Source organism: Rhizobium sp. 2YAF20 (genome assembly GCF_052114685.1).
GTDB lineage: Bacteria > Pseudomonadota > Alphaproteobacteria > Rhizobiales > Rhizobiaceae > Rhizobium.
This window is the reverse complement of record NZ_JBFRFF010000013.1, coordinates 57672-114528: the sequence shown is the minus strand read 5'-3', so window position 1 is coordinate 114528 and position 56857 is coordinate 57672. Positions and strand designations below refer to the sequence as shown.

At 60.3% G+C, this 56857-nt stretch carries 51 protein-coding genes (2 of these 51 only partly in view); 27 read left to right on the top strand and 24 right to left on the bottom strand.

Going from position 1 to position 56857, the window contains the following annotated elements:
• From AB4Z52_RS17155 to AB4Z52_RS17120, 8 genes are all read left to right on the top strand, one after another.
• Nucleotides 1-2734, top strand: the 3' portion of a protein-coding gene (locus AB4Z52_RS17155; RefSeq protein ID WP_442219133.1) for a molybdopterin cofactor-binding domain-containing protein. Its footprint begins 830 nt before the window's first position; 2734 of the gene's 3564 nt are visible here — the last part of the coding sequence; its start codon lies beyond the left edge, outside the window; it ends in the stop codon at nucleotides 2732-2734.
• Nucleotides 2731-5400, top strand: a complete 2670-nt coding sequence (locus AB4Z52_RS17150) for a carbohydrate-binding protein (RefSeq protein WP_442219132.1) — start codon at nucleotides 2731-2733, stop codon at nucleotides 5398-5400. The genes AB4Z52_RS17155 and AB4Z52_RS17150 overlap by 4 nt, the downstream gene beginning before the upstream one ends.
• A gap of 1 nt (nucleotide 5401) precedes the next feature.
• Nucleotides 5402-7687, top strand: coding sequence for an MGH1-like glycoside hydrolase domain-containing protein (locus AB4Z52_RS17145; protein ID WP_442219131.1), 2286 nt, complete (start codon nucleotides 5402-5404; stop codon nucleotides 7685-7687).
• Nucleotides 7688-7927: 240 nt separating this feature from the next.
• Nucleotides 7928-9004, top strand: a complete 1077-nt coding sequence (locus tag AB4Z52_RS17140; protein ID WP_442219130.1) for an ABC transporter substrate-binding protein — start codon at nucleotides 7928-7930, stop codon at nucleotides 9002-9004.
• Complete coding sequence (locus tag AB4Z52_RS17135; RefSeq protein ID WP_442219129.1) at nucleotides 8994-9911, top strand: ABC transporter permease; 918 nt, start codon at nucleotides 8994-8996, stop codon at nucleotides 9909-9911. The genes AB4Z52_RS17140 and AB4Z52_RS17135 overlap by 11 nt, the downstream gene beginning before the upstream one ends.
• Nucleotides 9908-10687 carry an ABC transporter permease gene (locus tag AB4Z52_RS17130; protein WP_442219128.1) on the top strand — a complete coding sequence of 260 codons (780 nt, stop codon included), beginning with the start codon at nucleotides 9908-9910 and terminating at the stop codon, nucleotides 10685-10687. Before AB4Z52_RS17135 ends, AB4Z52_RS17130 begins: the two co-directional genes overlap by 4 nt.
• Nucleotides 10674-11735: an ABC transporter ATP-binding protein gene (locus tag AB4Z52_RS17125; RefSeq protein WP_442219127.1), complete on the top strand. Its 1062-nt coding sequence runs from the start codon at nucleotides 10674-10676 to the stop codon at nucleotides 11733-11735. Before AB4Z52_RS17130 ends, AB4Z52_RS17125 begins: the two co-directional genes overlap by 14 nt.
• Nucleotide 11736: 1 nt before the next feature.
• A complete protein-coding gene (locus AB4Z52_RS17120) occupies nucleotides 11737-12348 on the top strand; it encodes a cysteine hydrolase family protein (protein ID WP_442219126.1) in 612 nt (203 codons plus the stop codon).
• Here the strand turns inward: AB4Z52_RS17120 and AB4Z52_RS17115 are convergent.
• Together AB4Z52_RS17115 and AB4Z52_RS17110 are read right to left on the bottom strand one after the other, a co-directional pair.
• A complete protein-coding gene (locus AB4Z52_RS17115) occupies nucleotides 12345-13187 on the bottom strand; it encodes a ferredoxin--NADP reductase (protein WP_442219152.1) in 843 nt (280 codons plus the stop codon). The two genes, AB4Z52_RS17120 and AB4Z52_RS17115, sit on opposite strands and share 4 nt — an antisense overlap.
• A gap of 110 nt (nucleotides 13188-13297) precedes the next feature.
• Nucleotides 13298-13744 carry a MarR family winged helix-turn-helix transcriptional regulator gene (locus tag AB4Z52_RS17110; protein ID WP_442219125.1) on the bottom strand — a complete coding sequence of 149 codons (447 nt, stop codon included), beginning with the start codon at nucleotides 13742-13744 and terminating at the stop codon, nucleotides 13298-13300.
• Between the two features lie 285 nt (nucleotides 13745-14029).
• On the opposite strand from AB4Z52_RS17110, the gene AB4Z52_RS17105 reads away from it, so the two are divergent.
• The 6 genes from AB4Z52_RS17105 to AB4Z52_RS17080 all read left to right on the top strand — a co-directional run bounded on the left by AB4Z52_RS17105 (nucleotide 14030) and on the right by AB4Z52_RS17080 (nucleotide 21550).
• Nucleotides 14030-15523 carry a 6-hydroxynicotinate reductase gene (locus tag AB4Z52_RS17105; RefSeq protein WP_442219124.1) on the top strand — a complete coding sequence of 498 codons (1494 nt, stop codon included), beginning with the start codon at nucleotides 14030-14032 and terminating at the stop codon, nucleotides 15521-15523.
• 13 nt (nucleotides 15524-15536) lie between these two features.
• Nucleotides 15537-16475 (top strand): UPF0280 family protein, encoded by a 939-nt coding sequence (locus AB4Z52_RS17100; protein WP_442219123.1) that lies wholly within the window; start codon nucleotides 15537-15539, stop codon nucleotides 16473-16475.
• Nucleotides 16468-17052, top strand: a complete 585-nt coding sequence (locus tag AB4Z52_RS17095; RefSeq protein WP_442219122.1) for an amino acid synthesis family protein — start codon at nucleotides 16468-16470, stop codon at nucleotides 17050-17052. Before AB4Z52_RS17100 ends, AB4Z52_RS17095 begins: the two co-directional genes overlap by 8 nt.
• Nucleotides 17049-17633 (top strand): amino acid synthesis family protein, encoded by a 585-nt coding sequence (locus AB4Z52_RS17090; RefSeq protein WP_442219121.1) that lies wholly within the window; start codon nucleotides 17049-17051, stop codon nucleotides 17631-17633. Before AB4Z52_RS17095 ends, AB4Z52_RS17090 begins: the two co-directional genes overlap by 4 nt.
• A gap of 84 nt (nucleotides 17634-17717) precedes the next feature.
• Entirely contained in the window at nucleotides 17718-19805 is a 2088-nt protein-coding gene (locus AB4Z52_RS17085; protein WP_442219120.1) for a hydantoinase/oxoprolinase family protein, read from the top strand.
• Nucleotides 19802-21550, top strand: coding sequence for a hydantoinase B/oxoprolinase family protein (locus AB4Z52_RS17080; protein ID WP_442219119.1), 1749 nt, complete (start codon nucleotides 19802-19804; stop codon nucleotides 21548-21550). Before AB4Z52_RS17085 ends, AB4Z52_RS17080 begins: the two co-directional genes overlap by 4 nt.
• 54 nt (nucleotides 21551-21604) lie before the next feature.
• Here AB4Z52_RS17080 and AB4Z52_RS17075 read toward each other — a convergent pair whose 3' ends face one another.
• The 6 genes from AB4Z52_RS17075 to AB4Z52_RS17050 all read right to left on the bottom strand — a co-directional run bounded on the left by AB4Z52_RS17075 (nucleotide 21605) and on the right by AB4Z52_RS17050 (nucleotide 28674).
• Nucleotides 21605-22837: a dihydrolipoamide acetyltransferase family protein gene (locus AB4Z52_RS17075; RefSeq protein ID WP_442219118.1), complete on the bottom strand. Its 1233-nt coding sequence runs from the start codon at nucleotides 22835-22837 to the stop codon at nucleotides 21605-21607.
• Between the two features lie 2 nt (nucleotides 22838-22839).
• Entirely contained in the window at nucleotides 22840-23853 is a 1014-nt protein-coding gene (locus AB4Z52_RS17070) for an alpha-ketoacid dehydrogenase subunit beta (protein ID WP_442219117.1), read from the bottom strand.
• 1 nt (nucleotide 23854) lies between these two features.
• On the bottom strand, nucleotides 23855-25087 hold the full coding sequence (locus AB4Z52_RS17065; protein WP_442219116.1) for a 3-methyl-2-oxobutanoate dehydrogenase (2-methylpropanoyl-transferring) subunit alpha: 1233 nt from the start codon (nucleotides 25085-25087) through the stop codon (nucleotides 23855-23857).
• Nucleotides 25088-25135: 48 nt separating this feature from the next.
• The gene (locus tag AB4Z52_RS17060) at nucleotides 25136-26263 is read right to left on the bottom strand and encodes an acyl-CoA dehydrogenase family protein (protein WP_442219115.1); all 1128 of its coding nucleotides are present in this window, start codon (nucleotides 26261-26263) and stop codon (nucleotides 25136-25138) included.
• Between the two features lie 21 nt (nucleotides 26264-26284).
• The gene (locus tag AB4Z52_RS17055; RefSeq protein ID WP_442219151.1) at nucleotides 26285-27472 is read right to left on the bottom strand and encodes an acetyl-CoA C-acyltransferase; all 1188 of its coding nucleotides are present in this window, start codon (nucleotides 27470-27472) and stop codon (nucleotides 26285-26287) included.
• A gap of 233 nt (nucleotides 27473-27705) precedes the next feature.
• Nucleotides 27706-28674 carry a hypothetical protein gene (locus AB4Z52_RS17050; RefSeq protein ID WP_442219114.1) on the bottom strand — a complete coding sequence of 323 codons (969 nt, stop codon included), beginning with the start codon at nucleotides 28672-28674 and terminating at the stop codon, nucleotides 27706-27708.
• 187 nt (nucleotides 28675-28861) lie between these two features.
• Here AB4Z52_RS17050 and AB4Z52_RS17045 point away from each other — a divergent pair, with 187 nt between their 5' ends.
• Nucleotides 28862-29347, top strand: coding sequence for a cupin domain-containing protein (locus AB4Z52_RS17045; protein WP_442219113.1), 486 nt, complete (start codon nucleotides 28862-28864; stop codon nucleotides 29345-29347).
• A gap of 19 nt (nucleotides 29348-29366) precedes the next feature.
• Here AB4Z52_RS17045 and AB4Z52_RS17040 read toward each other — a convergent pair whose 3' ends face one another.
• From AB4Z52_RS17040 to AB4Z52_RS17030, 3 genes are read right to left on the bottom strand one after another with little or no spacing between them, the layout of a single operon-like run.
• The gene (locus AB4Z52_RS17040; RefSeq protein WP_442219112.1) at nucleotides 29367-29783 is read right to left on the bottom strand and encodes a DoxX family protein; all 417 of its coding nucleotides are present in this window, start codon (nucleotides 29781-29783) and stop codon (nucleotides 29367-29369) included.
• A gap of 56 nt (nucleotides 29784-29839) precedes the next feature.
• Entirely contained in the window at nucleotides 29840-30307 is a 468-nt protein-coding gene (locus tag AB4Z52_RS17035; protein WP_442219111.1) for a tetratricopeptide repeat protein, read from the bottom strand.
• Nucleotides 30308-30327: 20 nt separating this feature from the next.
• Nucleotides 30328-31302: an MBL fold metallo-hydrolase gene (locus tag AB4Z52_RS17030; RefSeq protein ID WP_442219110.1), complete on the bottom strand. Its 975-nt coding sequence runs from the start codon at nucleotides 31300-31302 to the stop codon at nucleotides 30328-30330.
• Nucleotides 31303-31597: 295 nt separating this feature from the next.
• Between AB4Z52_RS17030 and AB4Z52_RS17025 the strand changes: the two genes are divergently transcribed.
• Nucleotides 31598-32359 (top strand): sigma-70 family RNA polymerase sigma factor, encoded by a 762-nt coding sequence (locus AB4Z52_RS17025; protein WP_442219109.1) that lies wholly within the window; start codon nucleotides 31598-31600, stop codon nucleotides 32357-32359.
• Nucleotides 32356-33156 carry an anti-sigma factor family protein gene (locus AB4Z52_RS17020; RefSeq protein ID WP_442219108.1) on the top strand — a complete coding sequence of 267 codons (801 nt, stop codon included), beginning with the start codon at nucleotides 32356-32358 and terminating at the stop codon, nucleotides 33154-33156. Before AB4Z52_RS17025 ends, AB4Z52_RS17020 begins: the two co-directional genes overlap by 4 nt.
• 4 nt (nucleotides 33157-33160) lie before the next feature.
• Here the strand turns inward: AB4Z52_RS17020 and AB4Z52_RS17015 are convergent, their stop codons facing one another.
• The 4 genes from AB4Z52_RS17015 to AB4Z52_RS17000 all read right to left on the bottom strand — a co-directional run bounded on the left by AB4Z52_RS17015 (nucleotide 33161) and on the right by AB4Z52_RS17000 (nucleotide 37537).
• Nucleotides 33161-34159 carry an acyltransferase family protein gene (locus AB4Z52_RS17015; RefSeq protein ID WP_442219107.1) on the bottom strand — a complete coding sequence of 333 codons (999 nt, stop codon included), beginning with the start codon at nucleotides 34157-34159 and terminating at the stop codon, nucleotides 33161-33163.
• A gap of 70 nt (nucleotides 34160-34229) precedes the next feature.
• Nucleotides 34230-35495: an O-antigen ligase family protein gene (locus AB4Z52_RS17010; protein WP_442219106.1), complete on the bottom strand. Its 1266-nt coding sequence runs from the start codon at nucleotides 35493-35495 to the stop codon at nucleotides 34230-34232.
• Between the two features lie 9 nt (nucleotides 35496-35504).
• Nucleotides 35505-36776 (bottom strand): polysaccharide biosynthesis/export family protein, encoded by a 1272-nt coding sequence (locus tag AB4Z52_RS17005; protein WP_442219105.1) that lies wholly within the window; start codon nucleotides 36774-36776, stop codon nucleotides 35505-35507.
• Nucleotides 36777-36856: 80 nt separating this feature from the next.
• The gene (locus AB4Z52_RS17000; RefSeq protein WP_442219104.1) at nucleotides 36857-37537 is read right to left on the bottom strand and encodes a sugar transferase; all 681 of its coding nucleotides are present in this window, start codon (nucleotides 37535-37537) and stop codon (nucleotides 36857-36859) included.
• 836 nt (nucleotides 37538-38373) lie between these two features.
• Here AB4Z52_RS17000 and AB4Z52_RS16995 point away from each other — a divergent pair.
• Entirely contained in the window at nucleotides 38374-38673 is a 300-nt protein-coding gene (locus tag AB4Z52_RS16995) for an exopolysaccharide production repressor protein (RefSeq protein WP_442219103.1), read from the top strand.
• 146 nt (nucleotides 38674-38819) lie between these two features.
• Nucleotides 38820-39830, top strand: coding sequence for a glycosyltransferase family 2 protein (locus AB4Z52_RS16990; RefSeq protein ID WP_442219150.1), 1011 nt, complete (start codon nucleotides 38820-38822; stop codon nucleotides 39828-39830).
• 115 nt (nucleotides 39831-39945) lie between these two features.
• Here AB4Z52_RS16990 and AB4Z52_RS16985 read toward each other — a convergent pair whose 3' ends face one another.
• The 3 genes from AB4Z52_RS16985 to AB4Z52_RS16975 all read right to left on the bottom strand — a co-directional run bounded on the left by AB4Z52_RS16985 (nucleotide 39946) and on the right by AB4Z52_RS16975 (nucleotide 42176).
• Nucleotides 39946-40887 (bottom strand): polysaccharide pyruvyl transferase family protein, encoded by a 942-nt coding sequence (locus tag AB4Z52_RS16985; RefSeq protein ID WP_442219102.1) that lies wholly within the window; start codon nucleotides 40885-40887, stop codon nucleotides 39946-39948.
• Between the two features lie 102 nt (nucleotides 40888-40989).
• Nucleotides 40990-41949 carry a glycosyltransferase family 2 protein gene (locus AB4Z52_RS16980; RefSeq protein WP_442219101.1) on the bottom strand — a complete coding sequence of 320 codons (960 nt, stop codon included), beginning with the start codon at nucleotides 41947-41949 and terminating at the stop codon, nucleotides 40990-40992.
• Between the two features lie 47 nt (nucleotides 41950-41996).
• Entirely contained in the window at nucleotides 41997-42176 is a 180-nt protein-coding gene (locus AB4Z52_RS16975; RefSeq protein WP_442219100.1) for a hypothetical protein, read from the bottom strand.
• A gap of 665 nt (nucleotides 42177-42841) precedes the next feature.
• On the opposite strand from AB4Z52_RS16975, the gene AB4Z52_RS16970 reads away from it, so the two are divergent.
• The 7 genes from AB4Z52_RS16970 (at nucleotide 42842) to AB4Z52_RS16940 (ending at nucleotide 51207) form a co-directional block, all read left to right on the top strand.
• Nucleotides 42842-43642, top strand: a complete 801-nt coding sequence (locus AB4Z52_RS16970; protein WP_442219099.1) for a glycoside hydrolase family 16 protein — start codon at nucleotides 42842-42844, stop codon at nucleotides 43640-43642.
• Nucleotides 43643-43684: 42 nt separating this feature from the next.
• The gene (locus AB4Z52_RS16965) at nucleotides 43685-44893 is read left to right on the top strand and encodes a glycosyl transferase family 1 (protein WP_442219098.1); all 1209 of its coding nucleotides are present in this window, start codon (nucleotides 43685-43687) and stop codon (nucleotides 44891-44893) included.
• Complete coding sequence (locus AB4Z52_RS16960; RefSeq protein WP_442219097.1) at nucleotides 44890-45888, top strand: glycosyltransferase family 2 protein; 999 nt, start codon at nucleotides 44890-44892, stop codon at nucleotides 45886-45888. The genes AB4Z52_RS16965 and AB4Z52_RS16960 overlap by 4 nt, the downstream gene beginning before the upstream one ends.
• Nucleotides 45885-46826: a glycosyltransferase gene (locus AB4Z52_RS16955; protein WP_442219096.1), complete on the top strand. Its 942-nt coding sequence runs from the start codon at nucleotides 45885-45887 to the stop codon at nucleotides 46824-46826. Before AB4Z52_RS16960 ends, AB4Z52_RS16955 begins: the two co-directional genes overlap by 4 nt.
• Nucleotides 46823-47848 (top strand): glycosyltransferase family 2 protein, encoded by a 1026-nt coding sequence (locus AB4Z52_RS16950; RefSeq protein ID WP_442219095.1) that lies wholly within the window; start codon nucleotides 46823-46825, stop codon nucleotides 47846-47848. Before AB4Z52_RS16955 ends, AB4Z52_RS16950 begins: the two co-directional genes overlap by 4 nt.
• A gap of 4 nt (nucleotides 47849-47852) precedes the next feature.
• Nucleotides 47853-48758: a UTP--glucose-1-phosphate uridylyltransferase gene (locus tag AB4Z52_RS16945; RefSeq protein ID WP_442219094.1), complete on the top strand. Its 906-nt coding sequence runs from the start codon at nucleotides 47853-47855 to the stop codon at nucleotides 48756-48758.
• A gap of 91 nt (nucleotides 48759-48849) precedes the next feature.
• Nucleotides 48850-51207, top strand: a complete 2358-nt coding sequence (locus tag AB4Z52_RS16940) for a polysaccharide biosynthesis tyrosine autokinase (protein ID WP_442219093.1) — start codon at nucleotides 48850-48852, stop codon at nucleotides 51205-51207.
• Nucleotides 51208-51234: 27 nt separating this feature from the next.
• Here the strand turns inward: AB4Z52_RS16940 and AB4Z52_RS16935 are convergent, their stop codons facing one another.
• The 6 genes from AB4Z52_RS16935 to AB4Z52_RS16910 form a co-directional block, all read right to left on the bottom strand.
• The gene (locus tag AB4Z52_RS16935; RefSeq protein WP_442219149.1) at nucleotides 51235-52107 is read right to left on the bottom strand and encodes a DMT family transporter; all 873 of its coding nucleotides are present in this window, start codon (nucleotides 52105-52107) and stop codon (nucleotides 51235-51237) included.
• Between the two features lie 144 nt (nucleotides 52108-52251).
• The gene (locus AB4Z52_RS16930) at nucleotides 52252-52812 is read right to left on the bottom strand and encodes an NADPH-dependent FMN reductase (protein WP_442219092.1); all 561 of its coding nucleotides are present in this window, start codon (nucleotides 52810-52812) and stop codon (nucleotides 52252-52254) included.
• A gap of 60 nt (nucleotides 52813-52872) precedes the next feature.
• Nucleotides 52873-53685, bottom strand: coding sequence for a 3-methyl-2-oxobutanoate hydroxymethyltransferase (locus tag AB4Z52_RS16925; RefSeq protein WP_442219091.1), 813 nt, complete (start codon nucleotides 53683-53685; stop codon nucleotides 52873-52875).
• A 49-nt stretch (nucleotides 53686-53734) separates the two neighbouring features.
• Entirely contained in the window at nucleotides 53735-54961 is a 1227-nt protein-coding gene (locus AB4Z52_RS16920; RefSeq protein WP_442219090.1) for an NAD(P)/FAD-dependent oxidoreductase, read from the bottom strand.
• A gap of 10 nt (nucleotides 54962-54971) precedes the next feature.
• Nucleotides 54972-55286 carry a MocE family 2Fe-2S type ferredoxin gene (locus tag AB4Z52_RS16915; protein ID WP_442219089.1) on the bottom strand — a complete coding sequence of 105 codons (315 nt, stop codon included), beginning with the start codon at nucleotides 55284-55286 and terminating at the stop codon, nucleotides 54972-54974.
• Between the two features lie 47 nt (nucleotides 55287-55333).
• Nucleotides 55334-56425, bottom strand: a complete 1092-nt coding sequence (locus tag AB4Z52_RS16910; RefSeq protein ID WP_442219088.1) for a fatty acid desaturase family protein — start codon at nucleotides 56423-56425, stop codon at nucleotides 55334-55336.
• Nucleotides 56426-56574: 149 nt separating this feature from the next.
• Here AB4Z52_RS16910 and AB4Z52_RS16905 point away from each other — a divergent pair, with 149 nt between their 5' ends.
• On the top strand, nucleotides 56575-56857 hold the 5' end (the start) of the coding sequence (locus AB4Z52_RS16905; RefSeq protein WP_442219087.1) for a LacI family DNA-binding transcriptional regulator. The gene runs 746 nt beyond the window's last position; the window shows 283 of its 1029 coding nt (coding positions 1-283); it begins with the start codon at nucleotides 56575-56577; the stop codon falls past the right edge of the window.

Below are 56857 nucleotides of genomic sequence, written 5' to 3'. Positions count from 1 at the left end.
GCTACCCGACCTCAATAACCCCGAACAGGCGATCCGCGACAATCCCGCGACAGCCCGTGTCCTGGCGGACCAGGGCAACATCGAATTGGCCCTTGCCGGCGCTTCCCCTCGCATCGATCGAAGCTATGTCTGGCCCTTTCAGATGCATGCCTCGATAGGACCATCCTGTGCCGTGGCCGACTGGAGCCCGGAACGGCTGACCGTCTGGTCCGGAACGCAAAACCCGTACCCAATGCGCCGCGATCTCGCGCTGCTGATGGACATGCCGGAGGAGGCAGTGACCGTCGAGCGGCTAGAGGCGGCGGGTTGTTACGGGCGCAATTGCTCCGACGACGTCACGGCGGATGCAGCACTGCTTTCGCGCGCAGTCGGCCGGCCTGTGCGGGTGCAGCTCACGAGAGAACAGGAGAACGGCTGGGAGCCGAAAGGCGCTGGCCAGGTCGTCGACGTCAAGGGCGGGCTCGACCTTGAAGGCGGCCCGGCAGCCTATGATTTCGATAGCCGCTACCCCTCGAATCTGGCGCCGACGCTTGCGCTCATCCTGACCGGCAAGGTCTCGAACAAAGGCGCAGCACTCGACATGGGCGACCGAACGGCGATTCCGCCATACGCCTTCGGCAACATGCGCGTGACCGTCCATGACATGCCGCCCATCGCACGAGCCTCATGGTTCCGGGGCGTGTCGGCCATGCCGAACAGCTTTGCTCACGAGAGCTATATCGACGAGCTTGCCTTTGCCGCGAGGGTGGATCCGGTCGAATATCGCCTGCGCTATCTGAAAGACCCCCGCGCCGTCGATCTGGTGAGGGCGGTGACCGAGCGGGCAGCATGGACGCCGCGCACCCAGACTGGGACGATGGGAAGCGAGGGCGAGCTGCTTTATGGGCGTGGCTTTGCCTACGCCCTCTATGTCCATGGCAAATTTCCCGGGACACCCGCGGCGTGGTCGGCCTGGGTTGCCGACGTCGCGGTCAACCGCAGAACCGGCGAGATCGCAGTGACGCGTGTCACGGTCGGCCAGGATTCCGGGATGATGATCAACCCGGATGGCGTGCGTCACCAGATCCACGGCAACGTCATTCAATCGACCAGCCGGGTCCTGAAGGAACAGGTCTCCTTCACCGACACCGCGGTGGAAAGTGCCGAATGGGGAAGCTATCCGATCCTGACCTTCCAGGAGGTTCCCGAAATCGACGTCCTGATGATGCCGAGGCAGAACGAAGAGCCGCGCGGCGCCGGTGAATCCGCCTCCGTGCCGAGCGCTGCGGCGATCGTCAACGCTGTCTTCGATGCTACTGGGATCCGGTTTCGCGAGCTGCCGCTGACACCTGAGCGCGTCCTTGCAGCGCTAGGCGATCAACGAATTCAAACCTCATTGCCATCGTCAAAGTCCGAGGACCGTCCGTCATGGCGCCGAGGGTCAGTCCTTGCCAGCATTGGCGCGATCTGTGCAAGCATCGTTGCCGGCGGCCTGCTCGCCGCCTCGCCCTGGCGGGGCGCCTATCCCGAAATCGCGCGACCCGCCTCGGACACCTTCTCGGCGGCGACAATCGAAAAGGGCCGACTGGCGGCGGCAGCGGGCGCCTGCGACGTCTGCCATGTCGGCATCGACGGCGCGTCCTTTGCGGGCGGCCGTCCGTTCGACACGCCTTTCGGCACCGTCTATGCGACGAATATCTCCCCCGACGAGGCGACAGGTATCGGGACATGGTCCTATCCGGCCTTCGAACGGGCGATGAGAAGCGGTGTGAGCCGGGACGGGCATCATCTCTACCCCGTCCATCCCTATCCCTCCTTCGCCGGCGCTCACGATGCTGATCTTCAATCGCTCTACGCCTACCTGATGGTACAGCAGCCGATCGCAAAACCCGGCCCAACGTCGAAGCTCCGGTTTCCGTTCAGCATCCGCCCGCTCATGTCAGGCTGGAACGCATTGTTCGCCGGATCGGCCCCGCTGAAGGCGGACACCGGCCAAAGCGCGAGCTGGAACCGCGGCGCCTATCTAGTCGAAACGCTGGGGCACTGTTCTGCTTGCCATAGCCCGAGGAACGCATTGGGCGCAGAGATTGGTGGCGCATCTCATCTCGGCGGCGGCTTTGCCGACGGCTGGCACGCGCCGGCACTCAACGGCGTAGGCTATGCGCCTGTCGGCTGGAGCGAAGAGGCGCTTTTCTCCTATCTCCGCCGTGGCTCCGCGCAAGGGCATGGCGGCGCGGGCGGGCCAATGGCTGCGGTGGTGAAGTCGATGGCCCCGCTGCCCGACAGCGACATCCGCGCGATGGCGACCTATCTTGCCAGCTTCAATTCGACCTCGGACGCCGCCGCCGGGCAGCAACAGGCAAAGGCGCTGGCGGTTGCGAATGCTGCACGCGATACCGCTGCAAGGATCGCGCCGCAAGGAGCAAGGATATTCGAGGCCGCGTGCACCGCCTGCCATGAGACCCAGTCGGCGATCTCTGCGCTGGCATTGAGCTCGGCAGTCCATGCCGCGCGGCCCGAAAACGTGCTCCAGGCGGTCCTTCACGGCATGGACGCCCCGGCGCTGCTTTCGAAAGAGAACGCCGAAATCATGTCGATGCCCTCCTATGGGCGAAGCTACAACGACAACCAGCTTGCCGATCTGACGGCCTATCTGCGCGCTCGCTTCGCACCGGACAAGCCAGCCTGGGAAGACCTTGCGCCGGCAGCCGCCAGCGCTCGCGCGATTTCCCATTCGGAATGGACGACACGATGACCGAACAGGCGCGTGCCGGGACAGCAGGGCTTGCCGAGGCGTGGTTCGCCGAGCCGGAGGCCCGCTTCAAGCCGGCCGCATACTGGTTCTGGCATTCGCTGCCGACCAGACAGGAGATGACCCGCCAGCTCACGGACTTTGCCGACAAGGGCTACGGCACGATCCTCATCCAGACCCGTCTTGCTTTTCCTCGATCGCTCTATATGTCAGCGGCATTTCTCGATTGCTATGCCGAGGCAGTGTCGATCATGGCAAGGTTCGGCCTCGTCGCCGGCCTTTATGACGACTACAATTGGACGAGCGGTCAGGCAGGCGGCCTGACGGTCGAGGGCGCGGACCACCTGCGCGAGAGACACCTTTTCTGGGCGACCGTCGAGGGCCTGAAAGGGGAGATAACATCGATCGAGGCGCCGATCATCGCGAGCATGGGCGCTGATATCGCACAATGGCTCTATGAGGGTGGGATCCCTCGCTTCAGTGATTGGGAACTCGTCACCGCCGCCGTTCATCCGGCGCAATCAATAACCGGCGCAGATATTCGCGACGTCACTTCGCATGTCGCCATCACAGTGACCGAGAGCGGATGCGAATTCATCGCCGACTGCGATATTGCCGGTGGCGAACGACTGACGGTGTTTCTCTCGGCCCGATGCCGGACGTCGCGGCTTCCCAACTATCTGCTTGCGCAAGCCGGAGCGCGTTTCGTCGAGGTCGGACTGAAGCCCTACGCGGTCGCGCTTGGAAACCTCATTCCCGAAACCCTGCAATTCCTGTTCTTCGACCAGCCAGCTCCCGGCTTCTATAAATGGGCGGAAATGGAGGGGAACCTCGCAAACAGCCTGCTCTATTGTCCAGAACTCGCCCAAAGGGCGAATATCGCCTGCGGCCGGCCGATCCACGCTGTTCTGCTCGCGCTGCTCTACGATCTTGGCGCCGATACGGGCGCCCTCAGGGCCAGCTTCTACGAGACCTATACGAAACTGCTCTACGAATCCTTCTTCGGGCCGGTGAAGTCGTTCTGCCGCGATCTCGGCCTTCGGCTTACGGGCCACGAGATCCTACCCCATGTCGGCGGCTTCAGTCTCAATGGCGGCTTCAGCTCGATCGATCCCCGCGTGGCACCGGCGGTCGATTTCTTCGGCCTGGACGCCTTGCGGGACGAGACGGCGGTCGATGCGAACAACTTTGTCGCCCAGCTTGCGCCGAAGCTCGGCGATTCGGTGGCGTGGGCCAACGGGCGTTCGAGAACCATGGTCGAGATCTATGCGACTGCGCTGCGAACCGGGCGTAGAGCCGCCGGCCAGTGGGAGTTGGCGCCGGCGACGTTGCGCTTGCAGTCGATCAGGCTGCATATGGCCGGCGCGCGGCAGGTGGTGATGCATGGCCTGTATCAGACCGACGGCTACGACAACGATCCCCGACTGTTCACCAACCCGCGCTTCGACTTTGCGCCCGGCTTGAATTTCGAGCCCTGGTGGCCGCACCACCGGGCGATGGCCCTGGAGACCTCGCGTCTTTCGGCGTTCCTCGAAGACATCGTCCCGGCAACGCAGGTGGCCGTGTTCTATCCCTTGCAGACCGCTTGGGAGAAGGGTCCGAGACATGAGCACGCGATCCAGTTCGGCGCATGGTGCGAGCATCTCTCAGCTTTGTCCTGCGGTTTCATGATCCTCGATGCAAAGAGCCTGTCGATGGCCGAAATCGGCGAGGGAACGTTCACGGCGAACGGCCTGTCGTTCGCCGCGCTCGTCCTGCCCGGCCTTTCGAGCTTTGAACTTGAACAACTAGAGGGCACCATCCTTGATCTGCAGGACGCAGGCGTCCATGTCTGGCTTTCCGGCGCTGCCGGACGGCGAGGTTTTGACACGAACGCCCAGTCGTCCCACGCACCGTCCCGTGAGGCAGTCCGGGATTTTGCGGCGTTGCTCCCCAGGCCATGTTTCGAGGTGATCGCCAAGGGTTCAGTCGCCAACGCCATGGGCACCGACGCGGATGGCTGGACGCGGATGGTCCTGTTCAACGACGGCGCCGATATCTCCAGGGCCGGCATAAACGGCATCTCGGAGCTGGAATTCGAGATTTGGGACGCAAAGAGCGGGACGCGAACCGCCCCGGCTTTCGCTTCGTTGCTCGACATCAGCCTCGATCCCGAACAACTCGTCTGCCTTCGCCTTCGTGCCGCAGCGGCAAAGTCTTCGCAACCGGTAGCAATCCGAGACGCCGCCTCTTCCCCCTACCGTTTCGAAACGTTGAATGAGGGCTGGACGTTCGAGACGTCGGAAACGGAAAGGCCGGGACCGATATGTGTCGACGCAGGCTGGCAGTTGCAAGGCCATGCGTCCTTCTCGGGAGCGGGCATCTATTCGCGCCGGATCGAGATCGGCGAGACGGCACAGGTCGTTCTGGATCTTCCGGGTGTTTCCGTAGCCGCGACAGCCTATCTGGATGGCCGGTTTGTCGGCGCCTGTCATCACCCGCCGTTTCGCTTCGACCTTGGCGTGCCGTCGATCGGCATTCATCACGTGGTGCTTGAAATTACCAACACGGCGGCGAACCGCTATTATGCCGGGACGCCTTACGCTGGAACAACGTGGCCCGATGAAAGTGGCTTGACGCAGCCGCCTCGGCTGCTGTTCTTCCCCCAGACATTTCGGAGAGATGATTGATATGCGCGGTCACAACACCATCCCTCTCAACAGGGCCTGGAACAGCTGGTCGCTGCGCCCTGCCGAACTGACCTATCTTCCTCTTGGCGTTCGCATCACACCGATGCTCTATTCAAGCCGATCGAGGCGCGTGAGCCTCATCGAGCCCAGAAGCGACAAGGTGCGGTTCGGCCGCCATACGATCGCAAACCGGCTGATAGAGCTCGAGACCGAGCTATCGGGCACTGTCATCGGCTTTTCCGCCCAGTCGACCGATCCGTTTGCGATACGCGGGAGCTGGCAGGCAACTGCCCTTGGAGAATGGGGCACTCGCTTCTGGGTGACGCTCGTGGTCTCGGCGGACGGCGGCGAGACGGTTAGGTACGATCCCGTTGCCGATGCGACGCTAGTCTGTATCGACCGTCGCTATGTCGCGATTGTCACGAAAGATGCGCCGATCCAGGTCACCGGACACCAAAATATCGACGCCCTCAAAACCGATTTCGAGACGAACGGCTATTTCTACACCGCCACCCGCAGCGACGCGGATCCTGTCCTCGGGTTGCGCTTCAATATGGAAATGATGCGCGAAGGCGGCTATGCGGCTGCGGTCGCCGACACCGAAGCGCTCGCGATTGCAAAGGCTCGCACCTGCCTTGCTGCAGGCAATGCGCTCTTGCCGCCTGCCCATGAAGGTCGATTTGCCGGATCTCTCGATGCGATGCGCGATGTGGTCGGCTGGAACACCATCTGGGACAAGGTCAATCACCGACCCTACACGGCGGTGAGCCGGATATGGAATCTCGGCGAGTTCGCCGTCTGGTACAATGACCAGACCTTCGCGGCACTGCTATCTGGCCCGTTCGACGCGGATGTCGCGCGCGAAAATATGGCGGTTGCCCTTGCGGGTGCGACGCCTCAGGGCAACATCGCCTGCATCGTGACCTCCAACGACGCCTGGGTCGACCGTAGCCAGCCGCCGCACGGAGCACTGGTCGCCTGGCTGCTTTACCAAAGGACCGGCGAAAAATCCTTGCTGCAGACCTCCTATCGGGCCCTTGCGCGCAATCAGCGCTGGTGGCGGGAGAACCGCGACCCCGACCGATCGGGACTGATCTCCTGCGGAACAAGCGACGTCGGCGAAGGTCTCTACAAGGGCACGGTTTTCGGTGCACGCAACGAGACCGGCATGGACAATTCCGCCACACACGACCAAGCGCTCTATGACCCCGCCACGCGCTCGCTCTCAACCTTCGATCTCGGACTTAACTGCGCGCTGGCACTCGATGCTGAAATGTTGTCGAAAATCGCCGGCGTTCTCGGCGACACGGCGGACGCGCTGGAGTTCGCCGCGCTCGCCGAGCGTAGCCGTCATCTCATCGGCCGCGAGCTTTGGGATGAGAGCCGCGGGCTCTTTGCCAATCGTCAGCGCGCAGGCGGGTTCGTACGCTCGCTCTCGCCGACCAGCTTCTATCCCTTGCTTTGCGGCGCGGCGAACTCCGAGCAAGCCGCGAGACTTCTCGACCATCTCGCCGATCCCGAGACGTTCGGCGGCGCGTTCGTCCTGCCGAACTCCACCCGCGACGACCCCTCCCACACCGAGAATGTCTACTGGAGAGGCCGGATCTGGCCGAACGTGAACTATCTGGTCTGGCTCGGGTTGCGGCGCTACGGGTTCGATGAACAGGCGCTGGAACTTGCCGGCAAGAGCTACGACCTCTTCATGCAGAATTGGAAGGAGCACCGCATTGCCGCCGAGAACTACAACTCGGACAATGGTGAGGCGATGGATCAGGGCGACACCGACCCATTCTACATCTGGTCGGCACTGCTGCCATTGATGGCGGTTGAAGAAGTCTCAGGCTTTGATCCATGGACCGGATGGACAATCACCAGTGACGGCAGCGACGTGGCCCTCGGTCCGTTCCTGTCACCCCTCGGCGCGGTCTCGCTGAGTATCCGTAACGGCGTGACCTCGCTAGACAGGGATGCCGGAACACTTCTTACAACGGATTTCATCGGCCGAATGACGAAGCTGAGCTTCGGCGAAGGCCATTTTAGCTGCACGCTTCAAGGCGGGACAGAAAGGGACGCACGGCTATCCTTGCCCGGCCTCGACGTCACATCGATCATAGCTGCCCACTTCGGGACAACGAATTTGACAGCCAATGCCGCCAAGTGGGGCGTCGAATTCCTCATACCTCCTGCAGCCGGCGCTACCGAGCTCCACGTCTGGTTCAAGCCGGTTGCCAGCACCGACGCCCCGGCGAACAACGCCCAACTTGACAACGCAAATAGATGTACATAATCATTTGTACACAAACAGATTGGATCGGCCGGCGGAATAGAGGACCGTCCGAATCCAGACAAGAAAAGACAGGGCGCGGCCAATCCGCTTCCGCATAAGAAATTTCTGTTTTCAAGTTGCATGCCCGGTGGTTGCCCAAGAGGAAAAGGGCGCGATCGAGCGAGGCAAGATTGCTGCGCCGGCCGCAAAGGCCCGCGACATCGATTGCACGCCAACAACAATAGAGAGGGGTAAACAAGCATGATCACCACCACAAGACGCCAGACACTTGGGCTCATCGGAACCGGAGTGCTTGCCGCTGCCGCAACCACGATGATGCCCCGCAAATCCCGCGCCGCCACCAAGATCACGGTCCTGAACTGGCAGGGATATGGCACTGACGAAGCATGGGCGCTGAAGGCCTTCACCGAGAAGACCGGAATTCAGGTCGTCCATGATTATTTCAGCTCCGAGCCGGAGATGCTGACGAAACTGCGCACCAACCCGGGCGCTTACGACGTCGTGCTGATCAATTCGGCCCGCACGCAACAGGCTGCCGGCGAAGGACTGATTACACCGATCGATCTTTCCGCGGTCAAGAATGCGGCAGGACTTTCGCCCGAACTCAAGGGCCATTCCAATCTGCAGCTTGACGGCAAGACCTATGGCGCCTCATGGGTCTGGGGCATCACCTCCCTGGCAATCGTCGAAGGAGCCCCGAAGCCCGACAGCTATGCAGCGCTTGGCGACCCATCCCACAAAGGCCGCGTCGCGCTGTTTGACGATGCCGTAACGGGCGTCGCCATTGGAGCGCTTCTTTCCGGCCAGGACATGAACAACCCGAAGGACCTGGCTGCCGTGACCGCGAAGCTTAAGGGCTTCAAGGACAACGTCAAGCTATTGTGGTCCAGCGAAGACCAATGGAACAAATCCTTCGCCGCCAAGGAATTCGATCTCTCGATATACTGGTCGGGAGCGGCGGTTCGCTCGAAGCGCAACAGCAAGCTGCCGGTCGAGTTCGTGGTTCCCAAGGAAGGCGGCATCGGCTGGCTCGATAGCCTCTGCGTTCCGACAGGAGCGCCGAACGCCGCGGCCGCCCTTACCTTCATCGACTATATGATCGATCCGACATTCTATGTCGAATGGGCAACCAAGGTCGGCGCTCCAGCCTCCGCCAACGCGGCAGCGATGGACAAGCTGCCCGCTGACGATCTGAACCGGTTGATCCATAAGCCGGAATACCTGAAGACCATGACGATCCAGTCGGCACTGCCGGACGACCGTCGTGAGTCCTTCAACAACCTCTGGCAGGAAGTGAAAGCCTTCTATGCCGCCTGAGGCAAACCTGACGGCCGCGGGCGCGTTGCAAGGCGCGCGCGGTCGGGGCCGCCTGCCCGGCTGGCTCCCGACCGTCGCCCTTTTGCTGCCGACCTATGGCTGGCTGTTCGTGGCCGTCTTCCTGCCGCTGCTGACGATGCTCGTCTTCAGTTTCATGAACGCGACGCCGATGGGCCGCGCGCCGATCGTCTTTACGTTGAAGCAGTATCAGGCCTTCGTCACCCAGCCCTACCTGGTCGGGATCGCGTGGACGTCGCTGGTGATGGGACTGACGACCACGGTCGCCTGCGCCATTCTTGGCTTCTTCGCAGCGCTTGCCCTTGCTCGCACGACGGCCAACCGCGCGCGGGAAACATTGCTCATCCTTATCCTTCTTCCGTTCTGGACAAACGGGCTCGTCCGCATCTTTTCGTGGACGATGGTTCTGCGTGAAGGCGGTTTCCTCGACAACGTCCTGCACTGGTTCGCCCCTGACGCCGGCTCCGTCGGATTTCTGTACACGCGGGCGGCCATCGTGCTGGGGCTTGTCCATGGCTACCTGCCCTACATGATCCTGACCTGCTACATCGCGCTGGTGACAATCGACGATGCCATTGTCGAGGCGGCGACGAGTCTCGGCGCGCGCTGGTGGACCATCCTTTTCAAGATACTTGTCCCCATGGCAATGCCGGGCATCGTCTCCGGATCGGTGCTGACTTTCGTTCCGGTGATCGGGTCGTTCATGGAGCCAAGAATTCTGGGCGGCCGGGTCGGCGTCACGATGGGCACTGTCATCGAGGACCAGTTTACCCAGGCATTCAACTGGCCGCTCGGCGCTGCGCTGTCGTTTACGATGCTGGCCGTCGTCCTTGCGATCTTCGCGACCTTTTCAGGCGTCCTGCGGCGCGGTACGGGAGCTGCAGCATGACCGCACTTGGCCGGATCTACCTCGCTGCCATCCTTGTCTTCCTCTATCTTCCCATCGTCGTCATGATGGCGATGGGCTTCAACGAATCCTCGCTCTACGAGCTGCCGTTTCATTTCTCGACCAAATGGTACGCGGCACTCGCGGGCAACGACCAACTGATTACGTCAGGTGTAAACAGCATCGTCATCGCGGTCATTACCGCGGTCGTGGCCACCGTGCTCGGGACCATGGCCTCGGTCGCCCTTGCCCGGCGCACATTCAAGGGCAAGACGCTCCTTCAGCTGCTGCTCCTGCCGCCGATCGCAATCCCCTGGCTGATTACAGGCACGGCAATGCTGGTCTTCTTCTTCTGGACAGGCATAGGGCGGGGCATGCACGCGCTTCTCATCGGCCACGTCGCATTGGCAATTCCCTATGTCGTGCTGGTCGTTGGAACGGGGTTTCAGACCATCCGGGCCGATCTCGAGGAAGCTGCGATGAGCCTCGGCTCCACGCCCGTTCACGCCTTCTTCGCGGTAACATTGCCGCTTCTCGCGCCAAGCATCATAGGGGCAGCGCTCTTTGCATTTGCCGTATCGCTGGACCAGTTCGTGATATCCTATTTTCTGGCAACACCCGGCTACACGACCTTGCCCGTCCAGATCTATTCGGCGATCCGCAAGGGTTTCACGCCGGAGATAAACGCGATCTCGACCATTCTGCTGCTCGGGTCCATGGCCGCCATTCTGGTCTTTGCTCTCATTGCCCGCCCTGGAGGCATCAGTGACAAACGTTGAAGTATCGTCGGTCGCCAAGACCTATGGCCAAACGCCCGTGCTGTCGGACATCACCACGTCATTCACGGAGGGTTCCTTCACCAGCCTGCTCGGTCCCTCAGGCTCGGGAAAGACGACGCTGCTTCGCATCGTTGCCGGCTTCATAGCGCCCGATAGCGGCAAGGTCTCGATCGGCGGAAACGACGTTACGGACACGCCGGTATGGGCGCGCAACATCGGCATGGTATTCCAGAATTATGCCCTCTTCCCGCATATGTCGGTTGCGGAAAACGTGGCCTTCGGCCTTGCCCGACGCGGCATAAAGGGCGAGGACGCGCGGCGGCAGGTGGAACAGGCACTGGAGATGGTGCGGCTGCCGGGATACGGCACCCGCCGGCCAAAGCAGCTCTCCGGCGGCCAGCAGCAGCGCGTGGCACTTGCCCGCGCCATGGTCATCAGACCGAGCGTTCTTCTTCTCGACGAACCCTTGTCAGCGCTTGATCGACGGTTGCGCCAGGAGATGCAGGTGGAGCTTCTGCGCATCCAGCGGGAAACAGGGCTGACGACTATTTTCGTCACCCACGATCAAGAAGAGGCCCTGACACTTTCAGACCGCGTGGCGATCCTTGATCGCGGCAAGATCGTGCAGATCGGCGCACCGTCGGAAATCTACGAGCGTCCAAGGACGAAATTTGCAGCCCAGTTCCTCGGCGACGCAAATTTCCTGACCGGAACCGTCGTTTCCGGCGCGGTGAAGCTTGCCGACGGCACCATGGTCCGCTGCAGCACTCCAATCGGAGCCGACGGCGCAACCGCCACCTTGGCAGTCCGCCCTGAGAAGATGTCGGTTGTGAAAGATGGCGCGGCGCCCGATCCAAGCCTCAACGTGTTGAAGGCCATGGTGCGGGCCGTGATCTATGCGGGACCTGCCCTTACCTACGTTCTGACGACGGCAGCTGAAGAAGAACTGAAGCTATTTGCCCAAAATACCGACGGCACGATCATCCCTTCAGGCTCTGAGGTCACTCTCTCCTGGTCGCCGGCCCACACCATAGGAGTCGAGAACTGAGATGGGTTCGAACGCAGCGAATGTTCGCCACATTGTGATCGACATGCAACGGATCTTCGCCGAGGAAACCGTGTGGCATACGCCCATCATGGCGGAAATACTCCCGAATATTCTTGAACTTTGCGAGGCTTACGCCGGAGTGACGCTTTTTGCCAAGTTCATGGTCCCTGCCGCACCCGAGCAGGCTCCTGGAAGCTGGGAGACCTACTACCGGCGCTGGTCGATGCTCACCACCGAGCAGATGGATCCGGCGATGCAGGACTTGATCGCCCCTCTTGCGGCAATCGCGCCGGAAAGCGCCGTCGTCGAGAAAACCACCTACTCGATCTTCGGGGTTGCACGCTTTGCCGACACGCTACGGCACCAAGCCGTCGATACAATCATCTTCAGCGGTGTAGAGACTGATATTTGCGTGCTTGCAAGCGCCTTCGATGCGGTTGACGCCGGATTCCATGTGATAATCGCGACCGATGCGGTCGGCAGTTCGTCCTATCAATCCCATGAGGCGATATTGACACACGTCCTGCCGCGCATGCCGGATCAGATCGAACTGGCGACAACGGCCTCGCTCATTGCAAGAGCGCGCGGGGGCCAGCCCCGGGCAAACCTCTAGCCAACGAAGGCGCGTTCGACGACGAATGTTGCGGGCGCATTGTTCGCACCTTCGACGAGACCGAAGGCCTCGAGCACGGCCTTGGTGTCTTTCAGCATGTCCATGGAACCGCAGATCATGCCACGATCGACCTCGGGATCGATCGGCGGCAGGCCAGTCTGCTCGAAGAACCGTCCGCTGGAGAGTAGATCCGTGATGCGTCCCATCCGTGCAAAGGGCTCACGCGTCGTCGTGGTGTGGAGCCGAAGGCGATCGCCGACCAGCTCACCGATCAACGGGTCCTCGCGCAACTGGTCGACCATCTCGGTGATGTAGGTCAGCTCGGCGACGTCGCGGCAGGTCTGGACAACAACGATTTCCTCGAACTTGTCATATGTTTCTGGATCGCGGATGAGACTGGCGAAGGGGGCGACCCCCGTTCCGGTGGAGAGCATGTAAAGCCGCTTGCCGGGAACGAGCGCGTCGAGCACCAGGGTGCCTGTCGGCTTCTTGCGCATGAGAACCGTATCGCCGGGGACGATTTTCTGAAGATGTTCGGTCAGCGGCCCGCCCGGCACCTTGATCGAATAAAACTCGATTTCCTCGTCCCAGAAAGGGCTCGCAATCGAATAGGCGCGGTAGACCGGCTTCTCCGCATTACGAAGACCGATCATGATGAACTCGCCCGACCGGAACCTGAATTCAGCTGGCCGGGTGATGCGAAACTTAAACAGTCGATCGGTAAAATGGCGCACTTCGGTCACCGTCTGCGCAAAGACGTTCTCGGGTATGGGAAAACGGGCTGCCGACGAGCCGCTTGCGTGTGACGAATGCGTTTCGGCGGAATGCTTCAGTTCCATATTCATACCGATTCCCCTGACCAGCTCATATTCATTCGTATACAAACGAATATTCCAGTCTCGCGAGAAAATGTCAAAGCGTTTTATCAGGGTTCATTGCACCAACAACGCTAGCAAAGCTTTCGCAGCAGTTCGAGGAAGATCATCCGCTCGCCAGAAGTCAGGGGCGAGAGAGTTTCCTCTGTGGCTGCTCTGGCTGCCGCCATATTGTCAGCGACCACCTCTTCACCCTCCGGCGTCAGGGAAAGGACAACTCGTCTTGCGTCTGATGTGTCCGGCATTGTGGCGACAAGCCCCCGTTTTACAAGCCGATCCACGACGCCCTTTATGGTCGCGACATCCATCGCGGTCTCGCGTCCTAACTGATTTTGTGAGCATGGCTGGTTCTGCTGCAATTTCGACAAGGCCGACCACTGGGTCGTGGTCAGCTTATCGCCGATAACGTTCATGAAGATCGCGACATGACGCTGGCTTGCCTGGCGCAGAAGGAAACCAACCTGCCTGTCGACTTGATATGCGGTCTCGTCGATCTGCCCGGTCTCAGCGGAATTCTGCATCAAAGCACCCTCATATAACATTTGCATGCACGCGTTTGCTCAGGGCATTTAACCCTGGCGGCGCGATTGTTCAACGTCCCGGTGCTCAATGCAAGGCAGCTGGCAGCGGCATCGGCAAACCAGCTAAACTCAAGCGACATCGACAGCCCTGCGGAAAGCTTGACAGCCGGACGTCGAGAGCTGATAGTCGTTCGCATACAAACAAGAATGGGGAACGAGGGCGGCTCACCGTCCCGGCCTTTACGAGCTTCGAATGTTCAGGCTCAGCGCGAATAGGAGAGCGGAATGGTGAAGCAGCAAGTCGAAAGCAGCGCCAACGGCAAGATCCGCTGCGACGCCTGTCCCGTGATGTGCTACATCGCCGACGGACGAGCTGGGGCCTGCGACCGCTACGCCAATGTCGGCGGAGACCTTATCCGCGTCGATCCGCTGACCATCATAGACAACGCCATATCCGAAGGCGGCAATCTCGTGCCCTTCCTTGCCAGACCTGATGAGGCCGAATGGGATGGCGATCTGGTCCAGTCCACGAAGCGCTTCGTAACCGCGGTCGGCGCCGGCACGACCTATCCGGACTACAAGCCCGCACCCTTCATCGTCTCGCAGAAGGAAAACGGCGTCGACATGGTGACGGTCGTCACCGAAGGTATCTTCAGCTATTGTGGCGCTAAAGTTAAGATCGACACCGATCGGTTTCTCGGCGCGGAGACCTCTGCGGTCAAGGTGGACGGCGAGACGGTCGGCCATGTGACGACGGGAGAGTACGGTTCCCAGATGCTGTCGCTGGGCGGGGTTCATCACCTCACTGGCGGATCGAAGAAAGAAGGCCGGGTCACCTGCGAGACGCTTTTGAACCTGTGCAACGGCGAGGCCGTCGGCATGCAGATCGAGGGCGGTGTCAACCTCATCGTCCAGGCAGGCAAGGCGCCAATCATCAACGACGCGGTCGAAAGCCGGATGCGGGTCGGCTGCGGCTCGGCGACGATCGGCATGTTTGCAAAGCAGTGGATGGGTCATGTCGACGAGGTCGTCGTCGTCGACGACCACATCACCGGCGTTCTGTCGGAACATCAGGCCGGCAAGCTGCTGGACGTTCCGGCGACCGGAATCCGCATCAAGGGCCGGCGGTCGACGCCCGGCAGATATTTTCAGGTGGCAGCACCTGGTGTCGGCTGGGGCGGAACAAATATAGCCGATCCGCTGACCATTCTTTCCGATTTCGACCCGAAGACGGCGTGGCCCGGAATGCGCATGCTGATGGTCTCGACCACGGGCGAGCAATACGCCTATTACATTCTTGACGACAATCTGCGTCCCGAGTTGCAGACAATCCTGCCATCGGCCCTACAAGTGTCGGTCGAAATCATTGCGGAAAACTGCGAACCGGCGCTTGCCTCGGTCATGTTCATCGGCGGCGCCGGCGGAAGCCTCCGAGCCGGCGTGACAACGAACCCGGTTCGGCTGACGCGTTCGGTAAAGGATGCCCTCACCTATGTGTCCTGCGGTGGTGCGCCTGCCTATGTCTGGCCGGGCGGTGGTATCACTGTGATGGCCGACGTGACGCAGATGCCGACCAATTCCTTCGGCTATGTGCCGACACCTGCCCTTGTCGCGCCGATCGAGTTTACCATGCGCCTTGAGGACTACCGAGCGCTGGGCGGCCATATGGAGTCCGTCGTACCGATCGAACAGGCGCTTGAGGTTGCCGAGCGTCGCGTCAGCCCGATCGGAGGATCGCCCTGGCCGACCGAGGGCCGCAACTTCCGCTGGGGCGTTTGAGCGGAGGTTTGCGATGCCCGGGCCAATTTCCCGATACCTGGATGGAGACCCCGATGGCCGGCTGCATCTGCAGCACGGCCCGATTGATCTCATAATCGGTGTCGACGAGGCAGAACAAACGGGACGCGATGTATCCATCAAACGCCGCAAGGCGTTCGACGCAGCGCGGGCACGTTTCGAAACCGTCCTCGAGGAGCTCGTTGACGAGCTAGGATTGCTCAAGGCGCCGGCCGGTGCGCGCACTCCACGTCCAACCGGCGCCGTCGCGCTACGGATGGTCGAGGCAGTGAGCCCTTTTGCAAACGCACATTTCATTACGCCGATGGCGGCAGTCGCGGGCGCGGTGGCCGATGAGATCATCGCTGCGATGCAATCTGCTTTCGACGTCGAAAGCTGTCCCTCGCGAATGTACGTCAACAATGGCGGCGACATCTCCTTGCATCTTAGCGGATCCGGCGAGTTCCGCATCCGCATGGCAGCCGAAACCGGGATATCGCTCGGCGACTTCGCGATCGAAGGCAAGAGCCCTTCGCGTGGCATCGCCACGAGCGGACGCGGTGGCCGCAGCCTGTCGATGGGAATAGCCGATAGCGTAACCATCATTGCCGCGACCGCCGCCGCTGCCGATGCGTCTGCCACGATCGTTGCCAACGCGGTCGATCTGGCCGGCCATCCGCAAATTCGCCGTGCCCGCGCCATCGACGTCGTCGATGACAGCGATCTGGGGGAGCGGCTGGTGGTCGTCGGCTGCGGCCTCCTGAGCAAGGCCGAGGTCGACCTGGCTCTTGCAGCCGGCGCGGCGGACGCGGAGCGCCAGCTTGACGCCGGGCTGATACACCGCGCGGCCCTGTTCCTGAAAGATCGGGGTCGGCTTGTCGTCCCATCCATCGGCGCGGCCGACCAACATTTCATTTCTCATCATGCACCAACCGGAGCGACCTTTTATGCCTGAGGTAAAGATTCGCAAATTCCTGACCATCGTCGAGGAAATCTATCACGAAGGCGGCAGACCGGCTGAAAAACCCCTGCTGCGAGGGGCCATTGTCGCTGTGATCGACAACCCCTTTGCCGGCTCATATCATGAGGAAATAACGGGCTTCATGAAGGCTCTGGAGCCGCTGGGGCTCGATATGGCGACACGTCTCGTTGGCGCTCTCGGCGGCGACGCGTCGATCGTCGAAGGATACGGCAAGGGCATCATCGTCGGCCAGAACGGCGAACTCGAACACGGCGCGCTGTGGCACGCACCCGGAGGATATGCCATGCGCGAGGTTCTCGGCGGTGCCAAGGCCATCGTGCCGTCGTCGAAGAAGGTCGGCGGCCCCGGCACCCGGCTCGATGTCCCGATCACCCACATCAATGCGTCCTATGTCCGCAGCCATTTCGACGCGATGGAAGTCGGCGTCCCGGATGGCCCTCGCAGCAATGAAATGGCCGTCGTCCTGGTCATGACGACCGGAGCGCGCATTCACAATCGCGCCGGCGGATTGAAGGCGGCCGACATCAAGGGCGAGGACGGACTTCGTTGAGCGCCTCCATCAGGCGAATATCGATCATTGTCGAGGAGACGCTCAGCGAGATGGGCGTACGGTTAGATCGTCCGATCAGAAAAGCGGCCGCGGTTGCAGTGGTCGCCAATCCGTTCGCCGGGCGCTATGTGGAAGATCTGACGCCTTTGATAGAGGCGGGAGCCGAGCTTGGAGACCTGCTCGGACGCAAATGTCTCGCAGCTCTCGGCAGCCCACCGTCCGGCATAGAGAGCTACGGCAAGGCGGCCTTGGTTGGCGAGGACGGCGAGCTCGAGCATGCAGCCGCCCTTCTCCATCCTTCGCTCGGCCAGCCGTTGCGCGACCTCATTGGCGGCGGTGCCGCGTTGATCCCCTCTTCCAAGAAACGCGGCGGCCCCGGCCGGCCCTTCGACATCCCGCTCGGCCACAAGGATGCGGCCTTTGTGCGCTCCCATTTCGACGGAATGGAAGTGGCCATCAGCGATGCCCCCAGACCCGATGAGATCGTTGTCGCGGTCGCATTGACCGACGGCGGTCGTCCTCTTGCCCGCGTCGGCGGCCTGACTGTTTCCGGCATCGGCGGAAAAGACGGCCTTCGGTAAAGCTCCTAAGGTGATCAGCGCCTTGACAAACGCCGCTGGGATCGACTTAATTCATTCGTATACAAACAATAATGGGAACGCGCTGTGCAACAGTCTCTGGCGAATGAGGTGGCCGATCCGGTCGCCGAACAGTCACAGGTGGCGGGGATCGACGTCGGGGGCACTTTCACCGATCTCGTCCTCTTCGACACCGTCTCCGGCAAGGTGCGCCTGGCCAAGACCCCGACCACGCTCGACAATCAGGCGACCGGCGTCCTCAACGCGCTCGATGCGGCTGAGGCGGATATCGCTTCGCTCGATCTGATCGTGCATGGAACCACGACGACCACCAACGCCGTGCTTGAGCGCAACCTTTGCCGCACCGGTCTCATCACCACCCGGGGCTTTCGCGATGTGCTGGAACTTGGGCGACGGACGCGCCCCAACCCCTACGGCATGAAGGGCGAGTTCAAGCCGATCATCCCGAGGGACCTGCGTCTGGAGGTTCCCGAACGGATGGATGCGGGCGGCAATGTCTATATTGCCCTCGACGAAGACGCGCTGCGGGCAGCACTCAGGGAGCTTGTCGCCAAGGATTGCGAGGCCCTCGTCATCCATTTCCTGCATGCCTATGCAAATCCGGCTCACGAGTTGCGCGCAGCCGAGATTGCAGCAGAGATCTGGCCGAATGAAAATATCACGCTCGGCCACGCCCTGCTTTCTGAAAGTCGCGAGTTCGAGCGTGGCGTGACCGCGGCAGTTAACGCCTCCGTGCAGCCGCTTCTTGCCCGCTACGTATCGCGTCTGGCCGACAGGCTGGCCGAACGCGGCTATAAGCATGACGTCCTTGTCATGAACGGCAATGGTGGCATGGTATCGGCCCGGCATGTCGCCAAGGAGGCCGCAAAAACCGTCATGTCGGGGCCGGCATCCGGCGTCATGGCTGCAGCCTATACCGGCCGCCGCGCTGGAATTCCCGATCTCATCACCTACGACATGGGCGGCACGTCCACCGATGTCGCGCTCATCCGCAACGCCGAGCCTGCGGTTTCAAACGAGATCGAGATCGAATATGCAATGCCGATCCACGTACCGATGGTCGACGTCAGAACGGTTGGCGCCGGCGGCGGCTCGATCGCCCGTGTCACGGCGGCTGGATTGCTGCAGGTGGGGCCGGAAAGCGCCGGAGCGTCGCCGGGGCCGATCTGCTACGGGCGTGGCGGAACCCGCCCGACCATTTCCGACGCCAACCTCATCCTCGGCCGCCTCAATCCCGCCAAGCTGAACTCCGTTCCGGGCGGGATGTCCGTCGATGATATCAAGCGGATTTTCGAGACCGAACTCGGCCAGCCTCTCGGTCTCGACGCCGTGGCCTCGGCGGCGGCGGTCATTCGAGTTGCCAATACGAGGATGGCGGACGCGGTGCGAATGGTATCCGTCAGCCTCGGCGAGGATCCTCGCGATTTCGCCCTGTTCTCATTTGGTGGCGCCGGCCCCCTGCACGCGACCTCGATCGCGCGCGAGCTCGGCATACCGCGGGTACTGACACCGCCGCGCCCTGGCATAACCAACGCGCTTGGCTGCGTCGTCGCCGATCTTCGCCATGACTTCGTCAATACCGTCAACCGGCCGCTCGACATCGCCGACATGGATGCGGTCCATCACCTCTTTGAAAAGCAGTCTGCAGAAGGCCGACGCCTGATCGCCAAAGAGAGGGTCGCGATCCGAGAAATCCGAGAGATGCACTCGGTCGACATGCAGTTCATCGGACAGACGCATCTCCTGCGCGTTCCGCTTCCAGGGCCACTGCCCACACGCGCAGAACTGCAGACGCGCTTCGAGGAAATGTATTTCGGCAGGTTCCATGTCGAGCTACCCGAGATTCGCGCGAGCCTCGTCAACGTCAATACATCGGTCATCGGCCGTCGCACGGAAATAGATCTATCAATGCTCATCGACCGGGACGGTCGAAAAGCGACGCTGAAGGAGGCGCAGACGGGAAGCCGGTCGGTGTGGTTCGACGGCTGGGTCGAGACCCCGATCTATTGGCGCGATCATCTTCCCGCCGACGCAACCATTTCCGGCCCTGCGATCGTCGAGCAGATGGACACGACGACCATCATCGAGCCCGGTGATGTCGCCGTGCAGGATGCTGACGGAAACATCATCATCACGATCGGAGGCCAGCTGTGAGCATTGACCCGATTACATTGAGCGTCATCCAGTCCGGCCTGCAGCAGGTCTGCGACGAGATGGATCTCTCTTTCTCGCGCGCCGCCTTTTCTCCTGTGATCGCTGAGGCCAATGACCGTTCCGACGGCATCTATTCGGCTAAGGACGGCTCCCTCATCGCCCAGGGTGCAGGCGGTTTGCCCGTCTTTGTCGGCACCATGCAATATTCGACCCGGACGCTGATCGAGATGATCGCCTCCGGCAAGGCGGCAGCGCCGAAGCCCGGCGACATCTACATCGTCAACGATCCCTACCTTGGCGGCACGCACCTGATGGACGTGCGCTTTGCCATGCCCTTCTACCGCAATGGCGAGATCTACTGCTGGCTTTCGAACACCGGCCATTGGCCGGATACGGGCGGGGCCGTGCCGGGCGGCTTTTCCGCGTCGGCGACGTCGGTGGAGCAGGAAGGCTTGCGGCTGCCTCCGGTTCGGCTCTTCAAGGAAGGCAAGCTCGATACGGAGATCTACGCGATCATCTGCTCGAACATCCGGGTTTCCGAACAGCGCATCGGCGACGTCAAGGCACAGGCCGCCGCACTTCTCGTCGGTCAGCAGCGGCTATCGCGCATCCTCGACCGCTATGGCGACGACACAGTCATCGAGGCAATTGAGGAACTGCGGCGTCGCTCGGCTGAACAGATGCGCGCCAACGTCAGACTGATCCCGGAAGGCGTCTATCAGTCCGTTGCCTATATCGACAGCGACGGCGTGGTCAACGAGCCGCTCGAGATCAGGCTCGCGATCACGGCGAAGGGCGACGAACTGGAGTTCGATTTCACCGGTTCCTCCAAGCCTTGCGCCGGCCCGATGAATTCGGTGCTGGCAACGACGCTCTCCTCCGTCTACCTGGCGATGCGGCACATTTTCCCCGACGTGCCGATCAGTGCCGGCGCATTCGAGCCTCTCAAGGTGAAGACGCCCGCCGGCACCTTCCTCGATGCCCACTATCCAAGGCCCGTGTCCGGATGCGCGGCCGAAGTCAGCCAGCGCATCGCCGAAGCAGTCTTTGCAGCACTGGTCGAAGCCCTGCCCGATCGAGTGACCGCCGCTCCTGCTGGCAGTTCTGGCAACTTCGCGCTCGGCGGCCATGATCCTGATCGCAACCGCGACTACGTCATGTACCAGATCTCAGGTGGCGGCTACGGCGGCAACATCGATCACGACGGGCTTGCCAATGGTTGCTCGACCATCGGGATCTCCAAGGCGCCTCCAGTGGAAATCATGGAGCAGCAGTTCCCGGTCCTCTATCATCGCTATGCGCTGCGGGAGGGGTCCGGTGGCGCCGGCCTGCACCGCGGCGGCTTTGGGCTCGACTACGAAATCGAGATCCGCCGCGGCAACGCGACCGCAAGCTTCGTGATGGACCATGGCCGGTTTGGCCCCCAGGGTGCGCTTGGCGGCAGCGACGGACGCCCCAATGTCGTCACCGTCTGGAGAAGTGGCGTTCCAATGACGCCGGAACATCTTTCAAAGGAACAGGATATCGCCTTGAAACCAGGCGACCGCGTCAGGGTCCAGACCCCGGGCGGCGGCGGCTATGGAAACCCGTTGAAGCGCGATGTCCAGGCCGTCGCAGAGGACGTCCGGCTCGGCCGCTACTCCGTGGCGCAAGCAAGGACCGAATTCGGCGTGGTGCTGACCCCAGAGCTTCGCGTCGATGTCGAAAGGACTGACATCGACCGGGCCGAGCGGTCCATGACCTGAGAGGCTGATCCCATCAGCCCTCTGGCGCAGTTGCCGACAGATCGCCGACCTTGTTCATCGAACCACATATTCGATCGAGATCAATGATGGCGTTTCGATCAGGGCCTTTATTCGCTGGATAAAGGTCGCCGCATCCCATCCGTCCACGACCCGGTGATCGAAGCTCGATGACAGGTTCATCATCTTGCGGGGAATGAAGCGGTTGCCGTCCCAGACCGGGCGCATCATGATCTTGTTGACGCCGATGATCGCCACCTCCGGGTGGTTGATGATCGGCGTTGTGACGACACCGCCGAGCGCACCGAGTGAGGTGATGGTGATGGTCGAGCCGGTGAGTTCCTCTCGCAGCACAGTGCCGGTGCGGGCCGCCTCTGCCAGCCGGTTGAGTTGAGTTGCGCAATCCCAAACGTCTCGTGCTTCCGCATTGCGCAAGACCGGAACCGTCAGGCCCGCCGGCGTCTGGGTGGCGATGCCGATATGAACGGCGCTATGGCGGGTGATAATGCCGGCCTCGTCATTGAAGGTGGCGTTGACGCCAGGTTGTTCCGCGATGGCGATCACCAGCGCCTGCATCAGGAAGGGCAGGATCGTCAGCTTCGGTTGATCCGGCGTCCGGTCCTCGTTCATCCGTGATCGCAAGTCCTCAAGATCGGTGACATCGATCTCCTCCACATAGGTGATGTGCGGAATGCGCGAGGCGGCAAGCGTCATCTTCTCGGCAATGCGACGGCGCAGGCCTGTCAGCCTGATTTCCTCTACCTCAGTTTTCCGGGCAGGTTCGGCCGACTTGGATCGCGCCGGCGCACCCTTTGCGAGATAAAGCTCCATATCCTCATGCGTGATCGCACCGAGCGGTCCCGTGCCGCGGATGTCATGCAGGTCAAGGCCCGCCTCCTTGGCTTGCAGCCGAACCGCCGGCGACGCCAGTGGTTTTTGCACCTGTTCGTGAATAGCGGGATGCGGTTCCGCGTAGGAAGAAGAAGCTTCGACATTAGCCGCGGCCGGGACCATTTGCGCGGACGTCTCGGGCGCTTCGCCAACCCCGCCGGCCACCTCGATCCGCAATAGCGGCGCCTTCACAGCCACCTTGTCACCGATCTCCGCGCCGAGCCAAAGGATGGTGCCGTTCACGGGAGACGGGATCTCGACCGTCGCCTTGTCCGTCATGACGGCGGCAAGCACCATATCCTCCAGCACGGGATCGCCGGGCTTGACGAACCATTCCACAAGTTCGGCCTCTGCCACGCCTTCGCCGACATCAGGCATCTCAATGACCAATTCGCCCATGTTCATGCCTCCATAACGTCGGTGAGTGCGCGTCCGACCCGTCCGGGTCCGGGGAAATAGTCCCACTCCTGCGCGTGCGGATAGGGCGTATCCCAGCCTGTCACCCGGACGATCGGCGCCTCGAGGTGATAAAAACAATGTTCCTGGATCAAAGCGGCCACCTCGCCGCCGAAGCCGGACGTCAGTGTCGCCTCATGGACGATGACGCAGCGGCCGGTCTTGTTCACCGATTGCACGATGGTTTCGAGATCGAGCGGAAGCAGGCTCCTGAGGTCGATCACCTCGGCATCGATCCCGGTCTCTTCCGCCGCCGCAAGCGCGACATGAACCATCGTGCCATAGGCGATGACCGTGACCGATGCGCCGGGCCGGCGAACCTCCGCCTTGCCGATCGGAATGGTGTAATGCCCCTCCGGCACCTCGCCAAGCTCATGCCTGGACCACGGCACCACCGGCCGCTCATGATGGCCGTCGAACGGACCGTTGTAGAGACGTTTCGGCTCGAGGAACATGACCGGATCGGGATCCTCGATGGCCGCGATCAGCAGGCCCTTGGCATCATAGGGATTGGAGGGAACGATAACCTTCAGGCCGCTGACATGGGTGAATAGCGCCTCCGGGCTCTGACTGTGCGTCTGGCCGCCGAATATGCCGCCGCCGGTCGGCATGCGCAGGACGATCGGACATGTGAAGTCGCCATGCGACCGGTAGCGGATACGGGCCGCCTCCTGGGTTATCTGGTCGTAGGCCGGATACATGTAGTCGGCAAACTGAATCTCGACGCATGGCTTCAGCCCATAAGCGGCCATCCCGATCGCCGTGCCGACAATGCCGCATTCGCTGATCGGCGTATCGAAGCAACGGGTCTTGCCGTATTTCGCCTGAAGGCCCTGCGTGCAGCGGAACACGCCGCCGAAATAGCCGACATCCTCACCGAAGACGACGACGTCGTCGTCACGCGCCATCGAGACATCCATCGCGCTGCGTACGGCTTCAATCATTGTCATTCTGGCCATTTCAATAACCCGCCTTCTGCCGCTGACGAAGAATATGCGCCGGCATCTCGGCATAGACGCCCTCGAAGATATCCCGCACGGATGGCTTGCCGCCCGCCTGCAGCGTGCCATGGGCTTCCGCCTGCTTCTGGGCGCGGATCACCTCGTCCATGATCTCCGCTTCCGCCTGCGTGTGACGCTCTTCCGACCATGCGCCGCGCACGATCAGATGCTTTTTCAAGCGCAGAACCGGGTCGCCAAGCGGCCAGGCCTCGGACTCGGTCTTCGGGCGGTATGCGCTCGGATCGTCCGAGGTCGAATGCGCGCCAACGCGATAGGTCACATATTCAATCAGCGTCGGACCGAGATTTCGTCGGGCCCGTTCCACAGCCCAGCGACTGACGGCATAGACAGCAAGATAGTCGTTACCGTCCACGCGCAGCGCTGGAATGCCGAAGCCCAATCCGCGCGCGGCAAAAGTGCCGGAGCCGCCACGGGCAATGCCTTGAAAGGTCGAGATCGCCCATTGATTGTTGACGATATTGAGCACGACCGGCGCCTTATACGTGGAGGCGAAAGCCAGGGCCGCGTGAAAATCGGACTCCGCCGTCGAGCCGTCGCCAATCCAGGCTGCTGCGATCCTTGTGTCGTTCTTGATCGCCGATGCCATGGCCCAGCCGACCGCCTGCACGAATTGCGTGGCGAGATTGCCCGATATCGTGAAGAAGCCGTGCTCCTTGGAGGAATACATCACCGGCAGTTGCCGGCCGCGAAGCGGATCGCTTTCGTTGGAGAATATCTGGTTCATCATCTCGACGATCGGATAGTCGTCGGCAATCAAAAGGCCGGCCTGGCGATAGGTGGGGAAGTTCATATCCCCTTTGCTCAACGCCTTGCGGAAGGCGCAGCTCACGGCCTCTTCGCCCAGATGCTGCATGTAAAAGGACGTCTTGCCCTGTCTCTGGGCCATCAGCATGCGGGCATCGAAAGCCCGCAGTTTCATCATATTGCGCAGACCGGTCAACAAATCGTCGTCCGACAGCAGGCCAGCCCAGGGGCCAACGGCCTCGCCGTCGCGGTTAAGGACGCGGATAATGGAATAGGCAAGATCGCGGATCGTCTCGGGCGCTGCATCCACCTCCGGACGTGGCACGGATCCCGCCTTCGGTATCTTGACCGTGGAAAAATCCGGTTGACCGCCGGGCCGCACTGCCGGTTCGGGCACATGCAGGCTTAGTTGCGTGATCTCGGCCATGCCTTTTTCATTCCTCCTCATTCGCTCCGCGAACGCGCAGCCTGACGCTTACAGGCTGCGTGCAATGACAATGCGCTGTACGTCGCTCGTCCCCTCGTAAATCTGGCAGATGCGAACATCCCGGTAGATCCGCTCGACCGGATAATCGGCCATGTATCCATAGCCACCGTGAATCTGGATCGCATCGGAACAGACCGTTTCGGCCATCTCCGATGCATAAAGCTTGGCCATGGATGCTTCGGTAAGACAGGGCTCGCCGGTCTCCTTCAGCTCGGCTGCGTGCAGCACCAGCTGACGCGCGGCCTCGATCTTCGTTGCCATGTCGGCAAGCCGGAAAGCGACCGCCTGATGCTCGATGATGGGCTTGCCGAAGGCGATCCGGTCCTTGGCATAGTCGCGTGCCGCCTCGAAGGCGGCGCGCGCCATGCCGACGGCCTGCGCGGCAATGCCGATCCGACCACCTTCAAGGTTGGCAAGCGCGATCCTGTAGCCCTCACTCTCTTCGCCGAGCCTCAAATCGGCCGGCAGGCGCATGTCGTTGAAGGCGATTTGGCAGGTGTCGGAGGAATGCAGCCCCAGCTTATCTTCGACGCGCACCACTTCGTAGCCTGGCGTGTCGGTTGGAACGATGAATGCCGAAATGCCCTTCTTGCCGGCATCCGGATCGGTCACGGCAAAAACGATGATCACCTGCCCGTTCTTGCCAGATGTGATGAACTGCTTGGCGCCGGTCAGAACATAGTGATCGCCGTCGCGGCGGGCGCGGGTGCGCAGGTTCGAGGCATCCGAGCCCGCCTGCGGTTCGGTGAGCGCGAAGCCGCCCAGCCAATCCCCCGTCGCAAGCCTCGGCAGGAACCTTTGCTTCTGCGCCTCGGTGCCGAATTTCAGGATAGGCACGCAGCCGACCGAACTATGGACGCTCATAATTGTGGAGCACGAGCCGTCGCCGGCGGCGATCTCCTCGACGGCCAGGGCATAGGCGACCGCACCGGTATCGGAGCCGCCATAGGCCTCCGGCAGAAGCATGCCAAGGAAGCCGAGGTCGCCCATTTCCTTAAGCTGCTCCTTCGGGAACTGATGCGAGGCATCGCGTACGCCGGCGCCGGGAGCCAGGCGTTCGCGCGAAAAGTCGCGGGCGACATCGCGGATCTGCCGTTGGGCTTCCGTCAGGATCATTGATCGTCTCCTGCACACATATCAATGCCGCTCCAGGGCGATCGCGGTTGCTTCGCCGCCGCCGATACAGATCGCCGCCATGCCGCGCTTGAGCCGATATCGCTCGAGCGCCGAAAGCAATGTCACGATGATGCGCGCGCCTGACGCGCCGATCGGGTGACCGAGCGCACAGGCACCACCATGCACGTTCACCTTGTCATGCGGCAGGTCCAGATCCCGCATCGCGGCCATGGCGACGACAGCAAAGGCCTCATTGATCTCGAAGAGATCCGTGTCTTGAAGCGCCCATCCAATGCGCTCGCTGAGCTTTCGAAGTGCGCCGATTGGCGCGGTCGCGAAGAGATTGGGCGCCTGTGCATGGCTGGCATGACCCCTGATCGTTGCAAGCGGCGATAGACCCTGCCGATCGGCCTCGGAACGACGCATCAGGACCAGTGCCGCCGCACCGTCTGATATCGAGCTCGAATTTGCAGCGGTCACAGTGCCACCCTCCTGGAAGGCTGGCTTGAGCGTCGGGATCTTTTCGAGCCTGGCTTTCCAGGGTTGCTCATCGCGGCTGACCACCTGTTCAAGATGGCCGTTGCCAACCGTCAAGGGCACTATTTCAGCCTCGAAATGTCCGTTCTCGATCGCTGCCTGTGCCCGTCTCAACGAGATGATCGCGTAGCCATCCTGCGCCTTGCGGGTGAACTGGTAGGCGGTCGCGCATTGCTCGGCAAAGCTGCCCATCAGCCGCCCTTTGTCATAGGCGTCCTCAAGGCCGTCGAGGAACATGTGATCGACGAGACGACCGTGACCAAGCCGATAACCGCTACGGGCTCGATCCAGCAGATAGGGGGCATTCGTCATACTCTCCATGCCGCCGGCCACCGCCACCGAGGCGCTGCCGGCAACCAGCAGGTCGTGGGCAAGCATCACGGCTTTCATGCCAGAACCGCACATCTTGTTCACTGTGGTGGCGCCGGTTGCGTCGGGAATGCCGGCTGCGATCGCCGCCTGTCGTGCCGGGGCCTGCCCCTGGCCAGCGGCAAGAACGCAGCCAAAGACAACTTCGTCCACGAGCTCAGGCGCAACGCCGCTCCGCTCCAACGCTGCCCTGATCGCCGCCGCCCCAAGCTCGGGCGCGCGCACCCCCTTGAGTTCTCCCTGAAACCCGCCGATGGCGGTACGGGCAGACCCTACGATGACTATCGGATCATCCAACGCCATTTCCTCCTCCCGGGGAAATAAGACATTCACCTTAGCAACGAGCGCAATGGCCTGCGTCGTCGAGAGATCGACCGTCGCCAGGCGCTCCTCCACCGGGCGGCTCATCCGATCAAGATGACACCGCAAAGATTGCATTCAAGGCCAAATCGGCCTCTGCCTGCGGTTTGCAATTTTCGTTCGCGGATTATCGTGCCGACAGACCGCTTATTGCGTGGCGGGGCGATGGGATAGCGTTATGCAATATCACGCGGAACGAGACGGGCGATTGCCGGCAGGCTGTCACGCCAGAGGACGCAGTCTCGCTGCTCCGGCGTGAGACCGTCGGCGAGTTTTGCGATTTGCGACCGCGACAGGCCCGACCGTTCGCAGAAGAACGGATGGCGCGGTACGCGGGAGAAATAATTGTAGAAGATGGCACATCGATCGCGGGATATGGCCGGCTTGCCGCGATGATATTGACTGGCGGTGTCGCTGAAGATCACTGTTCCCGCTGGTCCGGTGCACGTCATGACATCGTGGTCGGTGATCTGAGCGCCCAGTTTCTTTTCCAGACCCTCCTGGCTGAGCACCGGATAGGTGAAATCGTCGACCAGATTTCCCTTCACGACATCGCGACGCACGACTTGAAGCGGCCCGCCATCCTCGTCGACGTCGTTGCAATAGACGGCAATCTTGATCATCCGCCTGTCTTCGCGGTCGCGATGCCATTTGCGGGTGCCGACCTGCCGCCCGTCTGCGACCGTGTAGAACATATTCAAGCCGTCATAGGCGACCGGAAGGCCAAGATAGGCTTCCACGATGTTCAAAAGCCGCTGGTTCAAGCCCCATTTGAATATTTCCGGATGGGTCATGATCTCCTCAGCGCTGGCCATGATGACGTCCCAGTTGCTGAATGCCTTGGTGCCGACGCGATCGCGATAGCTGCCGGCGATGGATTGCGCTGAGCCGAACATCTCCGCGGTGTCTGGCAGCGCCAACGACGCCAGCGAGGTGACGTAGACGCCGTCGCGATGCAACGTGTCGACGATTTCCATGTCTGCGGCCGAAAGCTTCGGCAGATCGGGCTCGTGCCTGTCTCTTGCCTGCTCATGCCGGGCTCGAAGCCGGTTTTCGACCATGGGGATGTTGATTGTCCTCAAGGCCAGATCCGCGGGAACATTGCGGGCCCTCCTGTAAATTTTTCGCAGGACGGTGTTACGCATTGCACATCGCACTCCTAGTTTCATACCGGCATAACTCTTTCAGTTTTGATCCGATGTGTGAAGCCGCGCACTATGGTTTCCAACAGAATGAACCACAAGCAGCAAGAGCTGAAGCACAAACGCTGGCATTGACGTTTGATCGTGTCCGGCGTTTCTTTGGCGGATCCAGCGCGCTCAGGAGACGACAGTGACCCAAGAACACGACGACGGCCACCACCATGACGCAGATCATTGGCGCGATCATGGCGTGAAGGTCATTCCAGGCAACTCACTTGATCCGAACACAGCCCAGACGCCGGGCATGAACCGCGCCAGCGCCATCAGCAAGGCACGCGCCGGCGCGGAAAAGATCTGGGCCGGAACGGTGACAATTCACGCCAATGCCAAGACCGGAGCCCACCACCATGGCGACCTTGAAAGCATCATCTATGTGGTCAAGGGCAAAGCCCGCATGCGCTGGGGCGAAAGGCTGGAATTTACCGCGGAAGCCGGTCCCGGCGACTTCATCTTCGTGCCACCCTATGTGCCCCATCAGGAAATCAACGCCAGCCGCGACGAGACGCTCGAATGCGTTCTGGTTCGATCCGGCCAGGAGCCTGTCGTCGTCAATCTGGACATCGAGCCGATCGAGAAGCCGGAAGAGGTCGCCTGGATTGACCCTATCCACAAATAGCGGCCCCCGAAGCGTGCAACTACATTCGCCGTTGAAACACGCGGTCGAGCGACAAGGCTCCAGCCCCGACGGCGGCGAGAACGAACATGCCGCCGGCAATCGCGAAGTCCTTTTCGAAGTGGAGCAATTCGTTCTGGCTGGCGAAGTTGGTGTGGAAAAGCAATGCGGTCGAAAGACAAAACAGGCCCAGCAACGTAGCCCCGACGCGGGCAAGGATTCCAAGAGCGATAGAAAGGCCGCCTGCCAGCTGAAGCGCGATCGTTGCAAGAAGCAGCGGCGTGCTGATGCCAAGCTTGGCCATCGCCTCGGCAGCGCCTTCAAAATTCCACGACAGCGTCATGCCTTCGTGGATGAATATCAAAGCGAGCAGCAGCCGGCCGACGAGCAGGACGACGTCCGCCGGCCGAAGGTCTGCAAAGGGTTTTCCATTTGCCATGGTGAGCTTTCCCATTTTCAATGAAGGGAGGCGGGCGGTTTCCCGCCCGCTTCGTGTCAGTTAACGGCGGCCTTGGCGACGATCGCCTTTTGCAAATCCTCCAACTCCTCGCAACCAGCAGGGCACAGGTTCTGCAAGGAGGCCAGTTGTTCTTTGGCCTTGTCCATATTACCGGTCTCAACATAGAGCTCGCCGAGATATTCGCGCGCGGCCTTGTGATCCGGCTGCAGTTCGAGCGCTTTCGTGTAGTAAGTCAACGAGGTCTTGAAGTCGCCGGTCTTTCTGAGCGTAAAGCCCATCAGATTATAGACGTCAGCCTGTTGATTGTCCTCGGCAAGGCCGCGAAGTTCGTCGAGCGCGCCTGCATAGTTCTTCGCAGCGATTTTCGCCCGCACGGATGTCAGGTCGGGGGCGTCGGTCGATTCCATATTGTCGACGGCCAATGCCGGAAGCGCGGTTGCCGCAAGGCCACTTGCCGTGACGGCGCAGAAGCCGACAAATCCGATAACTGCATATTTCATCATGGTCATTCTCCTTCAGGTGCTCAAGCTTGGATGGTTGGGGTGAATCCGTAGGCACTGCCGTCCTTGACGAAGGTGCCGGATCCCGGGAACGGAAAATGCGAACCGCAGATTTTGATCTTGTCTGCGATGACGCGGTCGATCAGCTTGCGGCGCGTTGTAACAGCCATCGGGCCATCCTGATCATAGATGCCCTCCCACTCAGGATGAGGTGCCAGCAAGGCGGGCACGTACATAATGTCGGCCGAAACGAGCAATTGCTCGGCTCCCGACGTCACGAGATATCCGGAATGGCCGGGCGTGTGGCCGGGGGCAGCGACGAGCTGGACGCCGGGCGCAACCTCGGCGCCATCCTGGACGAGCTTCCAGTTCTTCCATGTCGGAAAGACATCGGCGATGCGCTTGCCTGCCGGGCGCCGGCCTTCTGCAAGCTTTTCAACACGGCCGGGTTCCGTCCACCAATTATATTCGGTAGCGTTGACGACGAGTTCCGCATTGGAAAACACCGGCGCGTTCGTCCCCTTTTCCATCAGTCCCCAAACGTGGTCCGGATGAAAATGCGAGATCAGGATCGTGTCGATGTTCTTGTAGTCGATGCCTGCGGCGGCCATGTTGGCCGGCAGGTGGGTGGCGTTGGCCTGCCATTGCCCGACGCCGGAGCCGGCATCCATCATGATCAGCCGATCGCCGATCTTGAGGACGACGACGGTCAGAGGAATCGGCATGAAATCCGTCGTCTGCCCCGCCTTGGCCAATGCCGCCTTCGTATCATCGATGGAGGCGTTTTTGATAAAGGCCGGGTCATGCGGCTTGCGCCATATGCCGTCATAGATGGCGGTGACCTCGACATCGCCAACGCGGTATTTGTAGTGGCCGACCGTCGGTTCGATCGCCATCTCGGCAAATGCCGGCAACACGAATTCCAGTTTCGATGAAAGGCCGAAGGCTGCTGCTGCAGCCGCGGTTCCGAGGACACCCCGGCGCGTCATTGCGAACATGATCAAATCTCCCTTGGTTTGGCATTTGCCCAGCGGAGACGAGGTCGATACGACGCCTTCGCTGATGAACTAGATCGATGATGCCCTGCACTTATTCCGAGCCAGGCGAGAAAAATTGCTAAGCTATTGATCTGGCTTGCAGGATTTTACGAGCGATTTTGCCGGACGGATTTTTTGAAAGAAACTTCGTCGGCAAGGGAATAAAACGGCGGCTGAAACGATCTGGACAAGGGAAGACAAGATTGCGCTAATCGCACTGGCAGTCTCAGCACGTCGACGAAGCCTAGAGGAAGCAATGACCGATCTTGCAGCGAGATATTTCTTTGCGTTCGATGACCGGCCTTTGCGAGCGCCGCCGCGGAGCGCAGGACGAACGAGGGATAAGGGCGCCCGACTTGGCCTCTTGGCCTTTTTCGGAGCGGTTCGCGAATTTGCAGCGATGGCCGCAGCGACTGGCTTCTTCTCGCAATCAAAGTCATCGGCCGCAATGGCTGCCTCTCAAGGCACGGCAACCCAACGGTTTCAACAGACGGTGATGCCGCATCTCGACAGCGCCTATAATTTCGCGCGCTTCCTCTGCCGAGATGCCGATGCGGCGCAGGATATCGTCCAGGACGCCTTCCTCAGGGCCTTCCGCAGCTTCGAGGGCTATCGGGGCGGCGATCCGCGCGCCTGGTTATTCAGCATTGTCAGAAATTGCTATCACGCCTGGCTGCAGCAACGCCGTCGCAAGACGCGTGTTGAGGTCCCGTTGGACGATAAGGATGCCGACACGGACACGGCGACCATGCCCCAGGAATTCGCGTCGGGTGAGGAATCCGCCGAGACGGCGATGATCCGCGATACCGAGGCGCAGCGGGTTCGGGCTGTGATCAATACGCTGCCGGAGGCGATGCGCGAGGTGCTGATCCTGCGCGAATTCGAGGACCTGTCCTATCGCCAGATCGCCGAGATCATCGATGCGCCGATTGGTACCGTCATGTCGAGGCTTGCCCGCGCACGCGAGGACTTTGGCCAAGCTTGGCTTGAGGCGGAGAAATACGGGTTGGCGAGATGAGCGAAGAAGAAAAGGAGAGCTGCACTGGCTGGACCGCGATGCTGCACGGCTTCGTCGATGGCGAACTCGATTCCGTACACGCCGCAGAGTTCGAGACCCATCTGGCCACGTGCCCCGATTGCAGGAAAGAGATGGAAAAACTTCATGCAGTGAAGCGAACGATCGTCCAGGACGGCGTTAAATGGCAGGCACCGCCGGATGTCCGTTCCCATATCCTTGCGGCGCTGTCACTCGAGAACGGTGCTGCTAGCGCCGCCTTTTCGCCGGCATCCGCCGAGCCCCCCTGGCGGCGCATTCTTCGCTACGCTAGGCAATGGAGCTACATACCCTCGCTGGCGGTCTTGGCGGCGAGCTTGCTGTTGTTCGTGAACGTGGGCAGACAGGAGCTACCCATTCAGAACGAGATCGTGGCGAGCCATGTGCGATCGATGCTGGCCAGCCACCTGACCGATGTCGAGACGTCCGACCAGCACACGGTCAAACCATGGTTCAACGGCAGGATCGATTTTTCGCCTCCGGTTGTCGATCTTGCCCCGCAAGGCTTTCCGCTGGTCGGTGGAAGGGTCGACTACATCGGCGGCAGAGTCGTTGCCGCTCTGGTTTACCGAAGGCACGGCCACATCATCAACCTCTTCGTATGGCCCGGATCGCCGGCAGGCCAGCGGGCTGCGACCCGTGAGGGCTACAATCTTGACGAATGGTCCGCCGGCGGATTGTCGTTCTGGGCAATATCTGACGTAAGTGCAGCCGATCTTGCGACATTTCGGGATAATTTTTCCAAGCAGGCAGGGATTTAGCCCATCACGCCGGCGTCGGGCGCCTGCGCCATGACAGGTTTTTGAGGAGCCCGCGGAGCGGCTTTTCGACGAATTCATAAGCCGCAACGCCAAGAAGAACTCCAGTGACCGTCGAGAGCGTGACGGCGGCGAGCGGCGGGAAAGCCAGTGATTGGGCGACTTTCGCCACTACTGAAATTGCCAGCGTGTGCCAGAGATAGATCGAATAGGAGCCGTTGCCGAGATAGGTGAGCAACGGAATATCCGGCATGGCACCGCCCCGCTCCAGCGACAGCGTCCCCAGAACGAGCGCGACGGCGAGAGGCCCGCAGATGAACTCGTTGAAGTCGAGCTGCATGAGTTGGATGGCGGAAAACCCTGAGAAGGCTGCGATGAAAAGGGGCAGACCAATCGCGGTTGGGGGAAGCCGCCCCTTCAACCAAAGTTCGCCAATCAGCGCGCCGGCAACGAATTCGAGAATGATCGGGCGCGTATAGGTCATCAGGATAGCTGACTGCGGATGGAACACCCAACCGGACAGCGCGAAGGCAGCGAAGATACCAAGGAGAAAAACCAGCCGTATTCGGCGTGCAACAGCCAGGCTTATTGCGAAGAGCGCGTAGAAGAACATCTCGAAATTCAGCGTCCAACCCTGGACGAGGATCGGCCAGATCTCGCCATTGCTCGGCGAGCGCACCGGGATCAGGAAGAGCGATCCCAAAATATGGTCAAGCGTCAGCCTCATGTTCGGAAAGAGGCCGGTCAGCGCGCCGGCGATCATCACAGCCGTGACGATCCAGTAGATCGGGACGATGCGCTGAATTCGGTCGAGCATGAAGCGTGCCGGGGTCAAAGGCCTGCTGTCGCTCATGACCCACATGATGAAGCCGCTGATGACAAAGAAGACATCGACGCCGGCAGCGCCAATCCTGAAGCTGCCGCCGCTTCGCTCCGCCGCGTGAAAAACAACGACCGCTAAGGCGGCAATAGCACGAAGGTACTGGATTCCGTAAAGGGTCTTCATTCTTTGATCAGCGCTCCAAACGCGAAACCGACAGAGTCTTCCATCAAAGACGGGTATGAGCCCCGCAGCGTCAGGACCGCGCGAACTCCATCTGGTCGTAGTAGATCGGCACCGTGGCCTTCGGTGCGGCTTGCACCATCGTGAGTTTTCCGGCGATGAAATAGAGCAGGAACGAGCCCACCTGGTATGGATTGAGAATGTCGATCTCGACGAACGACCGGATCAGCAGCAGCGTCGCAATTCCGAAAAGCACATAGGATTCATTGTTGCGCAGATCACCGAGCAATCGCTTCAGATGACCGACGACGCTGGTGATCAACACCATGCTGAGCAGGATCACGCCGACAATGCCGGTCTCGACGGCCGTCTCTATATATGTGTTGTGAAAATGGAAGCCTCCGCGCGCGGTGATGAAGAACTCCTCCCACAACCGTTCCGGTTCCGAGAAGCCCTGCACCCAATAGGCCTGATAGCCGATACCGAAGATCGGATGCAGCACGGCAGCGGCTATGCCCTGCTGCCAGAGATAGGTCCTGCCGGTCAGCGTCGAATCCTTGCCGAACGCGCCGAGCACCACGTCGGCGGCACCGAGATAGGCGCCCGCTACGACAAAGACGCCGACGAAGACAGCCGCTGCGGTGAACAGCAGTTTACGGTTCCTCGGCGACAGGAAGAGAATGACGCGCATGCCAACACACAGCATCACCACGCCGCCGGTCGTGATGACCGAGGTCGCCGATTGCGCCGCAAGCAGACAGTAGGCAGACAGCAGCCCGACCACACCGCAGCCGATCATCCAGGTTCGCCGCTCGCCGAGAATGAACACGGCTGCGAAGCAGAAATAGATGCCGAGCGAGGCAAAGAGACCGAGCTGGTTCTTGGAATCGAAGGCGCCGACAAAGCTGAACGTGCCGTCGATTGCGTCGTACTCATAACGGCCGAAGGCAAGCGAATAGAGCAGCACCAGCGCCACTCCCGCCACGGCGCCGAGCGTCAGAGTGCGAATATCAAGCACACGCATCGCGATCAGCGCGCAGATGATGTGCGTCATATACTGGATCGCGGCCCGGGCGGTGACGGGGGGAGCCGCTGACCAGAAAATCGAAAGGCAGGCGACGATGCCGAAGGCGAATAGCCAGAGATATTTGCGATAGCTGCCGAGAACCAGCCGATAGTTGACCAGGACAAGCGACAGCCAGAGCGCATAATAGGTCACGACCGAGACCTGGCCGAACCGCGCTGAATAGGCGAACACCATGAAGGACAGGGCAACCGCCACCACGCCATAGGCAAAATTGCTTCCCGGCCGGATGAGGCTCGATGTCGCTACCCTCATGGGAGCTCCTTACCGCATGTAGAGGCCCGCCGTGACCTTGATCAGGTCGCCGGGCAGAACCTGCGTATTCTCATCAGCAGAAATTTCCTTGGGCTTGCCGTTCTCGTCGCGGACAATGGAATAAGCGACATTGACGCCCTGTCCATCGCCGCCAAGATGAGCGGCATCCGCAGATTGAGCCACGGCCTCCTGCATCAAGGTCTGGCTCGTCGTCAGCTTCAGCTGCAGCGTCTCAAGCTCGGTATCGGTATCCTGCATTTCCTGGGCGAGCTGGCTGGCGCGGTCGTTGCGCAGGGTGATTTCGTCCTGGTTGGCCTTGCTGATATCCTGCTTGGCCTTCAGCGATGCGGTATCGATGTCAAGCAATGCCGCCTCGAGATCGGCCGCGCGTTGCTCCGCGGTCAATTTGCGCGCGCTCAATGCCAGACCCTTCTCGGCGAGATCCTCGACCTTGTCGCGATCCTCCTTGGCAAGAACGAGCTGACCGTTCTGTGTATCGGACTTCTTGCCAAGCGTGACAACCTCGCTTTGCAGCAGGGCCTTGAGATCATCAAGCGCCTGGAGCTGCAAGGTGAGTTGCTTTGCCCGCGATTGCATCAGGGCCGTTTCGCTGGCCATCATATCCGCCGCCTGCGGCAGCACCTTCAACTCTGCCGGCATGTCGATCTTGTCGCTGCCGTCGAGCTCCGCCTGGAGGCGCGCCTTGCGCATCAGCAGGCGACCGCGCTCGGCCATGAGTACGACGGCATCGCCCTTGGCGGTGATGAAATCGCGGGCGAAACGTTGTCCGGCGTCGGCCCGACGAAGTCCGCCGCCAAGGCTGATCGCCTTCATTACCGTCAGATTGGGCGCATATGGAAATTCGCCGGGCGTCTGCACCTCGCCGGCCAGATAGATCGGCCGGTATTGCGCGATCTCAACGGAGGCCGACGGCCTGTCGCGGAGTCCGAACTGCTTCTGCAGGGCAACGCCGATCGCATCGGCGATCTCGGCCGTCGTCTTGCCCGCGACGGCAAGGTCCCCGACAAAGGGCAGCGACACATCGCCGGAGGCGCCGACGCTATAGTCACCACTGACGACGGACCAGTCGCGAACAGTGCCTTCCGCCGTCTGCCATTCGGCAACCCGCACCCTGAGCTTATCCATCACTCCGAGATGATAGTCGCCCGAGGCGGCGTTCGCGCTGCCGGTGGCAGCGAAAATACCGAGGAGGATGACGCCCGCGCCGGCAATCGCCGCAGACAGACGTCTTGTTCTTCTGTGAAGCAGGGCTTCGTTCATGCAAAGCTTTCCTGTTGCTTGAGGTAGCCGCTGCCCCGGATGAGCTGGAAGCAGCGAAACCGTTGTCCGGACCAGGGGGCTCAGTAGCTGCCACGCGAAAGGCAGACTGCGGGAATGGTTCTCGCAATGATGAGCATGTCGCGGCTCAGCGACCAGTTCTGGACGTAGTGCGTGTCGAAGGCGACCCGCGATGCGTAGGATACGTCATTGCGGCCGCTGACCTGCCATAGGCCGGTCAGGCCAGGACGGGTCCTGAGATAGTAGACAGCAGCGTGTTCGTAGCGCTCAAGTTCTTCCTCAACCACCGGCCGCGGGCCGACGACGCTCATTTCCCCGCGCAGGATGTTCAACAGCTGCGGCAACTCATCAAGGCTGAGCTTGCGCAGGATCGAACCCACCACTGTAACGCGCGGATCGTTCTGGAGCTTGCGAGTGGCGCGCCACTCTTCAAGCGCCTTCGGATCGGATTGCAGATAGGCCTGGAGCACACGGTCTCCATCGGTGACCATGGTACGGAACTTCAGGCAGCGAAAAGTCTTGCCATTGTGGCCGACGCGCGGATGCCCGTAAAAGGCAGGTCCCTTGTCGGAAAATTTCACTAGCAACACCAGCATGAGAAACAGCGGGCTGATGAAAACGAGTGCCAACAAGGCAGAGGTGAAGTCGAAACTTCTTTTTAGAAACCCACCTGTCGGTGGAAAGATGCCGGATTCAACGGCGCTGAAGAAAGCCGAATTGGCCGATCGTGTCGCGGACTTCATAGAGGTAACTCCACTTATGTTTGGCGATTGGTCGGGATGCCCTCGGAGCGTCTAGATAACGCCATGCAGCAGCGAGTGTATGGTGAGATTTTGTTTTTTTAACCAAATTTTTGTGGCGGACCAAATCCAACGGCCCATTTTGAGGCCCGTACTCGCCATTTTAGTTGATTAGTCATTCCTTATACAGCGGGCTGTATTATGCCACGGTTGGTATAGCCAAGAAACAAATATGACTTTTCTCTTAAATATGGTCAGTTCAGCATTCACTAACGAACATAGGTGTCTAAGCGTTGTCGCCACGATCCTGATCTATCCTGGACATTTCTTCACACCGATCTTCAACGGCGACGGAGAATGCGGCGAATATTGCGTTGCAACATATTATTGCGCCGCACATCTTTAGGCTCACATGCCACAATCTTTGTAATAAAATTTGATTAGCCCGTCGACAATTGTGGCCGAACCGATACCTTTTTGGGTGGTCTAAGTTGCAGCGGATCGGGTTTGCAACGAGACGAACAAAAACTTGCATTCCATTGTGGCAGCAAGAAAAAATCGTCGGCTTTGCTAACCGCTTGCTTACCGCGAAGGTTACAATCTTAAATAAAAGGTGTTGTTAAGCAAGATCAATATCTTTGCGCGGGGGGTCAGATTTCGCTCCTAGAAGGAAGCCAAGCTTTAACGACAATGGCTTAGACTGGTCGTCAATCAGAAAACACGTTCGACAATCAGTTGAAATCCCGCGGCCATTAAAATATATTGTGTTTCAGGCCGTTGGGAGGAGGACAGAGTTCCAATGAAGCTGTCTATGGCGAACGGCATTGCGAGGTAGTCTAATGTACGCGCCACGCGTTTTCGTGAGCATGATCGGAACCTTGGCTGTATTTGCCATCGCGACGTATTTCCTCAGCCATTCCCTGACGACGGCATTGGTCGAAACGGCCATCTGTGCCGTTCTGCTGCAAATCGGCTATTTTGCCGGCATTCTCTTCATGGTCCGGAAGGCGGAGAAGGAACGCAGGAGCACTTTGACTGATTCGGCTGGCGTTTTGGGCTCCGTGTCGGCCCGCAACGACGATAAGGCGGTCGGAATTCCGGCAGGTGGCCTTAATCGCTCCGAACCGTTCAAGCACTGAGCCGACCGGTTTTCGCCCTCCCATATTTGCGTCCGTCCAACCGCCCGCGTCAAAGCTCGCGGTCATAGCCGCCATTTTTTGGCTACACTGTGGTTGCCTCTTGCGCCGACGCGTTCTACGTCTTCGGCAAAGCGATGGAGGTTGACCTGACAGAAACGGCAACAAGCGTATGCGTCATCATCGCGGCCAAGAACGCCGCCGCCACGATTGGCATGGCGGTGGCATCGGCTCTTCGGGAAAGCCAGGTCGCGGAAGTCGTGGTAGTCGACGACGGATCAAGTGATGGAACCGGCGCTGCGGCACTCAGTGCCGACGATGGCAGCGGGAGGCTGAAAATAAGCCGGTTCGAGCAGAACAAGGGCCCTGCTGCGGCGCGCAACCATGCAATCGAGATTTCCGGCGCGCCGCTGATCAGCATTCTCGATGCCGACGATTTCTTTTTCCCTGGACGCTTCGAAGCAATGCTCGATGGCGATGACTGGGATTTCGTCGCCGACAATATCGCCTTCGTCGATGCCGCGACGATCTCGGAAGTGCACGAGAAAGTCGCTCGTTTCGCCCCTGCACCACGCTTTCTCGATCTGGTTGGCTTCGTTGAAGGCAATATTTCCAAACGCGGCGTAAGGCGCGGCGAGATCGGCTTCCTGAAGCCTCTGATGCGCAGATCGTTCCTGGATGCCCATCGACTTCGCTACAACGAGACCCTCCGATTGGGCGAGGACTATGACCTCTACGCCCGGGCGCTTGCCAAGGGTGCGCGCTACAAGATCATTCACAGCTGCGGATATGGCGCAGTCGTGCGTAGCGATTCGCTAAGCGGCCTTCATCGGACCGAAGACCTGCGGCGGCTCTACGAGGCAGACCGGGCTATCCTTGCGGGCTCGAACCTCTCGCCGGCGGCGGCAGCCTCGCTGCGCCGGCACGAGCGCCATGTCCGCGCCCGATACGAGCAGCGACATTTCCTGGATATCAAGGCGCAGTCGGGCATCGGCTCGGCATTTGGCTATGCGCTTGCAAACCTCACTGCCGTTCCGGCCATTGCAGGCCACATTCTTGCCGACAAGACCGAGCGCTTCCGCAATCGCGGCGGCACGCCGCTGGCGTTTGCCGGCAGCGGCGGCCTGCGCTACCTGCTGCGAGATCCCGGCGACGGATAGGCCGGGCACCGGCAGGCCAAAGCAATTCCCGGAAAAGTGCGAAGCGCTTTTCCGGGAATTGCTTAGAAGCAAACACATAGAGCCGTAAGGCGTTTCCGTGAAACGGTGAACGGTTCTAGAAATAGTCGCGGCGAATTTCGCCCATGACGTCGAAAAGCTGCTGCTTGCGACGTGCCAGCACCGCGCCGTCGCTGAGCTGCGGCTTCGCCTTGGCTGCCTGCCACAGGGCGAGAGCCGAGGGTGCAGCCAGAGCCTGCTTCGCCATCACTCTTAGCGACGTCTGGCGAGGTTCCGCGATGGCGACGGTGCCTCCGGACTGCGGTCGGATATGCTTTTCGGGCGTATCGTTGCGTGCAAATTCCACGCCCCAGAACTTCGCGCCCTTGGCGATCGCCTCCGCCCGTGTGGAAACGGGGACGTGCTTGGGTGCGTAGGTGACGCCGACCGTGCTTGCCCAGTCGTTCCACTTGAAACTGTTGATCGACCGCGACGTGCTGACTGCGATCCAGGGAACTCGGAACGCATCGGCGAGAATGGCGCCATGCATGGATTCGGCAACGATCAGCTCCGATTCGGCGATCTCGCGAATGACCGCCTTGGCCTCGCCGCGCGGATCGAGATAGCTCAAACCCACCGTCTTGCAGATTTCCGGCCAGATGCCGGCAGCAGCCGACTCCCAGTGGGGGATGAAGGTGCGGCGGCCGTTCTTCTGCAGTTTTTGAAATTCGGGCATCTCGGTGACCATGACCGCTGGATCGATGATGCCCTTCTCCGGCGAAAGGCCGACCTTCTTCGCTGTCAACGGCCCGCGGACGCAACGAATGTCCCAGTCACTTGCGTTGCTCATATCCGGAAGCGTGCCATACCCAAAGCCGCTGCCGACAACGAGCTTGTGTCCGACCGGTGCCAGGAGATCGGTATTGAGCACGGTACCGACGCCGACCAGCAGCGTCTCCTCGTGAACTTCACGCAGACCGGGGAGCAGAAAATCCCAGAGCCAAAGGTTAAGATCGTCACCGAAATTGCCATGGTCCGATTCCCAATAGAACGGCTTCATCGAGGTCTCCTTGTTCTCTTCAGGAAAGGTGGGACGCGGGGTTAGACCGCGCTACATTGGTGCTGAAAGTTCGCATAAACGAATTTGCTGCATGAGCGAAGGCTAACGGGAGATTTTGCCGACGGCAAGCTGCACCGCACTGTGAAGCAGCGCCGGGTCGCGCCAAGCCCATTCGGCAAGCAGGCTCAACTGCGGCAATTTGCGTTGCTTGAGCTGCTTGACCTGACTCCAAAGAGCCAGTTTTCGCGCCGTATTCTTGTAGGAGCGAATAGAGGCTACGTCGTTGGGCCTGCGGGAAAAACGAGATTCCAATGTATCGAGTGCTATCCATGTATTGAACTGCTGGCGCGCGAATTGTGGCGATGTGTTATCGATGCTGTGAAAAATATTCATCCCCTCGCCGCGAAGCGCACCTCGTTCGTCACAAAGCAACACCCGCCGTGCCGCCAGCATGCAATCGCAAAAGAACAATATGTCCTCGGCGGCAAGCCGCAAGGCGGCATCGAACCTGATATTCTCGAACAATGGCCTGGCGATCACCATGCACGACAAGTGGAGGAAGCCCCAATCCTTCAGCATGACGCTGGCGATATCGGGAATCTCGATCAACAACGGCTCCTGCGAAAGAGGAGCGACATTTTCCGACTTCGCAAGCTCGGCGATGCTGAAATGATAATAGAATTCGTCGCCGCCGTGGATGGACGCCCAATAGCAGTCCCCGTCAAAGCGCGACAGGCTGTCATAGGCGTTCTGCAGATGCTCCGGCGCCCAGATATCATCGGAATCCAGGAAAGCGACGAAACGCGTCGACAAAGGCACATGGTCGAGCCCCGTATTGCGCGCCCCGCCAGGCCCGGCATTCTTTTGGCGGATCACCGTGATCCTCTCGCGCGCATCACTTGTGAGAGAATTGAGGTCGCCTTCCGGCGAAAGTGGAGATTCGTCATCAACGATGATGATGTCAAAGTCCTGAAATGTCTGCCCTGATATGGAAGACAGAGCCCGCTGCAATATCCCGGCTTCTTTCTGGTAGAAGGGGATAATAATCGTGAATGTCGCCATGTTGTCTGCCCTTGCGAGTTTCGAGAAAGGGTCTGCGGTCTGTTCGGTCAAACTGCGGCCTGCGATCTTCCGGCGCTCTCCAGTCGCTTTTTCTGCAACAATTTCAATGACAAGAGTGTCGCCACGTTCTCTGCGATCGACACGAACTCGACCACGAACAAAGCCGGTTGGAGCACATTATGCAAGACAAGTACATTCGGGCCGAAGTTTGTCGCAGCACCGATCATGATCGGTACGCTCTCCCGAAAACAGCTTATGATTGCGCAAGCCTAATCTCCGGTTGCTCGACCGTTGACGGCAATCGGCTCCATCGATCGGTCTTATTGCCTTAACCAGAACCCACGATTCTCTCCGCAATCGGAAGATGACGTGTCGAAATTCTGCAGCCCATAGAAGGTGGCGCCGCCATATTCTGTCCGCTTTTGGTCAGAAGGCACCCGACTATCCAAAAAAAATCTTCACCTTGCTAACCAACTTCGAGCTAGGCCAAACCTGCCGTAAAGGCAGTTCCGAGACCGCCAATGCCTGCTTTAAATCCTTTGAATGACAACGGTTTTCTCGCGCTTCTTACAGAATGCCCCGCCTCATTTTCCAACGATAATCCGATCGGGCTATCCAGTGTCGAATTGGGACTCGGCGATTTTTTTGCTGCACTGCCATATTTTCTTCCGTGAATTCGCACTAGTTTATGGGTGCGGGCCTAAGTCTGCTCTGGTTGAATTGGCTGCGAAGGGAGGCGTAGCCCAATAGGGTGACTGACAACGTGAACATTTATGCAAACGTCATATCGCGATTGAACGTCAAGCGCGTCACGTCCCGATCGGACGAAAAATATGCGGCGGCGTTCCTGCCCGTGGCAGAACCAACCAATCCCCAAAGCAAAGGTGGCCCCATGACGACTATGATCGCCCATGCGCGAAAACTTTGCCGGACTAGTCTAGCCGTCTGCGGCATCGCCTGCCTTCCATTCGCTGCTCTGGCACAAGAGGACCAGGCGAACGGAACGTCCTTCGTCGATAATTTCGACCATCTCAACAGCGGCCTCTGGTACGTGTCCGATGGCTGGAACAATGGCCCGCATCAGAACTGCACCTGGTCGAAAAAGCAGGTTGGCGTCGAAAACGGCATCCTTCAGCTTCATTTCGCCGAACAAAAGACGTCCGACCGCAGCTATGTCTGCGGCGAGATTTCGTCCCTGAAGCGCTATGGCTACGGCACTTACGAGGCCCGGATCAAATCCGCCTCTTATTCCGGGCTGAACTCGGCTTTCTTCACTTATATCGGGCCGACCGACAAGAAGCCGCATGACGAGATAGATTTCGAAGTGCTTGGGAAGAACACCGGACAGGTTCAGGTAAACCAGTACATTTCGGCCAAGGGTGGCAATGAGAAACTGGTCCCCGTGGCCGGTGGTGCCGACAAGGGCTTCAACGATTATGCCTTCATCTGGGAAAAAGACCGGCTTCGCTATTATCTCAACGGCCGCCTGGTTCAGGAAGTGACCGATCCGTCGAAGATCCCGACCCATGCGCAGAAGATATTCTTCAGCCTGTGGGGCACCGATACGCTGACCGGCTGGATGGGCAAACTCGCCTACAGCCAGCCGGCGACCATGCAGGTAGATCGCCTTGCGTTTACCGCCGCCGGCGAAAAATGCCAATTCCCCGAATCCGTCGCTTGCGCACTGAATTGACCCTGCACGGCACTTTGACCGGGCACGAAAACGGGATTTTGCATGCTGCATGTACTCTACTTCGTTCATGACCTAGCAGACCCGGCGGTTCGCCGCCGGGTACTGACATTGCAGTCCGGCGGCGCGAAAGTGACGCTGGCCGGTTTTCGACGCGATGAGAACGCGCTGGCGTCGATCAGCGACGTGACGCCGATCGAACTCGGGCGAACCCGCGATGCGCAATTCGTCCAGAGGATCGGGGCGATTGCAAAATCAGCGCTGTCGCTTCGCGGCGCCCTTGGGAATGTCGCCAAGCCCGACGTGATCATTGCCCGCAATCTCGAGATGCTGGCTCTGGCCAGTCGTGCGGTCTCGATCTTCGGCGGCGATGTACCGATCGCCTATGAATGCCTCGACATCCATCGGCTGCTTTTAAACGGCGGCATCGCCGGAAAGGCCATAAGGGGCGCCGAGCGCTATCTCGGGGCCAATGCCAAGCTTCTCCTCACCAGCTCACCGGCCTTTGTCGAGAACTATTTTGAGCAACTCTCTGGGCTCGACCTGCCAACGATGCTGCTTGAAAACAAGGTCATAGCGCTGGATGGAATTGCCGACGAGGCGACCAACGCGCCGCGCGCACCACTTGCCGGAGAGCCCTGGAAAATCGGCTGGTTCGGCGCGCTTCGTTGCAGCAAATCCTTGAGTTTGTTGGCAGAGTTTTCCCGCAGGATGGACGGTCGCTTCGAGATCGTATTGCGCGGCAGGCCGGCTGCGTCAGCCTTCGACGATTTCGACGGTTTCGTGAAGAACGAGCCGTTCATCCATTTCCATGGCCCCTACAAAAACCCGGAACATCTTCCCTCGATCTACAACGAGGTCCAATTCTCCTGGGCCATCGATTTTTTCGAGGAAGGCCAGAACTCCAATTGGCTGTTGCCCAACAGGCTTTACGAGGGCTGCCTCCACGGCGCGGTGCCGATTGCGATGGCCGGCACGGAAACGTCCCGTTTCCTAGTTGACCGGAAGATCGGCCTTACACTTCATAGTGCTGATCTTGATCACCTTGCGGCGCTCCTCGGCGATATGAGCGATCAAGCCTATCTCGATGCCCACTCAGCTGTTGTCGCGCATGACCGCAGCCACTGGATCATCGACCGCGCAGACTGCCAGATCCTGGTCGAGCGCCTTGCCTCGCTGACACGGCCGAGCCGGCCCGTTCTCCACCCACAGAACCTTACCCAACCACACCGCAACGAAGGTGGACTGCTATGAATACCGATATTCATTCAGATATGCGCAGCCTCATCATTATCCCCTGCCTGAACGAGGCACGGCATATCGAGGCGCTGATCGAAAAACTCGGCCGCGCGATCGACGAGCTCGACGCCCGGATCGTCGTGGCCGATGGCGGCAGCACGGATGGAACTCAGGAGATTGTTAGACGCCTTGCCGGTGCCGACCCCCGCATCCTCCTGATCGACAATCCGAAACGGCTGCAGAGCGCTGCTCTTAATCTCGCGGTCAAGGAGCTCGGTTTCGAATATGACTACCTCATCCGTATCGATGCTCATGGCGACTATCCTCTTGATTACTGCCAAAAGCTTGTCGAGGAAGCAATCGATACCGAAGCCGACTCGGTCGTCGTGGCGATGCGCACCATGGGTTTCAGCGCCTTTCAGAAGGCAACGGCCGTCGCGCAGAATTCCAAGCTCGGCAATGGCGGCTCCAAGCACCGCGAGGGTGCCAAGGGACACTGGGCGGACCACGGTCACCACGCACTGATGCGGATTGCCGCGTTCCAGGCGGTCGGCGGTTACGACGAGACATTCAGCCATAACGAAGATGCGGAACTCGATTACCGTCTGAAGAAGGCCGGATTCAGCATCTGGCTTACCGACAAGACGGCGATGACCTACTATCCAAGATCAAGCGTCAGCACGCTCTTCCGCCAGTATCTCGGCTATGGCCGCGGCCGTGCGCGCAACATCATGAAGCACGGCAGCATGCCGAGCCTGCGCCAGATGCTGCCCTTGGCGGTCGTTCCTATTTTCGTCGGCGCATTCCTTGCGATCCTCAACTGGATCGCCGTCATTCCGGTTGGGCTTTGGGCATTCGCCTGCGTCGGCTACGGATTCTGGATCGCGCTTGGCCAGAAGAACCCCTATGGGCCGCTTGCCGCGATCTCCGCCATGGTGATGCATTTTGCCTGGTCGGCGGGCTTCTGGCTGGAAATCCTTCGTTTCCGTGGCCGAAGGGTGGCTTCATGAGCCAAGCGCCAGACCGGAATGCCATTGAAGTCGATATCGCCGTCTGCACCTATCGCCGAGTGGAGCTCGATCGGACACTGCGTTCGCTCGCAGCTCTCAACATTCCCGTCGGCACCCGCATCCGCATCATCGTCGCCGACAACGATGTCACGCCAAGCGCAAGGACACGCGTCGATGCCATGCGCTCCGCCGTCCCCTTCGACATCACCTATGCGCATTGCCCGGCCTCGAATATCTCGATCGCCCGCAATACCTGCCTCGATCACGCCAGCGGCGATTTTCTCGCCTTCATCGATGACGACGAGACCGCCAGCCCTGGCTGGCTTGCGGCATTGCTGACAACAGCCGAGGCGACAGGCGCAGATGCCGTTCTCGGGCCAGCACGCGCGATCTATATGGAATCGGCACCCGCCTGGATGAAGAGGGGCGACTTTCATTCGACGCTGCCGGTCCGGGTACGCGGCAGGATCGAGACGGGCTACACCTGTAATGTGCTTTTGCGCCGCCGTGCCACATCTCTGACAAACGGGCGGTTCAATCTGGCGCTTGGGCGGACCGGCGGTGAGGACACCGAATTCTTCACCCATATGACCAGAGGCGGCGGTACCATAGCGTTTGCTCCTGAAGCATGGGTAGACGACCCGGTGCCCGAAAATCGCGCGTCGCTTTCCTGGCTTGCCAAGCGCCGCTTCCGTTTTGGCCAGACCCATGGCCGGCTCATGCAGGAAAGTTCGAAAGGAGCTGGCTTGGTCAGGAAGATTGCGGTTGCCGGCGCCAAAGCCGGTTATTGCTTTGCAGCAGCTGCGGCAAGCTCGGTCATGCCGATCCCGCGATATCGATATGCGCTTCGCGGCATCATGCACGCCGGAGTGGTCAGCGGGCTTCTGGGCATCCGCGAAATCGAGCAGTACGGCGCGTTGGAGAGCACATCGCAATGACGACCGAATTTACGCCCGACGTCAGCTTCATCATCCCCGCCTATAATGCGGCAACCACGCTTGAGCGCGCAATCGACAGCGCGCTGGCGCAAGGTGCCGTCAGCATGGAAGTGATCGTCGTCGATGATTGCTCCAAGGACGGCACCCGCGCGCTCGTCGAAAATCACACGGACCCGCGCGTCCGGCTTGTCGCGCTTGCCGTCAACGGCGGGCCTGGCGTTGCCCGCAACTGCGGCATCGAGGCGGCTCGTGGCCGGTGGATCGCAGTACTGGATTCGGACGACACCATTCGCCCGGACCGCCTGGCGCGGATGATCGCCAAGGCTGAGAAGGCCGGGGCGAACATTGTCGTCGACAATCTCGATGTCGTAACCTCGGAAGGGCAGCACAAGGATACCATGTTCCATGCGGACAGGCTCGCGCGCATGCCGGAGCTGACGCTTGCCGACTTCATCGCCTCCAATGTGCTGTTTCGCAACGAGCACAATTTTGGCTACATGAAGCCCGTCTTCGAGCGCAGCTTTCTTTTGGATAACGGCGTGCGTTTCGATCCTACGCTGAGGATCGGCGAGGACTATATTTTCCTGGCATCGGCCTTGGCAAAAGGCGCTCTCTGCGTCGTCGATCCGACACCGGGATATGTCTACTACATCAACGAAGGCTCGATTTCGCGCGTGCTGGAGCTGAAGCATGTCGAGGCGATGATGGCCGCAGACGCCAGGTTCCTGGCCGGCCATCAACTCGATGCCGCAGCGTCTGCGGCCCAGCGGCGACGCACCCGAAATCTCAACCGGGCCCATTCGTTCCTGACACTCGTCCAGAACATCAAGGACAAATCTTTGCGCGCAACATTGATGACCGCGATCCGCTCTCCGCAGGCGGTGTGGCTGCTCAAGTGGCCCATCATGGTGCGCCTCGAACGATTGATCACGCTTTTCCGGCGTGGTCATCATGTTGCTGCCGCTGAGGCAGCAAAGCTCCCCGCCCTCGGCGGTGGCCCTCACTCTACGAACAAAGGATAGAGCCATGGACCGCATCAAGAAGGTCAGAAAAGCAGTCATCCCCGTTGCCGGCAACGGAACCCGTTTCCTGCCCGCAACAAAGGCAATGCCGAAGGAGATGCTGACGATCGTCGACCGTCCCGTCGTACAATATGCCGTCGACGAGGCGATCGAAGCAGGGATCGAGCATATCGTTTTCGTGACCAGCCGGAACAAGGCGGTGATCGAGGATCATTTCGACGACCATCCCGAGCTTATTTCCTCGCTCAATCGCGCCGGAAAGACAGTCCAGGTTTCGGAGCTTCAGAGCCTGTTGCCGGCAGCCGGTTCGATCTCGTTTACGCGCCAGCAATCACCGCTGGGCCTCGGCCACGCGGTCTGGTGCGCTCGCGACGTGATAGGCGACGAGCCCTTTGCACTGCTTTTGCCAGACATGGTCTGCTACGGCGCGCGCGGCTGCATGTCCGGTCTCATGTCGCTCTACCAGGAGGTTGGCGGCAATATCGTTGCGGTCGAGGAATGCGACCCGCAGGAGACATCTAAATTCGGCATCGTCGGCCAAGGCGCAGCGGTCAGTCACGGCTTTGTCGTCACCCAGATGATCGAAAAGCCGCAACCATCAGAGGCTCCTTCGAACTTCTACCTCAACGGCCGCTATATCCTGCAGCCCGAGATATTCGATATCCTGGCGCGGCAGGAACGCGGTGCCGGCAACGAGATCCAATTGACCGACGGTATGCGCCGCCTTTCGGAGACGCAGACATTCCACGGCCAGGCCTATGACGGCCGGACCTTCGATTGCGGCTCGAAGCAAGGCTTCATCGAGGCCAACGTCGCCTTCGCATTGGCGCGCGCCGATATCGGAGACCTCGTCTACGAGTCGATCCGAAACATGATTCTGTCGCACGAAACGCAGGTGAAAGCGGCATAGGGTCTGCTTCTCAGGGTCGGCGGCGTCTTGTCTTCCGCCGACCCTAAGATACGGACCCGAGGTCAGATTACTCCCCGATAAGGCGGCTGCCATGAACCAGAACAATTTCACCTTTCACAGTGCTCTTCCCAAAGCGGAGGACACCGACAGTTTCATCGACCTCGAGAAGCTGCTGGCAATCGTGACGCGTCGCGGCCGCACGATCGGCGCCTGTGTTGGGGTATTGATCGCCCTTGCAGTTGTCTATCTGCTGTTTGCAACGCCAGTCTACACCTCGATGACGCAGATACTGCTCGACGAGAGCCTGTCGAAATATTCCTCGGACACGGTGTCGCCGGCGGCCAGCAGCCAACAGGCCGACATGGAAATCTCAAGCGCCGTCGAAATCCTGAAATCCAATGAAATGGCGCTGCGCGTCGTAGACACCGCCGGGCTGAGCGACAACGAAACAATCCTCCATCAGCCAATGTCGCCAATGAGCCTGATCAAATCGGGCGCGAAGCTCGTGGCAAGCATGGTCACGTTAGGTGGCCCGGCGATGTCGGAGGACGAGGCACGCGAGGCGAGACGCCAGACTGCTGCGGCGCTGCTGCAGGAAAATGTCACGGTAGAGCGGGTAATGCGCAGTTCGGTGATCGCGCTGTCGTTCCGCTCCACCGACCCTCAGCTTGCGGCCAAGATCACCGCCGCCTATGCCGACGCCTATCTGACCGATCAGCTAAACGCCAATTTCGACGCGACGGAGCGAGCATCCGTCTGGCTGCAGGAGCGGTTGAACGACCTTCGCCAGCGGGCGCAGCAGGCCTCTCTCGAAGTCGAGAAATACAAGGCCGACAACGGTCTGACCTCGACGGGCGGCGAACTGATGTCCGAGCAACAGCTTGCCGACCTCAACAAGCAGTTGATCATCGCCCAGGCTGATACGGCGAGCGCATCCGCCCGGTTCAACCAGTTCAAATCGATCATCGACCAGGGACCGGACGGTGCCGTCAAGAATGCAACGATCTCGTCCGCATCCGGCCAGGTGAATAATACCAGCCTGCAGGATCTGAAGAACCGGTATCTGACGGTTCAAAAGCGTGAACAGGAGATCATTCAGGATTTCGGCGCCCAGCATCCCCAGGCCGTTGCTCTGAAGACAGAACGGGAAGATATCACCCGCCAGATTTTCCAGGAATTGCAGCAGCTGACGGCGAGCTACAGCAATGAATACGACGTCGCCCGCTCACGCGAGGCCTCGCTTCGCGAAAACATCCAGGGCGTGGTCGGCAAGAACTCCGAAGCCAACAAGTCCGTCGTTCATCTGAACGAACTCGACCAGAAGGCCAAGGCACTGAAAACGCTTTACGAGTCCTATCTCGGGCGCTTCGAGGAAGCTTCGCAGCAGCGCTCATTTCCGATCGCCAAGGCCCGCGTGATCTCGCAGGCCGGCGTTCCGACCGCGCCATCCAGCCCGAAAAAGACGATGGTAATGGCCCTGTCGGCGGTTCTCGGCCTCATGATCGGCTGCGGATTTGCCGGCTTCCAGGAGTTCCGCGAACGGTTCTTCCGCGTAGAGGCGGATGTCAGGACCAATCTCGGGCTTAAGTTCCTGGGTTACCTGCCGCTGCTTGGTCGGGCGGCGCGGCCCAAGACACGCTTCTGGTACCAGAAGCCTGATCAAAAAGTCCTTGTCCCGCCGCGCGAGACCGAGGGGAATGTCGGCTTCGATCGGATGATGCGCGTTGCCGTAGACTCGCCGCGCTCGATCTTCGCCGAGACGCTGCGAAACGCCAAGCTTGCAAGCGACGTCATGCTGCAGGGCCGGACCGACCGCGTCATCGGCGTGGTGTCTGCTCTTCCGGGAGAAGGAAAGTCGACGACAGCGGCCAATTTCGCGGCCTTGCTGGCTTCCAGTGGCAAGCGCACCCTGTTGATCGATGCCGACTTGCGCAATCCAGGACTGACCCGCATGTTGAAAACGGTGCCGAAGACCGGCTTGATCGAAGCGGCCCTCGGCGAGGTGCCGTGGGCAAGTGCCGTCAGGGTCGATCCGCGGACCAAGCTGGCCATCCTGCCCGTCGTCCTTCGCGACCACCTTCTTCACACCAGCGAACTTCTGTCTTCGCCCGGCATGATGAACCTGATGGATGCCGCGCGAAAGATGTTTGACTATGTGGTTGTCGACCTTGCGCCGCTTGCACCCGTGATCGACGCGAAGGCCTTCGCGCCACAGGTGGATGCCTTCATCTACGTTGCCGAATGGGGCGCGACCCCGACGAGCATGGTCAAGAACCTGCTGGAACAGGAGCCACAGATCAACGCGAAGATCCTCGGCGTCATCCTCAACAAGACGGACATGTCCGAGCTTACCCGCTACAGCGAATTTGGCGGCACCGAGCGCTACCGCCAGAAATATGTCAGCTATTACACCGAAGAAGAGACGACCAAGGTCGAAGAAAAGGCCTGACGGACATGAAATGGCGCGCCCGGTGTTTCATCGCCCCTGGCGCGCCAGCCTGTTTTCGCGCCATACGGTGAATATCCCCGCACCCACCACGATGATCGCCCCAATCACCATGTTGAAATTCAGTACCTCGCCGAACACGAGGGCACCGATCGCAGACGAAAAGACGAGCTGGAGATAGGTCAGGGGCTGGACGACAACGGCATCCAGCAGATCGTAGGCGCGAATGAGGAAATAGTGGCTCGACATGCCAGTCAGGCACAGCAGCCCCATCCATATCCAGTCATGCGGTGCAAGTGGCGTCCAGAAAAACGGCCCAACGCAGGTCATCGCAACGGCACCGACGACAGCGGTATAAAAGAAGCTCGTAATCGCCGGATCCTCGCGGCTCGCGAGCCGGGTGGCGATCACATACAGCGAAAACAGCAATGCCCCGACGATCGGCACCAGCACCTTCACATCAAACCCGCCGGCCTGTGGCTTTAGGATGAACAGCACGCCGACAAAGCCGACCGCAATCGCGGTCCAGCGCCGCCAACCGACCTTCTCGCCGAGGATGGGAACCGAAAGCAGGGCCACCATCAACGGTCCCGACGAAAAGATCGCCTGCGAATGGGCCAGTCCGACCCAGACAAAGGACGTGATCGCGATGACGATCTGCGTCGAAAGCAGAAGCCCGCGCAGGATCTGGAGCCAAGGCCGCTTGGTGCGCACCACCGTCTTGAGGCCGCCGTTCGACCTTGCCGCCAGGGCGACCGCGAACAGCATGAAGGCCCAATAGCGGATCATCGCCACGAGCAGTGGCGGATAGGCACTGACAAGATGTTTTGAAATCCCGTCCTGGACGGCAAATATGCTGATCGCCAGCAAGGTGAAGAGATAGCCGCTCTTGTTGGATTTCATGGCTGTTTTTAGGGACATTTAAGCTGGGGGTATCCTGAAGCGGTCGTGCACTCACTAACGGCGCGCGATCGTCAATAAGCGATGCTTCACATTATGCATAGAGGTGCGGGATACCCAGCACGGCGCTTTTGCCGAAATCGGCCGCTACCTGCCTTGGCGGCTTGCGACAAAACTCGCGAAACCATCGATAAAGGCGGCGAGATTGCGGCTGACCTTCTCGTCCGTAATCCGGCCATCGGCGTCGAAGACCATGCCGGCGCGTGAAACCATCAGCCGGCCACCGAACCAGGGGTCTGTCCCCAATGTTCGAAGCACTGGAAGCCACGCGCTCTGGCTGAGGATAGTCCCGAAATTGCCCGGCGAAGCACCGAGAACTGCAACGGGTCTCGCGCCGAAAATACGGGCAATGTCGGCGGAGGGTCGCGTCATCCAGTCGATGGCGTTCTTGAACACACCGGGTATGGAATTGTTGTACTCCGGCGTGAAAAGTATCAACCCATCTGCTCCGGCAACCAGTTCCTTCAACTCCTGCACCTTTGCCGGTATGCCATCGGCCGTTTCAACATCGGCGTCGTAGAGCGGAACGCCGTGGATCGTCGCAGCGATCAGATCCACGCCTTCGGGCGCAAGTCCAACCGCGGCATGGAGCAATGCGGTGTTGAAGGATCCCTTGCGGAGGCTTCCGGATATCCCAACCAATTTCATCCCGATCTCCCGTCGCCCTTCGGTTACCCGGGGAACAGATTGACTACCGGTCGGCCGTCGTCAAGCCTTGTCGGCCACAGTATCGAGATGATCGAGGAATGCCTTGAGTTCGGCGGCGTCGATGGCGACATGATGCGGTTTTGCAGGATAGCTGCCCGATGTCACATCTGCGACGAATTCCGAAAAAGCCGCTATTCGCTCCTGCTGCAGGCGGTCGTATTCGGCGGCGAAATTGCGGTAGACCTTGGCGTGGCGTGGATAGTGACCTCGGTTGGCGCCAAGCACGTCTTCGGAAAACAGATACTGGGCGTCACAACCGGCACCGGCGCCCATCGATAGCATCAGCATTGACGTGCGGGCGCTGATGGCCCCGGCCACCTCCCCCGGTACGACCTCGATCTCGGCAGCAAAGGCGCCGGCGGCCTCCAGCGCTTTTGTCTGGCGCCAGATTTCCACAGCGCTTGTGACCGACTTCCCGACAGCGCGAAAGCCTCCGGTCCAGGTGGCTTTGGATGGCACAAGACCGACATGGCCGCAGACCGGAATTCCCTCATCCCGCATGCGCCGGACAGTCTGCAGGCTGGCAGCGCAATAGACGGCATCGCCGCCGGCTCTCAATGCCGCGAACGCACCACGCAGATAGTCCACCGTGGTGACGAACTCGCCATATTCGAGGCCGGGAAAGGCAAAACAGGTGGGCGCGGCATCGCGGAAGGCAGGCGTCAGCAGCCCCGGTGGCACCGAGAGCAAATCGACGCCGGCCCTTTCTGCGGCCTCGGCTTCCTCGAGCGTCTCGACGCGCAGCATTGTCAGCTGCCGCGTGCCCTTCATCGACAGGAGATCGGCGACGGTCGGCCTCAAATGCTTCCTCATGGAATTTCCTTGTCATGCGGTCAGATGGATGGACTTGGCAGCGATTGGCTCAAGCGGCCAACAGAGACTTCAATTTCACATGGCTGGCTGTGAGCGCTGCCGGATCCGGATGGGCGCGGACGGCAATCAGCATTTCGGCAAGCCGGATATCCCGGGCGATCACATTGCCACGGCCGACACCGCTCGCAGCAAGCAAGCGTCCTGCATCGTCCAGATGGAACAGCAGAAAGGCACTGTCACCAAGTTCGCGACGCAGAATGATTGTGGCGCCTTCGGCCAATCCGGTAATCTGCAAAGTGAGATCATATTGATCCGACCAGAACCACGGCACCGCCAAAATCGGTTCATTGGCGCCCATCATGTTGGCCGCGGCTAACGCTCCCTGCTCCTGGGCATTGCGCCAGGACTCCAAACGCACGCGCCGGCCGTCATAAAGTGCCAGCGGAAATGAGCAGCAATCGCCAGCGGCATAGATGTCCGGCGCCGAGGTCTGCAGCCGATCGTTGACGGCGATACCGTTGTCGATCGCGAGCCCCGATGCTTCCGCCAGGGCGATATTCGGAAGAGCCCCGATGCCGACAAGTATGATATCAGCAGCAATGACCCCGCCATCCGCAAGCCGAATTCTGGCCGCCTCATTGTCTTCCTCCAGTGAAGAAATCGCCTCGCCGCAACGAATGACGACACCCTCGCCGCGATGCCGTTCGACGATGACATCGGCTATTTCTTCAGGCACGCCGCGCTTCAACACACGCGTCAGACCTTCGACAACGGTCACATTGGCGCCCAGTTTGCGAGCCGTGGCTGCAAGTTCGAGGCCGATGAAGCCGCCGCCGATAACAGCAATATGTTTGCCCGGCATCATGGCGTCGCAAAGCGCCAGCGCATCGGCATGCGTTCGCAGCGACTTGACCCGACCCGCCGAATTCAAAGTGCCAGGAAATGGGCGCGCGTCGGCACCGGTTGCCAGCAGCAGCTTGTCAAAGCCGATTAAGCGGCCATCCGACAGAGTGACGGATTTTCCCACGGCATCGATATCCAAGGCCGTAACGCCGATCAGCAAATCGATACCGGCTTCGGCGTAGCGCGAGGGCGGCGCCACGTATTTTGGCGCGTGCGAATGCGCCAGCGTTTCCTTTGAAAGCGGCGGCCGCTCATAGGGCGCAATTGGCTCGGTTCCAATCAGCGTGATCGCCCCGTCGAAGCCCTTTTCCCGAAGCGCGAAGGCAGCGCGGGCGCCGCATTCCCCTGCCCCGACGATGACGAAATGCGACATCGCGGGCACCTCAGATGGAAATGAAGACGGCGCCGTCTTCAACCTTTACCGGATAAGTCGCAAGGTTGATGCATACCGGCGCGCCCTTTGCCTCTCCCGTCCTGTAGTCGAAGCGACCATTGTGCTTCGGACATTCGATGATCTCATCCATGACGAGGCCGTCGGCCAGATGCACCTTTTCGTGGGTACAAAGGCCGTCGGTCGCGAAATACTCGTCATCAGGGCTCCGGTAGACAGCAAAAGTCCGGCCGGCATGGTCGAAGCGGATGACATCCTCTTCGTCGATCTCATCGGCAGCACAGACTTCGACCCAATTTCCGCTCATGTCTTCCTCCCTTGGGGCATTCTTCTTGTGGTACGGATTCCGCAGCGCTATTGGGCAGCAGCCGGCGTGAGCTCCGCATGGAACTCTTCGCGGTAAGGCCTTGCCATCGCCGGCAATTCGCGCCTCAGATAATAGTCCTCGTTGCGCAGCTGGCGCACGAAGGCCGGCACCATCTCGCGATAGCCCTCGATCATCGAGCGGTTCGGGGCCGGCAGGTCATGCTTGATCAGCGCATGCAGCCGCGGCAGCGCGTGATAGGGCACCATCGGAAACATGTGGTGCTCGACGTGGTAGTTCATGTTCCAATAGATGAAGCGGCTGATCGGGTTCATGTAGACCGTGCGGCTGTTCAGCCGGTGGTCAACGACATTGTCGGCCAGCCCGCCATGCTGCAGCAGGCCGGTCAGGACGTGATGCCATGCGCCATAGAGGCGCGGCAGACCGACGAGCACGAGGGGTAGCCACGAGCCCATCGCGATGGCGGCGGCGATTGTGAGCACATAGATCGCCGACCAGATGCGGGCGATCGTGACGGCTCTCTGCCGCTCCTGTTCGGGGATAAAAGTCTGTTCCGCTGCACTGATGTTGCCGGAGGCGTTGCGCACCATGTCCATCATCGCGTAGCCGACATCGAGAATGCCGAAAAAATTGAGCATCAGCCGCAGCAGATCCGGTGGCCGCATCACGGCAATCTCCGGATCGCGGCCGACGATGACCGTATCGGTATGATGGCGCGTGTGGCTCCAGCGCCAGGTGACCGGATTGCGCATGATCATAAAGCAGGCAATCTGATAGACGACGTCGTTCATCCAACGCGTTTTGAAGGCGGTGCCATGACCGCATTCATGCCAGCGACTGTCCGATGCCGAGCCATAGAGGACACCATAGGCGAGGAAGAACGGCACGCACCACCAGCTGCCCCAGAAATAGATGCCCAGTCCGGCAAAGACCAGCATCGAGCCTATCCAAATGACCGTATCGCGGATCGCGGCCGCGTCGGAACGCTGCATCAGCGCCTTCATTTCCTTGCGCGGGATGTCTGTGTGATACCATTGCGCTGCCGCCAGCCCCGTTTCGACCGCAGTGCGGCCGCTTTGGCCAAGCAGGTCGTAATCACGCTTCGTCATCTGGTTCGTCATGGTCGCCTCCGGGGATGGCACCGCCGCTCCCATATCGTCGCGACGAAGGATAGGTTGACTTTCCGCTTGCCTCAATGCTGCAATGATGGAATCTATCAAAACACATCATTATCGCGTATCATAGATGATGGAAGCCATCAGGAGCCAGCATGCGCCGTCCTACGATTACAGACCTTGCCAAAGCGTCAGGCGTCAGCGTTGCAACGGTCGACCGAGTGTTGAACGGGCGCCACCGGGTACGGGAGGAGACGGCACGGCGGGTCTATGACGCCGCGCAGTCGATCGGCTACCACGCCGTCGGCCTGCTGCGGCAACGGGTTTTTGAAGATCTGCCGCAATATCGGTTCGGCGTCGTGCTTCAAAAGCCAAATCAATCCTTCTACCAAGCCTTCGCCAAAGAATTGGAGACGGCGGCGCACGCCGTCACGAACG

What these genes read in the sequence shown, in the direction of transcription:
- AB4Z52_RS17120 (WP_442219126.1), top strand. Translation starts at nt 11,737, where the DNA reads ATGGGTTCGAACGCAGCGAATGTTCGCCACATTGTGATCGACATGCAA.
- AB4Z52_RS17145 (WP_442219131.1), top strand. Translation starts at nt 5,402, where the DNA reads ATGCGCGGTCACAACACCATCCCTCTCAACAGGGCCTGGAACAGCTGG.
- AB4Z52_RS17065 (WP_442219116.1), bottom strand. Translation starts at nt 25,087, where the DNA reads ATGGCCGAGATCACGCAACTAAGCCTGCATGTGCCCGAACCGGCAGTG.
- AB4Z52_RS16960 (WP_442219097.1), top strand. Translation starts at nt 44,890, where the DNA reads ATGAATACCGATATTCATTCAGATATGCGCAGCCTCATCATTATCCCC.
- AB4Z52_RS16980 (WP_442219101.1), bottom strand. Translation starts at nt 41,949, where the DNA reads ATGGCGACATTCACGATTATTATCCCCTTCTACCAGAAAGAAGCCGGG.
- AB4Z52_RS17010 (WP_442219106.1), bottom strand. Translation starts at nt 35,495, where the DNA reads ATGAGGGTAGCGACATCGAGCCTCATCCGGCCGGGAAGCAATTTTGCC.
- AB4Z52_RS16925 (WP_442219091.1), bottom strand. Translation starts at nt 53,685, where the DNA reads ATGAGGAAGCATTTGAGGCCGACCGTCGCCGATCTCCTGTCGATGAAG.
- AB4Z52_RS17115 (WP_442219152.1), bottom strand. Translation starts at nt 13,187, where the DNA reads ATGGAACTGAAGCATTCCGCCGAAACGCATTCGTCACACGCAAGCGGC.
- AB4Z52_RS17035 (WP_442219111.1), bottom strand. Translation starts at nt 30,307, where the DNA reads ATGATGAAATATGCAGTTATCGGATTTGTCGGCTTCTGCGCCGTCACG.
- AB4Z52_RS17150 (WP_442219132.1), top strand. Translation starts at nt 2,731, where the DNA reads ATGACCGAACAGGCGCGTGCCGGGACAGCAGGGCTTGCCGAGGCGTGG.
- AB4Z52_RS16920 (WP_442219090.1), bottom strand. Translation starts at nt 54,961, where the DNA reads ATGTCGCATTTCGTCATCGTCGGGGCAGGGGAATGCGGCGCCCGCGCT.
- AB4Z52_RS17095 (WP_442219122.1), top strand. Translation starts at nt 16,468, where the DNA reads ATGCCTGAGGTAAAGATTCGCAAATTCCTGACCATCGTCGAGGAAATC.
- AB4Z52_RS17110 (WP_442219125.1), bottom strand. Translation starts at nt 13,744, where the DNA reads ATGCAGAATTCCGCTGAGACCGGGCAGATCGACGAGACCGCATATCAA.
- AB4Z52_RS17030 (WP_442219110.1), bottom strand. Translation starts at nt 31,302, where the DNA reads ATGTTCGCAATGACGCGCCGGGGTGTCCTCGGAACCGCGGCTGCAGCA.
- AB4Z52_RS17100 (WP_442219123.1), top strand. Translation starts at nt 15,537, where the DNA reads ATGCCCGGGCCAATTTCCCGATACCTGGATGGAGACCCCGATGGCCGG.
- AB4Z52_RS17105 (WP_442219124.1), top strand. Translation starts at nt 14,030, where the DNA reads ATGGTGAAGCAGCAAGTCGAAAGCAGCGCCAACGGCAAGATCCGCTGC.
- AB4Z52_RS16935 (WP_442219149.1), bottom strand. Translation starts at nt 52,107, where the DNA reads ATGAAATCCAACAAGAGCGGCTATCTCTTCACCTTGCTGGCGATCAGC.
- AB4Z52_RS16940 (WP_442219093.1), top strand. Translation starts at nt 48,850, where the DNA reads ATGAACCAGAACAATTTCACCTTTCACAGTGCTCTTCCCAAAGCGGAG.
- AB4Z52_RS16930 (WP_442219092.1), bottom strand. Translation starts at nt 52,812, where the DNA reads ATGAAATTGGTTGGGATATCCGGAAGCCTCCGCAAGGGATCCTTCAAC.
- AB4Z52_RS16965 (WP_442219098.1), top strand. Translation starts at nt 43,685, where the DNA reads ATGCTGCATGTACTCTACTTCGTTCATGACCTAGCAGACCCGGCGGTT.
- AB4Z52_RS17140 (WP_442219130.1), top strand. Translation starts at nt 7,928, where the DNA reads ATGATCACCACCACAAGACGCCAGACACTTGGGCTCATCGGAACCGGA.
- AB4Z52_RS16910 (WP_442219088.1), bottom strand. Translation starts at nt 56,425, where the DNA reads ATGACGAACCAGATGACGAAGCGTGATTACGACCTGCTTGGCCAAAGC.
- AB4Z52_RS16970 (WP_442219099.1), top strand. Translation starts at nt 42,842, where the DNA reads ATGACGACTATGATCGCCCATGCGCGAAAACTTTGCCGGACTAGTCTA.
- AB4Z52_RS17040 (WP_442219112.1), bottom strand. Translation starts at nt 29,783, where the DNA reads ATGGCAAATGGAAAACCCTTTGCAGACCTTCGGCCGGCGGACGTCGTC.
- AB4Z52_RS17075 (WP_442219118.1), bottom strand. Translation starts at nt 22,837, where the DNA reads ATGGGCGAATTGGTCATTGAGATGCCTGATGTCGGCGAAGGCGTGGCA.
- AB4Z52_RS16955 (WP_442219096.1), top strand. Translation starts at nt 45,885, where the DNA reads ATGAGCCAAGCGCCAGACCGGAATGCCATTGAAGTCGATATCGCCGTC.
- AB4Z52_RS16985 (WP_442219102.1), bottom strand. Translation starts at nt 40,887, where the DNA reads ATGAAGCCGTTCTATTGGGAATCGGACCATGGCAATTTCGGTGACGAT.
- AB4Z52_RS17060 (WP_442219115.1), bottom strand. Translation starts at nt 26,263, where the DNA reads ATGATCCTGACGGAAGCCCAACGGCAGATCCGCGATGTCGCCCGCGAC.
- AB4Z52_RS17015 (WP_442219107.1), bottom strand. Translation starts at nt 34,159, where the DNA reads ATGAAGACCCTTTACGGAATCCAGTACCTTCGTGCTATTGCCGCCTTA.
- AB4Z52_RS16950 (WP_442219095.1), top strand. Translation starts at nt 46,823, where the DNA reads ATGACGACCGAATTTACGCCCGACGTCAGCTTCATCATCCCCGCCTAT.
- AB4Z52_RS17000 (WP_442219104.1), bottom strand. Translation starts at nt 37,537, where the DNA reads ATGAAGTCCGCGACACGATCGGCCAATTCGGCTTTCTTCAGCGCCGTT.
- AB4Z52_RS17050 (WP_442219114.1), bottom strand. Translation starts at nt 28,674, where the DNA reads ATGCGTAACACCGTCCTGCGAAAAATTTACAGGAGGGCCCGCAATGTT.
- AB4Z52_RS17005 (WP_442219105.1), bottom strand. Translation starts at nt 36,776, where the DNA reads ATGAACGAAGCCCTGCTTCACAGAAGAACAAGACGTCTGTCTGCGGCG.
- AB4Z52_RS16995 (WP_442219103.1), top strand. Translation starts at nt 38,374, where the DNA reads ATGTACGCGCCACGCGTTTTCGTGAGCATGATCGGAACCTTGGCTGTA.
- AB4Z52_RS16975 (WP_442219100.1), bottom strand. Translation starts at nt 42,176, where the DNA reads ATGATCGGTGCTGCGACAAACTTCGGCCCGAATGTACTTGTCTTGCAT.
- AB4Z52_RS17020 (WP_442219108.1), top strand. Translation starts at nt 32,356, where the DNA reads ATGAGCGAAGAAGAAAAGGAGAGCTGCACTGGCTGGACCGCGATGCTG.
- AB4Z52_RS17025 (WP_442219109.1), top strand. Translation starts at nt 31,598, where the DNA reads ATGACCGATCTTGCAGCGAGATATTTCTTTGCGTTCGATGACCGGCCT.
- AB4Z52_RS17135 (WP_442219129.1), top strand. Translation starts at nt 8,994, where the DNA reads ATGCCGCCTGAGGCAAACCTGACGGCCGCGGGCGCGTTGCAAGGCGCG.
- AB4Z52_RS16915 (WP_442219089.1), bottom strand. Translation starts at nt 55,286, where the DNA reads ATGAGCGGAAATTGGGTCGAAGTCTGTGCTGCCGATGAGATCGACGAA.
- AB4Z52_RS17055 (WP_442219151.1), bottom strand. Translation starts at nt 27,472, where the DNA reads ATGGCGTTGGATGATCCGATAGTCATCGTAGGGTCTGCCCGTACCGCC.
- AB4Z52_RS17070 (WP_442219117.1), bottom strand. Translation starts at nt 23,853, where the DNA reads ATGGCCAGAATGACAATGATTGAAGCCGTACGCAGCGCGATGGATGTC.
- AB4Z52_RS17130 (WP_442219128.1), top strand. Translation starts at nt 9,908, where the DNA reads ATGACCGCACTTGGCCGGATCTACCTCGCTGCCATCCTTGTCTTCCTC.
- AB4Z52_RS16945 (WP_442219094.1), top strand. Translation starts at nt 47,853, where the DNA reads ATGGACCGCATCAAGAAGGTCAGAAAAGCAGTCATCCCCGTTGCCGGC.